Here is a 57,671-nt window from a genome sequence, read left to right as displayed (position 1 = left end):
CGCAGGTACATCATTGCTGATCTGGCCTGGCCGCAGCGTACCGCTGTCGCGCAGCTGTGGCCACGGACGGTTATCGGTCAGCAGTGCCTTGAGCGCACTGTGCATCGGCGCATATTGCGGATGCTGAGGCGCCAGCGACACCACAAACGCGCGGCTGCCGCCACCGTTCACCGCATTCTGCCACTGGTTAATGGCGGCAACGCCCGGCATCGTCAGCTTGTAAGGCACATTACTGTACAGCCAGGTTTCGCCCTGGGTCGGCACATTGGCGACAAACTGCAGGTAGCCTAGCATGGCATCGCTCAGCACGATGTCGCGCGCCATACCGGTCACACCGGGATTAGTAAGTAATTCGACCCAGCGGGTAAACTGTGGCTGTACGCCAGAGAGCGCGACTTCTGCCAGCTGCTGCTGGAAAGCCTGCACCGCTTGCTGATCTTGCCAAAGTGGCGCCATATTACGCGCGGCGTAGATGCCGGCTAATCCGGGTAAATAGAAAGGTTGCTGACTGGGACTAAAAGCCTGCTGAATCTGATGCTGACTCGCCGCCACAGACATGGCGCTATGCGACGTTCCGGGTAATGCGGCAATAATCGCGGCATGGCTGGTGGCCAGCGGCGACAATACCAGTGAAACACTGAGTGCGAATACCGCACGATTCATTTTGCTTCTTTTATTCAGCCACATCCCTGCCCCCTTCTCACCTAAGACACCGCGCCCTGTTATCGCCGTGTACAGCCTTACTCTTATTGTTGAGTATACAAATAAAAAACGGCATCTGCCTGAGTGTGCAGATGCCGCTTACAGATTAAACGGTGCGCTGTTTTTTAACCAGATTCAGCGTCAGGTATTTTCTGTTTCTAAATCGATATCGCTGGTCTCACGTTTCGCTGGCGCAGGGTCTGCCGAGAAACCACGCAGACCGACCACATGCACGTGTTCCGTGTTGTTAAACACTTTACGTACCAGTTTGTAAGTAGTGCCTTTTTCCGGGCTGATGTTCTCTGGTGCCGCGATCACCAGCTGCATCTCCAGACGCTCACACAGCTCGAATAAGGTGGCGATCGATCGGGCATCAAGACGCGCCGCTTCATCCAGGAACAGCAGTCGGCACGGCGAAATATCTTTGCCACGCAGACGACGTGATTCCTCTTCCCAGCTCTGTACCACCATCACCAGAATCGACATACCGGTACCGATCGCTTCACCGGTCGACAATGCGCCACTCTCTGCGCGCAGCCAGCCGTCAGAGCCACGGTTGACTTCCACTTCCATCTCCAGATAGTTGCGATAGTCGAGCAGCTCTTCACCGATGGTTTGCGGGGTGCGCTGTCCCATATCGATTTGCGGATTAAGGCGCTGATACAGTTTCGCCAGCGCTTCGGAGAAGGTCAGACGGTTACTGGTAAACAGATCCTGATGCGCTTCATGCTGTTCCGACAAAGTATCGAGCAGCGTGGAGTGCGCCTCACGAACATTGACGTTAAGACGCACACTGCGCACCTGACCAAAGCTCACGGCCTGCAAGCCCTGGTTCAGCTGACGAATACGGTTCTGTTCACGCTGAATGGTTTTGCGAATAATATTCGCCGCACTGCGTGAACTGATGGCCAGCGTCTGCTCGCGAGCTGTCAGCTCTTCCGTCAGACGATTCAGCTCAATTTCCATCTGTTCGATGGCTTCAACCGGATCGTCAGTACGAATGATGTCCTGACGAATACGCTCGCGCAGATGCTGATACACCGCGATAAAGAACTGCACTTTGCGCTCAGGACGTTTTGGATCTTCCGACATGCGCAGCACATCTCGCAGATGTTCGTTATCCGCCACCGCCAGACGCAATGCACCCAATGCCTTATCCGACATTGAACGCAGCTCGTCTCCGCCAAGATAGGCCATCTCACGACGATGCAGTCGACGCTCCATGCCGTTCTCTTTCACCAGACGCAGCACGGTGCACCAGCCCGCTTTGGCGCTGACCACTTGCTCACGGATCTGATGATAATCCCGCTCCAGCTTACGCAGTTTCTTCTGCAGGCTGTCCATTTCGGCTTCGCAGAACGTCAGCTGTTTCTCCAGCTGATTACGACGGGCACGGTTATGGCTTAATGCGGTATAGAGTTCATCGCGTCGTGCACGCGCGCGCTCTTCAGCGCTGGCATCGGCATGCACGCCGATATCCTGCATCTCCTGCTGCAACTCTTTCAGCATGTCGCGCTTGGCGTCATATGAACTTTTCAGTGACGCCAGCACTTGTGAATATTGCGTCAACTGCGCCTGATGTTCGCGCAGACGTTCACGCGCACGGCTGCGTTCGCCTTCCGCTTGCTCCAGACGCTGACGCAGTTTCTCATTCAGATCGCTATTGCCCGTCAGCATGCCGGCAGAATCTTCATAGCTGAAGTGGGCGCGACGCTGCACCACTTCGGTCAGCGCAAAGGCCTGCTGACGCGCATCACGCTGTTGCTGCTGCGCTTGCTGGTAATCGCGTTCCAGCTGATCGTGCTGCTGAGGATCGCTCTGCAACACCGACACCAGCGGCTCCAGCTTGCTGATTTTCGCGCCATGCTGATGCAGGAAACGTGCAGCTTCCTGTGCTTCTTCAACACGTTCACGAATCTCTTCGCAGCGATCGCCAAGGGAATCATCCAACAGCAAATTCACACGCGGCAATAAGCGGTTCAGCTGGCTAACGCCCTCTTTCGCCTGTTCAAACTGCGCACGCTGCTGCTGGTTATCGTTTTCATGCTGAGCCAGACCACGCTCCAGCTCGCCACGGCGGCTGTTCAACTGGCGGATCAGCGCTTCCGGATCTTCATCAAAGGCCACCGCTAAGTGACTGCCGATAAAGCGGCTGAAGGATTGATGCAAACGCTGGGTTTTCTGCACATCAAACGACAAGGTGGCAAAACGTTCTGCCAGCTGGTCGCGTTCATTGTTGAGCAGTTCCAACTGGTTTTCACGCGCGGCACGGCCAAACAGCGGCACTTTCGGGAAGCGGGAATAGCGCCACTGACGCTCAGCCACTTTCACCACCACGGCATTTTCCAGCTCATCGACGCTGAAGACGCTGTCATCAAACGCCTGCGGATCCCCTTCAATCAGATAGAGATCTTCCGGGCAATCATCAAGGCCATCCAGCAGGTCACGTACTAATGATAAATCCGGTACGACGATAGCGTGGCGTGATGGACCATACAGCGCCGAGAAGTACGGTGCGTCATCCAGCGTGACGTCATCATAGATTTCAGACAGCAGCACGCCGCCAAAACGTTCTGCCAGTTGCGTCAGCCGTGCATCTTCCGCGCCGCCAGGTTGATTTAAACGCTCGATCTGCTGCTCAACTTCACGTTTACGGGCCGCCACATTGTCACGTTCAACGGTGGTTTCGCGCTCACGTTCCAGCAACTGCTGCATGAACTCAGTGATCTGCTGGCTGTTGGTCAACTCCTGCCCGGTCTGCTCGCTGAGCTGCGTCAGGATTTCCTGTGCGGCCAGCCAATGCGGTGCACGCGCCGTCAGCGCCGTAATACGTTCACGCAGTTGTTCCAGTTCCTGGCGCATCAGCATGCGACGCTCACCGGCATCGGACACGCTTTCGTTCAGCTGTTCAATCTGCGCTTCCAGCTCACGCTGCAAGCCTTCCAGCGCGTCGGCATCGTACTGCTGGCCCTGACGTTTGCAGAAGTCAGCCAACAGACGTTCGGCCTCGTGCTGCTCGCGCAGGCGGGTTTCCAGTTCATTGAGACGCAGACGCAGTGAGGAGAGTTGATCGGCATGATGGCGCTGGTTAGCGGCATCACGCAGTAAGTCGCGTCCTACCTGCCATGCATCCTGACGGCTCACTTCTCCAGCGATGCTGGTCACCAGCGCTAATGCCTGATCAAACTGGCTATGCGCCGCTTCGGCCACACTCAGTTTCTGTTCCAGACGCAAAAGTTGCTCAGTGGCTTCTTCTTCGCGTGCCTGGAAGGTTTCCTGCCATTCGGCGGCGTTAGCGATGGTGAGATCCGGCAACTGACACTGCGCACGCGCTTTTTCCAGCGCCTGCAGCGCCTGCTGATATTGGATGGCACGCGTCTGCTGCACATCGAGCGCCTGCTGGAAATCGGCTAACTGGCTTTTCAGCTCATCGACTTCAATTTCAGCGGCTTCAGATCGCGCTTCGTTCTCTTCCTGCACTTCACGAGCTTCTGCCACCACTTCGTTCTGCTCTTCCAGACGATAGGTCAGCTCTTCAAGATCGGCATCGTAACGCTCGATCTTCTCCTGCTGACGCATGGCCGTCTGGACCAGATTCAGATGGTCACTGGCGCCCTGATAATCGGTTTCGAGATCGCTTTCAGCACCGTTGTGCTCAGAAAGTTCACGCGCCATTTCGATGTGACGATACTGCTCCGAAGCCAGTTGGTTACGGCTGGTAAACAGTTCATTACGCAGTTGCAGCGAGCCGTCGAGATGAATGCGGCGCTCGTTGGCGTGACGCATATAATCTGCCGACACATAGCTGGTGGCTTCTGAGATCAAATGCTTGAACAGGTCGCGATCGGACTGCGTGACGCGAATCGCTTCCAGCGTCATGCGGTTTTCACGCAGCGCCGCTTCCATATCCTGGAAGGCTTTACGCACGCCGCCGTTTTCCGGCAACAGATAATCGCGCAGTGAACGGGTAATGGCGCTGGAGATACCGCCGTACAGCGAAGCTTCAATCAGGCGATAGAACTTACTGCGATCGCTGGCGGTACGCAGACGACGCGGCACCACGCCCAGCTCAAACAGGACGGCGTGATAATCAGTGACCGAGTTGTACTGGCGGAACTGCACACCTTCCTGCGCCTCAACGCGTTCTTTCACTTCCGCCAGCGGTAACACGCGCGCCTGACGGCTGTTAAGGATTTCGGTCAGCATATCCGTCGGCAGCGAATCGGTCGGCAGGCCATGAATACTGAAAGGTTTGATATCGACTTTCTTGTCGCGTCCGGCAACCTGTTGCAGACGTACGCCGACCACCACGCGCTGATGGCGAGAGTTGACCACATCCAGCACCGCATAACAGACACCCGCGCGCAGCTTGCCGTGCAGGCCTTTGTCGCGTGAGCCAGACGTCGCGCCCGCTTCCGTGGTGTTACGGAAGTGCAGCAGGGTTAAATCGGGGATCAACGCCGTGACGAAAGCCGCCATGGTGGTGGATTTACCGGCACCGTTACCACCGGAAAGTGTGGTCACCAACTCATCAAGATCAAAGGTACGCGCAAAGAAGCCGTTCCAGTTGATCAGCGTTAGCGAACGAAATTTACCGCGTTCAATCATTCCTGTTCATCCTCCGCGTTATCACTCGCATCGCTTTCAGCGTCATTGTCATTATCCGCCTCATCACTCTCATTGGCTGCGTGCTTAGTTTCGAGCGTCATCGCTTCACCATCGCGGATCAAACGCAGCTGTGCTTCACGGGCATCATCACCGCTTCGCACATCCGCGCCGAAGCGGAATACCGATTCCATAATGCGGAACTTGCTGCTGTCGTTGCCCATGTACCACACCATGCCTAAACGGCGCAGGCGACTGAGTGACGCACGCATTTTTTCCTGCAGCTTGGCGCGGTCCACATCAGAACCGGTTGAACGCTGATTCACCAGCTTGAGCAATTTACTCTCATCAGCCAGCGACAGCAGTTCATCGTAAAGCTCCTGCTGGGTGAAAATCCCTTCGTTGGCCAGACGCTCTGGGCTGAGATAGAGATAACAGAGGATTTTACCCACCATCATGTCCAGCTCAGACAGAACCGAGCGAGGAATCAAGGTGGTGGAACGCGGACGCAAATAAAAGAAACCTTCCGGCGCGCGCATCAGCTCAACGTTATAGCGAGCGTAAAATTCTTCCAGGTACTCCTGGTAGTCCATCAGAAAAGCGTGATTATCCAGCTCTTCGATACCAATATGTCGTCCCGCGCGTAACTGACTATCCAGCGCCGGAAAAATCGGATTTGCCAGTGCCAACGCCAGTTTGACGGGCATCACTTGTTCAATATTTGTCGATGACATGTGCCTGCACCTTGGCTCCGTAATCATTAATGGCCTGCCACTGCGAGGGCAGACCGGCTAAATCAGCTTCCGCCACGCCGAGCCGCACGGCTTGATCGATGACGATTCTCGCCAGATCAAAGTGTCGTGCACGCGGGTATTGCGACAGGTAATCGCGCATTACCGTAGCGAGATGGAGCGGCTTTTGCTCCTGCTTATAAATCTGTAATGCTTCTTCGATCATCGCGGCAAGTTGCTCACGAATCTCATTGAACTCTTCATACTCCATCTCTGGCGGCAGTTCGCCCATCACCTCATCATTACGCAGCGTCATCTCTTCATCGCGCATATCGTAAAGACGGTCGGCATTGGCGTACGTTAACGCCCAGGGTTGGTCAAAGTAGTTCTGCACCGACAGGCGTAAACGCTGCGCAAATACGCGGTTTTTATCCATGTCGATGGCGGTACGAATGAATTTATGGACGTGACGATCGTAGCCAATCCACAGATCGATAGCCTGCTGGCCCCAACTGATGATGCGATCCAGTTTGTTTTGCAGGTCAAACACCAGCTTATCGACAAAACCCAGATCAGGGCTGCTCAGCGTGGCATCCTGGATGCGTAACAGGTTGGCCTGTAATTTATCACCTGCCGCTTCCAGCGTATCCTGCAACTCACGCAACGTGCCGGACGTTTCAGACAGCAGCAGCTCACAGCTGGAGATCGCTGCACGCCAGTCCTTATTCAGCAGGTCGGCAATATCGGTTTTCACCGCTTGCTGCTGCTCATCCATCAGGCGCTGGGTCATATCGATGCTGTCGAAAATCTCCGCCACCGAATACTTCAGCGGGGCAAAAACGTTGCGATGCCAGTGGAATTCGTCACCGTCTTCTTCGGCGGCGTCCGCAGCGCGCTTCAACTCCTGCGCCACGATCGACAGCTGCATCGACAGGCGCAGCGTGGAAAATTCACGCTGACGGATGTAGTAATCGGTAATGCCGATGGCGAGCGGCGTCAGGCGATAAATCGCATGGCCTTCGGTTAGCTCGCTGGTAAAACGGTTAAGCAGGCGCTGACGCACCATGTCATTGATGGCGTTATTGGCACGCACCTGAACGGTTTCGTGGGTTTGTTCAAACGCCTTACTGACATGACGAAAGGCATCGATCAGTTCACCTTCACTCATCTCACCGTCCATGCGCTCACCGTTGAGGGTGGCGATAGCCAGCAAAAAGGCCAGACGCTCTACCGGCAACGCAAGTGAAAAGTCATTCTTGCGCGCCCATGCCACCAATTCGGGGACCGTCTGGGAAAATTCGCTCATAGTTGATCCTTCTACCTGGGTTTGCGCGCGGTCACGTGGATATAGCGCCCTAAACTTAAAAAGGGCTCCTGACGACAGTAGCGCCGTTCCATCTCAATAATCTCTTCAACGCTTTTGACGACGCCGGGCGGAGGCGGTTTCATGTAATCAGAAAACACGCGGATCCCGGCTCGCTGCTCAATCTGGAAGCCAGCATTAATCAGCCAGCTGTTGACGTCCTGCGGATCGCGGGGAAAGTCTGGCGACAGCGTACGCTTTTTACGTTTCATCATATTGGCGCGCAGATAGCCGAAGTTACCAAGCTGAAGTGTGCGGAACGTCAGGCTATGCGCGTTATAAAACATCAACGACAGCACACCGCCAGGCTTGAGCGTTTGCCAAAGCGCACGCAACACCGCTTCGGGTTCAGCCACCCACTCCAGCACAGCGTGAAACAATACCAGATCAACCGGCTGATCCAAATGTTCGCCAACCTGCTGCGCGCTAATTTGTTTGAATTGCATGTTGTGGCTCACACCCTCAGTGTGCGCATGCGCTTCAGCCAGTTTAAGCATCTCAGCGGAAAGGTCGCACAACAATACCTGATGCCCTCGCGCGGCCAGGCCACAGGAGATTTGTCCTACGCCGCCGCCAGCATCCAGTATGCTAAGGGGACCGTCCGGTAAGGTTGGCAACAGTGCATCCAGCTCGTCCCACAGGATCGCCTGGCGCACCAGCCCTTTGCGGGTGCCATAAATGTTCTGCGAAAATTTGTCCGCCAGATCGTCAAAGTTACGATCCTGCATGGTGATGGCTCCACTGTGCTGCATTCAACTTGTGCTATTTTGTCACAGGCTCAGCAAGAATGAACCTTTCACGCCACAGTAACTGTCTGGCTGCTGTTTTTTCGGACAAAAGGAGCAAATTCCCATGTTTTTTGCGTTAAAGAAATGGATTGGCGCGATGTTACTCCCTTTACCACTGCTGTTGTCGCTTATGGCGGTGGGACTTTTGCTAATCTGGTTTAGTCGCTGGCAAAAAAGCGGCAAAATCCTGATCTCTTTGAGTTGGCTGTTGCTCCTGCTGCTCAGCTTGCAACCTGTCGCCGATCGTCTGTTACGCCCCATTGAACAGCATTATCCCACCTGGAACGGTAGCGAACCCGTGGATTATATCGTGGTGCTCGGCGGTGGCTACACCTACAATCCGAATTGGGCACCAAGTTCCAATTTGCTCAATAACAGCCTGCCCCGTGTGACTGAAGGCGTGCGCCAGTGGCGCCGTAATCCACAAGCCAAAATGATATTCACTGGCGCTGCCGCAGGATACAACCCTCGCAGCAACGCCAGCGTGGCGGCTGAGGTAGCCGAAAGCCTGGGCGTGCCGGGATCGGCGATTATCACGCTGGATCAACCGCATGATACCGGTGAAGAAGCGCTGGCCGTCAAACAGACTATCGGCAGTCAACCTTTCCTGCTGGTCTCCTCGGCAAACCATCTGCCGCGCGCGATGCATTTCTTCCAGAGCGCGGGCCTGAACCCCATAGCCGCACCGGCAAATCAGTTAGCCATTACCTCGCCGATCAGCGTCTGGGATCGCAGGTTGCCTTCGCCAATGTGGCTGGGACACAGCGAACGTGCGATTTATGAAACCCTGGGCCAGATCTGGCAACGGCTGCGTGGTGATGATTTGCTCTCATCCGAGCCAGGGAAGTAACTGCTCGCGGGCATGATCAAAGCGCGGACGGTCAAACTGTCCGCTGCTCACCAAGGTATCGACACAATCCCAAAGCTGATACAGCCAGCGCCGCCAGATAAAGCCTTCAGAAACCGGTGCACGTTGCAGGTAGTGTTGCAGCAATGAGGCCTCGGCACCGCTATCGGTCAGCCGGATTAACTCATATTCCCGTGGCGCCCAAAGAATATTGCCCGGCTGCATCATCGCCACCAGTTGGTCACTGCGCGCATCTTTCAGCATGCTGGATAAACGCAGGTTGCCGTGCATCAGCACACAGGGATCGTCAAAGTCTTTGAAGAGTTGGGTTAACTGCTGACGGCTGCGATACAAGATTTGTCGGTCTTCCAGAGTAAAAAATGGCGGTGACAAATAGCCCAGCGTGGCCCACAACACTTCGACGCGCTGGCGATACCAGGCTGGCCAATTGTTTTCCTGCACGCTATCAACCCGCCCTACCAATCCGTGACTGTCGATACGGTGCCAGCCGAGCACGCCTTCAATAATCTGCTCACACAACTGCTCCCACCGCATGGCAGTGCGGGCGGGTGCCTCAGCCGAAACGCCGTTAAAACGTGCCATCAGTAACATTTCATGTGCCGGCGGTTGCTGGCTGAGTACCAGACCAAAAACCGCGGGTACTGCCACGATGCCATCATGGCCTAACATGGTGAGTTTTTTGGCTTCAAGCGCTGCACGGCCTTGATGACGAAAATACTTCGCCACCAGCGGCATCGGCTTACCGTCGTTGTCATAGAGTGCGTACAGCCGCGACTGCGCCTGTTCGCTAATGGTTTCGAGGCGGCTGATACCTTCACCCAATATCAACGCCAGTTCTGAACGGAGCTGTTCCATGCGTTATCCTCCGCAGTCAATTGACTTCACTATCCTGGAGGTCATGGTGGCGCGAAACTTAGCGCCAGATCAAACTTTATGGCCAGCGCGAGCGGCTGGCCGGTCGGGCTTTAACCCTGCATGGCCGCACGAACACGGACCAGATCCTCTGGCGTGTCCACGCCAACACTTGGCACAGTTTGCGCTACAGCAACGTGGATCTTCTCGCCGTACCACAGCACGCGCAGCTGTTCCAGCAGCTCAATATGCTCTAATGGGCAAGGTTCCCACGCAATATAACGACGGATAAAGCCGGCGCGATAGGCGTAAATGCCAATATGACGCAGCAAAGTGTCGCCAATTTGTTCGCGCGATTTCGCATAACGCTCGCGATCCCACGGAATGGTGGCGCGAGAGAAATAAAGCGCATAGCCTTTCGCATCCATCACCACTTTAACCGCATTGGGGTTAAACGCTTCTTCTGCATCGGTAATCGGCACGGCTAAAGTCGCCATTCCTGCATCAGCCTGCGCCAGATTGTCCGCAACCTGACGTACGATTTCTGCCGGAATCATCGGCTCGTCGCCCTGCACGTTGACGATAATGGTGTCATCGGCAAACTGATATTTCTCAATCACTTCTGCCAGGCGCTCGGTGCCCGACTGGTGGTCCGCGCGCGTCATGCACACTTCTCCACCGGCAGCCGTTACCGCAGCAGCCACTTCGGGATGATCGGTCGCCACAATCACGCGATCGGCACCTGACTCTCGTGCGCGCTCCATCACGTGTACGACCATCGGTTTACCGTGAATATCCACCAGCGGTTTGCCGGGCAGGCGCGTTGATGCATAACGCGCCGGAATGATGGCGACAAAACTCATGGATGGATCTCTTCAACTGACAGCGTACGCGCTTCCACTTCCAGCAATACCGGAATGCCGTCGCGCACCGGGTAAGCCAGGCCGTCTGGTTTACAAATCAGCTCCTGCTGCTCTTTGTTGAAATACAGTTTTCCGTTGCAAACCGGACAGGCAACAATCTCAAGTAAACGGTGATCCATAATTTTCTCCTTTCAGCACCGATTTGTCAGGCACCTAGCATACCATAGCGTACCCAAAGGGTAGCGCGCCGGACCTGGCATTATTGTGATGAAGTTAGTCGTTGATAGCCCAGCGAGGCGTCCAGGCAGCAAGCAGCTCGGCAGGCGCATTCTCAACCATCACCTCGCTGGCACCCTGCCACTGCGCAAAACGATTGATCGCTTTTTGCACATCGGTCAGGAAGGCTTGGGTGACACGCATGCCAGGCTCAAGCCAGAATGCACGAATGATCAGACGCTGCGCCTGACGATCCATCTTTGCATCAATACGCGCTTTGAGTGCACCCCGGTGTAACACCGGCAGAACAAAGTATCCGTAGACGCGCTTCTCCGCCGGGGTATAGCACTCAATGCGGTAATCAAAGTTGAACAACTCCAGTGCACGCCGACGATCCCACACCACCGGGTCGAACGGTGACAACAGAGCCGTGTGTGTGGCGGTGGGCATTTTTTCTAACAATGGTAATAAGCTGGCGTGCAGCCACATCTCCCCGAGCTGTTCCACTTCAACGCGCACGATATCGCCCTGGGCTTCGGCATCCTTAATCCAGGCCTGTAATGGCGCACGCTTCAGACGGTAGTAATCGGCCAGCCAGCTGGCGCGAAAAATCCCCAGACTGCGGGCACTGTGCCCCAGCATCGCCTGTACCGCATCCGCTTCACTGAGTGCATGTTGTTCATCATCCCAATCAGGCATCACTCGCGTTCGCAGATCGTACACCCGTTGGAAGTTACGGCGTTCTACCACCATCAGCTCACCCGCGCTAAACAGGTTTTCCAGATGCCGCTTGTGTGGCTTCCAGGCCCACCAACCGGGTTTGGTTTGCTTATCATTGGCAAAATCGGCCGCGCGCACCGGGCCATTTTCGGCGATATGATTGAGTAAGGCGGCGATGTCCTGCTGATGTTCTTCTACCCACTGCTCGTTGTATTTCCATCCCAGCCGCTGCGGTTCCAGCATGCGATGGCGCAATAGCGGGTAATCTTCGAAGGGGATAAAACAGGCTTCGTGCGCCCAGTACTCAAACAGCGCACCGGAAGCCAATGTTTCTTCCAGCCACTGTGTGGGATACGCGCCAAGGCGGCTGAACAACACCAGATAAGGGCTGCGCGCAACGACATTGATGGTGTCAATTTGCAGCAGTGACATCTGACGCACGCAGGCATGGATATCGGCAAAGCGTGCCCGGCGGCTCGGTGGGCGTAACAGCCCCTGAGCAGCCAGATGTAAGTGACGAGCGGTTTGTAACGAAAGGGACGATGTTAAGTTCATGACTCACTTCCCTTTGAGCAGGTTTAGCGCGTACGGGCGTCGCGCGCAGTGGTACAGAGTAGGGTCACATCGTCGAGCAACGCATCAAGTGATGCACCCGACAGGTCGGCGTCAACCGGCAGATACCACCAGTTATTTCGCGCAAAGCTACGGCACTTTACCGCATCTTTTTCGGTCATCAACAGGCACTGATGAGCTTGTGTCAAACGCTGCAGCTCTTCTTCGCTGTAAGCATGGTGATCGGCAAACGCGATTTCTGCCACAGGCTGGATGCCCTGCTGCTGCAACGTATTGAAGAAACGCGGCGGATGACCAATACCCGCCATCGCGACCATCTCTGGCAGTTGATCGAGGCTCGCAGTCTCTCCACTCACCAGATTGACCGCCTTGCCAGGCCGCAACGTCATGGCGATCTCACCGGCTTGCGCCTCACCACCATTGACGATGACGGCGTTGACGCTTTGCAGGCGAGAGGCCCGCTCACGCATCGGACCTGCGGGTAGCCACCAACCATTGCCGAAGCGACGCACGCCATCCACCACCACGATTTCACGATCGCGCTGCAATGCGTAATGTTGCAGCCCGTCGTCAGTGATGATCACGTCCAGATCCTGTGCGGCCAGCAGCCCCTCTACCGCCATGCGGCGTTGAGGCGCGACCGCCACCGGCACCTGAGTACGTTGCGCGATCAACACCGGTTCGTCACCCGCCTGCGATGTTGGGGTATCGGCCGTCACCAGCAGCGGATAACGTTCTGCTTTACCGCCATAACCGCGTGACACTACGCCAACGCGCAGGCCACGCTGTTGCAGCGCCTGAACCAGCCAGATTACCACCGGCGTTTTACCGTTGCCGCCAGCCGTCAGATTACCCACCACCACTACCGGGCAAGGCGCACGCCAGCTTTTACGCCAGCCACGCTGATAGCTAAGGCGAATCAAACTGCTGATCGCCCCATACAGCAAACTCAGTGGCCACAACAGTAGCCACAGTGGTGAGCGCCCGCTCCAGATGCGTTCAATCATTGACCAAACTGCAGTTTGTGGAGTTGGGCATAAGCGCCCTTCTCGGCCAGCAGCACGCTGTGTGTACCACGCTCAACAATACGGCCGTCTTCCACCACCACGATTTCATCGGCTTTTTCGATGGTCGACAGGCGGTGTGCAATCACCAGCGAAGTACGGTTTTTCTGCAGCTCATCCAGAGCGGCCTGAATTGCACGCTCAGATTCGGTATCCAGTGCGGAGGTGGCTTCATCAAGGATCAGAATAGGGCAATCACGCAGCAACGCACGCGCGATGGCGATACGTTGACGCTGGCCGCCTGACAGCAGCACACCGTTCTCACCAATCACAGTATCCAGACCGTTATCCATCTTCTTGATGAAGTCCATGGCATGCGCCATGGTGGCCGCTTGTACAATCTGCTCGCGGGTGTATTCACCATTGCGTGCATAAGCGATGTTATTGGCAATGGTGTCGTTGAACAGATGGACATTCTGAGAAACCAGCGCCACCTGATTACGTAGCGAACGCAGGGTGTATTCACGCAGATCGTGACCATCCAGCAGAATTTCACCGGAGTCGATATCGTAGAAACGAGTCAACAGGCTCGCCATGGTCGATTTACCCGATCCTGAACGTCCTACCAATGCCACGGTTTTGCCCTCGGGCAGTGACAGATTGATATCACGCAGTGCCGGGACTTCACGGCCAGGATAGGTAAAGGTCACATTGCGGAATTCCACATCACCTTTAGCACGCGTGATTTCACGCTTGCCGTTATCGACTTCCTGCTCGCTATCCAGAATCGAGAACAGTGTCTGGCAGGCGGCCATGCCGCGCTGGAACTGGGCATTGACGTTAGTCAGTGACTTCAGTGGGCGCATCAATGCAATCATCGATGAGAACACCACGGTGATGGTGCCGGCGGTGAGGGTTTCCATCACACTCGGGAAGCTGGCGGCGTAGAGCACAAATGCCAGAGCCAGTGAGGCGATCAGCTGAATGACCGGGTCCGAGATTGAAGAGGCAGAAACCAGTTTCATGCCCTGCTGGCGCATTTTGTTGCTGACCTCAGCAAAACGACCGGCTTCCACATCCTGACCACCGAAAATCAGCACTTCTTTATGCCCTTTAAGCATCTGTTCAGCGCTGGTGGTAACTTGTCCCATGGTGTTCTGCATGTTTTTACTGATGCTGCGGAAACGTTTTGAAACCGTGCGAATCGCAAAGGAAACAATCGGCGCAAGGACAATCAGAATCAACGACAGCTGCCAGCTGTAGTAGAACATCATGATAAACAGGCCAATGATGGAGGCGCCTTCGCGTACTACCGTCACCAGTGCACTGGAGGAGGACGAGGCAACCTGCTCAGAATCATAGGTGATGCGTGACAGCAATGTGCCGGTTGATTGCTGGTCAAAGAACGCAACCGGCATGCCCATCATATGGCCAAACAAGCGGCGACGCATATTCATCACCACGTTGCCAGACACCCATGAGATGCAGTAACTGGAGATGTAGCTGGTCACGCCACGCACCAGCATCAGGCCAATCACCACCAGTGGCATCCAAAGCATGACGGAGCGATCGGCCTTGCCGAAGCCATCATCCAGTAAAGGTTTCAACAGCGACAGCATTAAGGTATCGCCGGCCGCATTGAGAATCAGCGCCACTGCAGATACAAACAGTCCTGCTTTGTGCGGCGCAATCATCGGCCAGAGTCGGCGGAACGTCTGCCACGTTGAGAGATCTTTGTCTTGATGCATTATTTATTCACGCTGTTTGAAATAGCCGCTCATTCTACCTGGATTCACGTTTGACGCCAAACCACTGATGATACCAGCGAGGTTTTATTTGCTCTCTCAACCCCTTAATCTGCCATTCACCCTGCCGAATGCCGATGTGAATTTGCCCGGATTGCGCCGTGTCATACCAGAGATAGCCCTGCTGGCGATAGCGATCCACTACCGCGGCGGCCGGCATACGCCAGGCGTTATAGCGCGCCACCGATGCCACCGCCCCCTTTCCTGCAACACTACGTAACAGTAATGGCCCCGAAGATGTACGACTACCATGATGGGGAACTTGCATTAATGTGCTGGAGAGTTGGCTTTTCTCCAATGCCACCAGTTTTCTTTCTGCTTTTGACTCAATATCCCCGGTGAGCAGCAGGCTGACAGCACCATCGTCTACGCGCACGACACAGGAGTCATTATTTTGCCCCTGCGTATTTCCTGCAGGCGGCCAGAGTGCCGTGAACGTCAGCTTGCCCCATTGCCACTGCTCTCCTCGCTGACAGGGTAAATGCCCCGCGTCACCCAACGCGCTGCGGATAACCATGTAGGGATTGGCCTGATGAAGTGAGTTCAGCCCACCCCGATGATCCAGATGCTTATGGCTCACAATCACCGTGTTTAAATGTCTTCCCTGATACAGTAACCATGGCAGAATCACGCGAGCGCCCGCATCATCCTCGTTCCAGCGTGGACCTGAATCGTACAACACCACTTCGTTGCCCTGTGTAATAGCAATTGCCAGGCCATGCCCCACATCCAGCACGTCAATCTGCCAGTCGTCTTGCTCAGACTGGTGACGCCACAACAGAAATGCCAGTGTGCAACCGCAGCAAGGTATCAATGTGTGATTCAGCAAACCACTGCGCCATAGAAACAAGCCTCCCCATAACACGGCCACTGCGGGCAAAGCATCATGTAGCGACCACCAACCTGCGGGTAAGTATGCCAGGCCCTGAATAACCTGATTAACGGAAAAATCTGCCAGCCACCAAAGCGCCGTGGCTATGGGTTTCACCGGTAGCAAAAGCGCCATTAATATCAATGGAACGGTGATAAGTGATATCACCGGAACCGCGATGACATTAGCGACCAGCGCACTGAGGCTGATTCCCTGAAACAAAAAAATCTGCAGGGGAGCCATAAGTATCATCATGCCAACCTGCAAGTGCAGCAATCTCAGCGGCAACCAGCGTCGGGCCATGCGGTATCGTGCAGGTAAGGCAAACCATTGGAACCAAATGATTAGCATCGCGACGGCAAGTGCAGAGAGCCAGAAGCTTTCAGATAATACCGTGAGGGGATCAAGCCACAGCAGACCACCTATACACAGCGTCCAAATCTGCCAGCCCGTTAACTGCCAACCTGCAATCCTGATTGTCGTCCAGATCAGGAGTGCTACCAGCGCGCGCTGTGCAGGTGCATGGCTGCCTGATATCCAACAGTAGATAGCTGCGGTGATGATGCTACCAATAAGTGGCAATAGATAACCGATGGTGTTCGCAGGCAACAGCAACTGTAAGCCACGCACGATTATCCAGCCAACGCTGGCCGCTAACGCAATATGCATGCCGGAAATCGCCATTAAGTGTGCTGTTCCGGTATCACGTAATAGTTGTCGTTGCGTTTTGGTCATGTTCTCACGCTCACCAAAAGCCAGCGCCTGCAAAATGGCAGGCTGTTGCAGGTGTTCGAAAAGAGGTTGATGGTGGCTCATGATCAGCGTTCGCAGACTACAAGCTGCTGATTCGGCCTGCTGGTTAATGATTTTTCCCTGCAAAGGCGTATGGTTCGCCAGCGCAAAGCGTTGGGTATCAAATCCGCCCTCATTCAAGCGACCATGTACCGCACGCAGGCGTAAAGTCATTTTCCAGCGCTGCCCTGCACAATAGCCTGGCTCACCTGACTCCGCGTTTACACTGACAAACAACGGCGGGAACTGATATCGGTCACCCACACGAATAATCTGCGCTTTGAACTGCTGTTGCTTTTCTTTCACCTCAACAATACGCAGCGTCACTTCCGCAGGCGCCATTGAAAGCTGCTCAATCGCATTCAGCATCTGTCTCGCTTCCAGCAACGCCCATGCCAGTAGAAGGATGCCTATGCCGATAAGACGCAGTGCAGTCCACGGCAGGGATGCCACAATGAGTGCTAAAAGCACCATCATCGACATCATTTCAATTGTCGGTATTTGAGGTAGCAAACCTAATGGTAGCGCCGCCAGAATCATTATTCTGGCCACTGCAATCCCTGTTACACGCATCACTTCTCTCCCGTCATGGGCACCAGTTTGCGTGTAACGGGCAATAATAGCCTTCAGGAAAAGAGAGGGTTGGATTGCGAATGCCAACAAATCGGAGGGGTTTTCATCTCAGAGAAAGGTTTTGGAATCGGGTTCACAACCACAAATTTAGAGCAAAAAAAACGACACCCGGAGGTGTCGCTTTATCGTTCGGTAACGGCTTAGCCGTAGATATTTGCACGGTCACGCAATTCTTTGCCCGGCTTGAAGTGGGGAACGTATTTACCTTCCAGATCCACTTTGTCACCCGTTTTCGGGTTACGACCAGTGCGCGGTGCGCGGTAGTGCAAAGAAAAGCTGCCGAATCCCCGGATTTCAATGCGCTCACCCTGTGCCAACGTTGTGGCCATGTGCTCGAGCATTTCTTTAACTGCATCCTCAACGACTTTCGCCGGAATATGAGTATGCTGTCCAGCAAGTCTTTCAATAAGTTCTGACTTGGTCATGTAACCTCCGGTTAATCCTTAATGGGAAAGGTATGACAGCTTTTACCGAAACCGGACGACTTACATCGTCCGGTGCCTCGGGTCGATTACTCGCCTTTAGCCGCTTTGAACGCTTCAGCCATAGCGCTAGAGAAGTTGCTTTCTTCCTGTTTGGTGTTAACAGTGTTGATTGCTTCTTTCTCATCAGCCTGGTCTTTAGCACGAACAGACAGGCTTACAACGCGGTTCTTACGGTCAACGCCGGTGAATTTAGCTTCAACGTCGTCACCAACACTCAGAACCAGAGTTGCGTCTTCGATACGGTCCAGTGAAGCTTCAGAAGCGCGCAGGTAACCTTCAACGCCATCAGCCAATTCAACTGTAGCACCTTTAGCGTCTACTGCAGTCACTTTACCGTTAACGATAGCGCCTTTCTTGTTCAGGGTGATGTAGTTGTTGAATGGATCTTCAGCCAACTGCTTCACGCCCAGAGAGATGCGCTCGCGCTCTGCATCAACCTGCAGTACAACAGCAGCGATTTCGTCGCCTTTTTTGTACTCACGAACGGCTTCTTCGCCAGTCGCGTTCCAGGAGATGTCTGACAGGTGAACCAGACCGTCGATGCCACCGTCCAGGCCGATGAAGATACCGAAGTCAGTGATTGACTTGATTTTACCTTCAACGCGATCGCCTTTGTTGTGAGTCTCAGCGAACTGCTGCCATGGGTTGTTTTTGCACTGCTTCAGACCCAGGGAGATACGACGACGTTCTTCATCGATGTCCAGAACCATAACTTCAACAACATCGCCCACGTTAACAACTTTAGATGGGTGAATGTTTTTGTTGGTCCAGTCCATTTCAGAAACGTGCACCAGGCCTTCAACGCCTTCTTCGATTTCAACGAAGCAGCCGTAATCGGTCAGGTTGGTTACACGGCCAGTCAGCTTGGTGCCTTCTGGGTAACGCTTAGCGATAGCAACCCATGGATCTTCGCCCAGCTGTTTCAGGCCGAGGGATACACGAGTACGCTCGCGGTCGAATTTCAGCACTTTGACAGTGATTTCGTCGCCCACGTTGACGATTTCGCTTGGATGCTTAACGCGCTTCCAGGCCATATCGGTGATGTGCAGCAGGCCGTCAACGCCACCCAGATCCACGAATGCGCCGTAGTCAGTGAGGTTCTTAACGATACCTTTAACTTCCATGCCTTCCTGCAGGTTTTCCAGCAGCTGATCGCGTTCAGCGCTGTTTTCAGATTCGATAACTGCGCGGCGAGAAACCACCACGTTGTTACGTTTCTGATCAAGCTTGATGACTTTGAACTCAAGCTCTTTGCCTTCCAGGTGCAGAGTATCGCGAACCGGACGAACGTCAACCAGTGAACCTGGCAGGAACGCACGAATACCGTTCAGCTCAACTGTGAAGCCACCTTTAACTTTGCCGTTGATAACACCGGTAACAGTTTCAGCTTCTTCGTAAGCTTTTTCCAGCGTGATCCAAGCTTCGTGACGCTTAGCTTTCTCACGGGACAGCAGGGTTTCACCGAAGCCGTCTTCAACTGCGTCAAGCGCAACGTCAACTTCGTCGCCAACCTGGATTTCCAGTTCGCCGGCTGCGTTCTTGAACTGCTCTGCAGGAATTGCAGACTCAGATTTCAGACCCGCATCAACCAGGACTACGTCTTTGTCGATAGAGACAACAACGCCACGAACGATGGAACCCGGACGGGTTTCGATTTCTTTCAGTGATTCTTCAAATAGTTGAGCAAAAGATTCAGTCATATTGATAATCTTAGGATTCTTCAATTTAACGTCCACCTGACGTCATTGTCGGATGGGGTTGTTTCACATGCCCAGCACCGGGTCCCTGGTACAGGGTTACAGCAATTCAATTACCGAATAGATTAAATGCCCAGCTTTTGGCGGGCATAATCAAGTGCCTTTTCAATCACTTGCTCAATGGACATACTGGTTGAATCCAGCACCAGAGCATCAGTGGCAGGCACTAAAGGCGCAATTGCACGATTACGATCGCGGTCGTCGCGTTCCTTTATCTCGGATAAAAGGCGATCAAAGTTAACATTAAAGCCCTTCTCCTGCAACTGTAGCATACGACGGTGAGCACGCTCTTCTGAACTTGCATCCAGGAAGATTTTTACCGGTGCATCGGGGAATACCACGGTGCCCATATCGCGGCCATCCGCAATCAAGCCCGGCTCTTCACGGAATGCTCGCTGACGACGCAGCAGTGCTTCACGTACGCGTGGGAAGGCAGCAACGCGCGAAGCCGTATTGCTCACTTCCTGCGTACGGATTTCACCCGTCACATCCTCACCTTCCAAAATGACCTGCATCTCGCCTTCAACAGACAAGAAACGCACGTCGAGGTGAGCAGCCATAGGGACTAATGCTTCCTCGGATTCAATATCCACCTGATGGTGAAGTGCAGCCAATGCGAGTACGCGATAAATGGCACCAGAATCCAGCAAATGCCACTGCAATGACTCCGCCATCGCTTTACACAAGGTCCCTTTACCTGCGCCACTTGGGCCATCAATGGTAATTACCGGGGCGATTGCCGTCATTGTTCTCTCCTGTTGCTGCGTGCTTATTATCAGCCTTCTTGGCTGTTTGATTGCGCGGCATTATACGCTGCCCGCGTCAGGTTAGTTACCCTTTAGCGTAGACAGCGCCAGAAATTTCGACAGATTCAGAAGAATTTCCGCCCAACAAGACCAGAAGAGAGCGAGGAAACCCGGCACAAGCGTACCGGGTAGCGTGATCAAGAGGTTTGGCTAATTTTTGCCAACTGCTGGAAGTAATCCGGGAACGTTTTAGCTGTGCAGCCAGGGTCAAGAATGGTGACAGGGGTGTCCGATAACGCCACCAGCGCAAAGCACATCGCCATGCGGTGATCGTTATAAGTGCCAATATCCGCATGCTGAAGCTGTGCCGGTGGGGTCACACGAATGAAATCGTGACCTTCTTCAACTTCCGCACCGACTTTGCGCAGTTCTGTCGCCATTGCCGCTAAGCGATCGGTCTCTTTCACGCGCCAGTTGTAGATGTTACGCATCAAGGTGGTGCCTTCCGCGAACAAGGCCGTGGTGGCAATGGTCATCGCCGCATCTGGAATATGGTTCATGTCCATATCAATCGCGGTCAGTGAACCACGTGAGCAGGCAATATAGTCATCACCCCACTCGATCACCGCACCCATTTTTTCCAGCACATCTGCAAAGCGAATGTCGCCCTGAACGCTATTACGACCGATCCCGGTTACGCGAACCGTTCCACCTTTAATGGCAGCGGCGGCGAGGAAATAAGAGGCAGAAGAGGCATCGCCTTCCACCAGATAATCGCCTGGAGATTGATACTGCTGCTGGCCTTTCACCACAAAGCGCTGGTAATTCTGATTATCAACGTCAACACCAAAGCAACGCATCAGGTGCAGAGTGATATCAATATACGGCTTGGAGACCAAATCACCTTTAATGGTAATCACGGTGTCTTTCGGTGCCAGCGGAGCGGTCATTAATAGCGCCGTCAGGAACTGGCTGGAAACACTGCCGTCCACACTCACTTCGCCACCCACAAACCCACCGTTCAGACGCAGCGGTGGATAATCCGTTTGCTCCAGGTAATCAATATTGGCTCCGCCCTGACGCAGCGCATCAACCAGATGGCCAATTGGGCGCTCTTTCATGCGAGGTTCGCCAGTCAGCACAATCGACTGTTGGCCTAAGCACAATGCGGCTGCCAGCGGGCGCATTGCGGTACCCGCGTTGCCCAGAAAGAGTTCCAGGGCCTGGTCACTGTGCAGCGGACCTGCATTTCCCACCACTTCGCACACGGTACGATCGGCAGAGAGCGTGTAATTGACGCCCAGCGCCTTCAGCGCATTCAGCATATGTTTAACGTCATCGCTGTCCAGCAAATTGGTCAGGCGAGTCGTGCCCTTTGCCAGCGCAGCCAGTAACAATGCGCGGTTAGAAACGCTTTTTGAACCCGGTAAGTTTACCGTGCCGTCAACGCGAGCAATCGGTTGTAGAGTCAGGGAGTCCTGCATGTGAAACCAAATCTCCAGAAAAGACAAAACCCCGTTATGTAACGGGGCCAGTGGCCAGCCAGGCTGGCCTATGATGAGTAATTAGCCGTGACGACGTTCGAAGTCAATCATGAACTCAGTCAGGGTTTTCACCCCTTCCAGCGGCATCGCATTGTAGATCGATGCACGCATACCGCCAACCACGCGGTGTCCTTTCAGTGCATGCAGGCCCGCCTGCAGAGACTCGTCCAGGAACACTTTATCCAGCGCGGCATCCGCCAGCTGGAACGGCACGTTCATACGTGAACGGTTCGCAGCAGCAACATCGTTACGGTAGAAGCTGCTGTTATCGATGACGCCATATAGCAGGTCTGCTTTCGCCTGATTGACCTTATCCATCTCAGCAACACCGCCCTTCTCTTTCAGCCATTTGAATACCAGACCAGAGAGGTACCAGGCAAAAGTCGGCGGTGTGTTGAACATGGATTCGTTTTCAGCCAGCACCTTGTAATCAAGGATAGACGGCACATAACGCTGCGCTTTGCCCAGCAGATCTTCACGCACCACCACCAGCGTTAATCCCGCTGGACCGATGTTTTTCTGTGCGCCTGCGTAGATCACACCGTAACGGCTGACATCGATTGGGCGGGACATAATGGTTGAAGAAAGGTCAGCCACCACCACTTTGTCACCAAAGTCAGGCTCTTCATCGATAGCGATGCCATCAATGGTTTCATTCGGGCAGAAATGCACATAGGCAGCATCATCGTTGAGCTGCCATTCACGCATCGGTAACAAAGCACGTTTACCGTCAAGCGTGGTTTTGACGTCGATGGTGTTTGGGGTGCAATACTTTTCCGCTTCTTTGATTGCGCTGTGTGCCCAGTAGCCGCCATCAATGTAGTCAGCGGATTGAGCATCACCCAGCAGGTTGCCTGGAATTGCTGCGAACTGCGCGCGCGCGCCACCATGGCAGAATAAAACTTTGTAGTTCGATGGGATCTTCAGCAGATCGCGAAAATCCTGTTCTGCTGCTTCAGCGACAGCAATAAACTCTTTACTGCGATGGCTGATCTCCATTACAGAGGTGCCTAATCCGTGCCAGTTTGTCAGTTCTTGTTCTGCACGACGGAGCACTTCTACCGGCAGCATCGCTGGGCCGGAGCTAAAATTATAAACCTGCGTCATTTCCCCTCACCACTGTCATATCGAACGGTTATGAATACCGTATCGGTTTTATCATTGCCTCCGAATGGCTGCAATCATTAATCCGATAGCGATCACATTTCCAGAGCAGGCTCCACCGCAGCTTATGTCATAAATGCAATAAGCCACGGAATTTTGTGAGGACGTTTCCTGATGCAAAATCAGAATGCTGCCAGACGATGAAATAGCCGTGACAATACCGCGATAAATTTAGGCCACTGAATAGCGAAGCAGGCGCAAAACCCGTATCATTGCGCGCTTTACGCCCACCCCATCGACTTGAGAGAGCGCCAACATGACGCAAACGTTTATTCCAGGAAAAGACGCCGCACTGGAAGACTCCATCGCACGCTTCCAGCAGAAACTGCAAGACCTGGGCTTCAATATTGAAGAAGCCTCCTGGCTGAACCCGGTTCCACACGTCTGGTCTGTGCACATCCGCGATCGTGACTGCCCGCTGTGCTTTACCAATGGTAAAGGTGCCAGTAAGAAAGCGGCACTGGCTTCCGCGTTAGGCGAATATTTTGAGCGTCTCTCAACTAACTACTTCTTCGCTGATTTCTGGCTGGGTCAGTCAATTGCCAATGGCGATTTCGTTCATTACCCGAATGAGAAATGGTTCCCACTGACCGACGATAACAGCTTGCCAGCTGGCATCCTGGATGCGCGTTTGCAGAAGTTCTACGATCCTGAAGACAGCTTGAACGCCTCCGACCTGATTGACCTGCAGTCAGGTAATGCTGACCGTGGTATCTGCGGCCTGCCATTTACCCGTCAGTCTGACCAGCAAACGGTTTACATTCCGATGAACATCATCGGCAACCTGTATGTTTCTAACGGCATGTCTGCCGGTAACACCGCGAACGAAGCACGTGTACAGGGCCTGTCTGAAGTTTTTGAGCGCCACATCAAAAACCGCATTATTGCCGAGTCGATTAGCCTGCCAGAAATCCCTGCAGAAGTGATGCAGCGTTATCCGGGCGTGATTGAGGCGATTGAACGCCTGGAAGCCGAAGGGTTCCCAATCTTCTCTTACGATGCCTCACTGGGCGGCAAGTATCCGGTTATCTGCGTGGTGTTGTTCAACCCGGCCAACGGCACCTGTTTCGCTTCATTTGGCGCGCACCCTGACTTTGGCGTAGCACTGGAACGTACCGTTACTGAGTTGCTTCAGGGCCGTGGTCTGAAAGATCTGGATGTCTTCACCCCACCGACGTTCGATGATGAAGAAGTGGCTGAACACGCCAACCTGGAAACCCACTTTATCGATTCGAGCGGCTTAATCTCCTGGGATATGTTCAAAGACGATGCGGATTATCCTTTCGTTGACTGGAGCTTCTCAGGCAGCACGCACGAAGAGTTCGATACGCTGATGGCCATCTTCCGTGCGGAAGATCAGGAAGTTTACATCGCGGATTATGAACATCTGAGCGTTTACGCTTGCCGCATCATCGTGCCTGGCATGTCGGATATCTATCCGGCGGAAGATCTGCTGTTAGCTAACAACAGCATGGGCGCGCCGCTGCGTGAAACACTGCTGGCTCTGCCAGACAGTGAGTGGGAACCGGAAGCGTATTTGAGCCTCATTGAGCAGTTGGATGAAGAAGGTCATGACGACTTCACTCGCGTCCGTGAGCTGCTGGGTCTGGCTTCAGGTAAAGACAATGGCTGGTATACCCTGCGTATTGGCGAGCTGAAAGCCATGCTGGCATTGGCGGGCGGAGATTTGGATCAGGCTCTGATCTGGACGGAGTGGACCATGGAGTTCAACCAGTCAATCTTCAGCGCCGAACGCGCCAACTATTACCGTTGCCTGCAGACCTTGCTGTTGCTGGCCATGGAAGACGAACGCGACCCGCTTCAATATCATCGTGCATTCGTGCGGATGTACGGCGAAGCGGCTGTTGATGCCGCTTCTGCAGCGATCAGCGGTGAAGCACCATTCTACGGCCTGCAAGCGGTAGATCTGGATCTGAAAGCCTTCCCGGCTCATCAGGCCCTGCTGGCCGCCTACGAAAAACTGCAGGCAGCAAAGCGCAACTATTGGTCGAAGTAATATTCACGAACGCTTAGCGCGATATATTTGCTGACGTTGAGAATGGCACTGATTAATCCCGGTGCCATTTTTTTTGCGTCAGATTGTCATACTCAACATTGAATATTGATAATTAACAATTCAGTTCCATTGATTAAACTGAATTAACATTTACGCACCTCCAAAGGCTGCTCATTAAACTTATTTTGTATAAATTAAAAATTATTTATTTATTATAATTCAATTGGTTGCACCTAAATCATCTGGTTTAACGCTTCGCTTATCCCGTACCTCCCCGCCATTTATGATCCACATCAATTCCTGACCTATACTCCTTTGTTAGTATCTTTACAGACAATTTCAGGAGAGCGTTAGTGTGAAAGCTGACAACCCTTTTAATGCATTATTACCCGCGGCCATGGCGAAAGTTGCTGAAGATGCCGGTGTCTATAAAGCCACTAAACATCCTTTAACCACCTTCTTCTTAGCCATTACTGCTGGCGTATTTATCTCTATCGCATTTGTTTTCTACATTACCGCCACCACCGGCACTGGCGCGATGCCCTACGGAGTCGCGAAACTGATTGGCGGTATCTGCTTCTCACTGGGTTTGATGCTGGTCGTGGTATGTGGTGCTGACCTGTTCACCTCAACAGTATTGATTGTGGTGGCGAAAGCCAGCGGACGTATCACCTGGATGCAACTGGGCCGCCACTGGCTCTACGTTTATATCGGCAATCTGTTTGGTGCGCTGTTCTTTGTCGTACTGATCTGGCTGGCGGGTGAACATATGGTTGCCAATGGCGCTTGGGGTTTAAACGTACTCCAGACCGCTGACCATAAAATGCATCACACTTTTGTCGAAGCCGTGAGTCTGGGCATCCTCGCCAATCTAATGGTCTGTCTGGCCGTATGGATGAGTTACTCCGGTCGCAGCCTGTTCGACAAAATGTTTGCCATGATATTGCCTGTTGGGATGTTTGTTGCCAGCGGCTTCGAGCACAGCATCGCCAACATGTTTTTGGTCCCTATGGCTATCGTCATTCGCGATTTCGCCAGCCCGGAATTCTGGCAAATGGCCGGTTCCAGCGCCGCACAGTTCCCTTCTCTCAGCGTTGGCGATTTTATTGTTAACAACCTCATTCCAGTGACAATTGGCAACATTATCGGTGGCGGGTTGTTAGTCGGTTTGACCTACTGGGTCATCTATCTGCGCGGTGATGATCCGGTGCATTAAGAAATTAAAACGGGCGTGCCCGAGGGCACGTCATCGTCAGAGTCTCCCTAAATAAGGCAGGTATATCATGTCCGAACTTAACGAAAAAATGGCGTCAGCCTGGGAAGGATTTAGCGCCGGCGAATGGCAGAACGGTGTCAACGTCCGTGACTTTATCCAGAAAAACTACACCCCGTACGAAGGTGACGAATCTTTCCTCGCGGGCGCCACACCAGCCACCACTAAACTGTGGGACAGCGTGCTGGAAGGTATCAAGATTGAGAACCGCACCCATGCACCGGTTGATTTCGATACTGACCTGGCTTCTACCATCACTTCACACGATGCGGGTTACATCAATAAGTCACTTGAGACCATTGTGGGTCTGCAAACCGAAGCACCACTGAAACGCGCCATCATCCCGTTTGGCGGCATCAAAATGGTCGAAGGCTCTTGCAAGGTTTATGGTCGCGAACTCGATCCTGGCCTGAAAAAAGTCTTTACCGACTATCGTAAAACTCACAACCAGGGTGTGTTCGATGTGTATACCCCTGACATCTTGCGCTGCCGTAAGTCTGGTGTATTAACCGGTTTGCCAGATGCCTATGGTCGTGGTCGTATCATCGGTGACTACCGCCGCGTGGCGCTATACGGCATCGATTATCTGATGAAAGATAAAGTGGCCCAATTCAATTCACTGCAGAGCGATATGGAAAACGGTGTCAATCTTGAAGACACTATTCGCCTGCGTGAAGAAATCTCTGAGCAACATCGTGCGCTTGGCCAGATTAAAGAAATGGCCGCCAAATACGGCTCAGATATTTCTCTGCCAGCCACCACCGCGCAAGAAGCTGTACAGTGGACTTACTATGGCTATCTGGCCGCTGTGAAATCACAGAACGGCGCCGCGATGTCATTTGGTCGCGTATCCACTTTCCTTGATGTCTATCTCGACCGTGATATTAAAGCGGGCAAACTGACTGAAGAAGGCGCGCAGGAGTTAATTGACCATCTGGTGATGAAACTGCGTATGGTACGTTTCCTGCGTACCCCAGAATATGACGAACTGTTCTCTGGTGATCCAATCTGGGCAACCGAGTCTCTGGCCGGCATGGGCGTTGATGGTCGTACTTTAGTCACTAAAAGTACCTTCCGTTTCCTGAATACCTTGTACACCATGGGCCCGTCACCGGAACCCAACATGACCATCCTGTGGTCAGAAAAGCTGCCGGTTAATTTCAAAAAGTATGCAGCCAAGGTCTCCATCGATACGTCTTCACTGCAGTATGAGAATGACGATCTGATGCGCCCTGACTTTGATAACGATGACTACGCGATCGCTTGCTGTGTGAGCCCAATGATTGTCGGCAAACAGATGCAGTTCTTCGGCGCCCGCGCCAACCTGGCGAAAACACTGCTGTACGCAATCAACGGTGGCGTGGACGAAAAACTGAAAATGCAGGTTGGTCCGAAAGAAGCACCAATTACTGATGAAATTCTGGATTTCGATACTGTGATGGCCAGTATGGATCACTTTATGGATTGGCTGGCAAAACAGTATGTCACTTCTCTGAACATCATCCATTACATGCACGACAAGTATAGCTACGAAGCCTCGCTGATGGCGCTGCATGACCGTGATGTTTATCGCACCATGGCTTGTGGTATCGCAGGCTTGTCCGTGGCGGCAGATTCCCTATCTGCTATCAAGTACGCCAAAGTGAAAACCGTACGTGATGCAGATGGCCTGGCGATTGATTTTGAAATCGAAGGTGAATATCCGCAATTTGGTAACAATGACTCTCGCGTTGATGATATGGCGTGTGACCTGGTTGAACGTTTCATGAAGAAAATTCAGAAACTGCAAACTTACCGTAATGCGGTGGCCACCCAGTCTGTACTGACCATCACCTCTAACGTGGTGTACGGTAAGAAAACCGGTAATACCCCTGACGGTCGTCGTGCCGGTGCACCGTTTGGCCCAGGTGCTAACCCAATGCACGGTCGCGATCAGAAAGGTGCCGTTGCATCACTAACCTCGGTAGCCAAACTGCCGTTTGCTTACGCGAAAGATGGTATCTCTTACACCTTCTCCATCGTGCCAAATGCACTGGGTAAAGATGATAACGTGCGTAAAACTAACCTTGCGGGCTTGATGGATGGCTACTTCCACCATGAAGCCAATATCGAGGGCGGTCAGCACCTTAACGTCAACGTGATGAACCGTGAGATGCTGCTGGATGCGATGGAACACCCTGAGAAATATCCTCAGTTAACCATTCGCGTTTCCGGTTATGCTGTGCGCTTCAACTCGCTGACTAAAGAGCAGCAGCAGGATGTGATTACCCGTACTTTCACTCAGTCCCTGTAATCCTTCCAGAAATGTAAAGGCTCCTGCGGGAGCCTTTTCTCCACAAGTCTGTTTTGCCAGCTTGCTTTCGCTGGCAGTCTGGCAAAATCGACTTTAATTCAAGAGCACAACACAGATTGTGCCGCCTGATGTTGAGGCTAACCCGGAGAATACATCGCAATGTCAACCATCGGTCGTATCCACTCATTCGAATCCTGCGGCACCGTTGACGGTCCCGGTATCCGTTTTATCACCTTCTTCCAGGGCTGCCTGATGCGCTGCCTCTATTGCCATAACCGCGATACCTGGGACACCCACGGAGGTAAAGAAGTTACGGTTGAAGATTTAATGAAGGATGCGCTGTCATATCGCCACTTTATGAATGCCTCTGGCGGCGGTGTGACGGCATCGGGAGGGGAAGCGATCCTGCAGGCCGAGTTTGTGCGCGATTGGTTCCGTGCCTGTAAAGCGGAGGGCATTCATACCTGTCTGGATACCAACGGTTTTGTACGTCGTTACGATCCGGTAATCGATGAACTGCTGGATGCCACCGATCTGGTGATGCTCGATCTGAAACAAATTAATGATGATGTGCACCAGATTCTGGTTGGTGTCTCCAATCATCGCACCCTCGATTTCGCACGTTATCTGCAGAAGAAAGGCAAGCGCACCTGGATTCGCTTTGTGGTGGTGCCCGGCTATTCCGATGATGATGACTCTGCGCATCGCCTCGGCGAATTCACTAAGGATATGGAGAACGTCGAGAAGATTGAGCTACTGCCCTACCATGAATTGGGCAAGCACAAATGGATTGCCATGGGTGAAGAGTACAAACTGGATGGAGTCAAACCGCCGAGCAAAGAGACCATGGAACGGGTCAAAAATATCCTGGCGGGTTATGGTCACGAAGTGATGTACTGACAAAAAAGGGAGCTTACCGCTCCCTTTTTTTCATTCAAAACATTCAGATATTAAGCATGTGCGATGGGCGTGGCGTGCTGATTGGCTTTACGCAGCAGCATCACCAGATAAACCAGCGCGACGGCCGCAATCATCACAAACAGCAAACGGTCAGAGTAGTTCTGCATCAGCATCGACGTCATCCCCGGCCCGACCAGGCTGCCAATGGTATAGCTGAACAGCAGCGCCTGATTCATCGCCACCAGCTCATGATGCGCAACGGTTTCACAAGCCCAGGACATTGCCACGGGATACAGCGTGAAGCCAGCCAGACCGAGGACAAACAGCGCAGGCGCCATCGCGGTGTTACCCAACATGGCGATGGCACCCAGAATCACCACAAACACCTGAACGCGTAAAACCATTAAACGCCCGAAGCGGTCTGCAAGACGTCCCACCGGCCATTGACCAACAATGCCCGCACTGACCAGCAGCGCCATCCAATAACCGACATTGGCATCGCTCATGCCCTGATGTGACAAATAGAGCGGCATCAGACCATAAAGTGAACCCAGTACGATGCCGGAGATCACGCAGCCGTTAATCCCTAAACGTGAACTGCGACGGCGCAGCATGGTCCAGATGTGTCCGGTTGAAGTTTCTTCGTTGGCTGCACTGGCATTAACACGCAGGAAGACCACGGGTAACACGGCACAGACGATCAGAGCGGTAACCCATGGGATCACATGCAGGAGTTCAGTCGAAACGCGACTCACCAGCAACTGGCCCGCTACTGTGCCGAGATAATAGATAATCATGTAGGCGGCCAACAGTTGGCCGCGATTACGCACGGTACCGCTGCACAGTAATGCACTCTCTACTACGACCCAGATCAGCGCACAACCCACACCGGCAACGAAACGCAGCGCGGTCCAGCTATAGAAGCCCTCTAATAGCACCATTCCCATGGTTGCCACGGCAAACAGTGCGCTGGCCAGATAGAAACAGCGATTAAAGCCATAGCGGTTGATTAACCAGCCCGCCAGCAATGTCCCCAGCAGATTCCCGGTGTAATAGGCTGAGCTGGCCATACCCACCTGCCATGTCGGCAGTTGATCATGAGTAAGCCAAAGCGGTACCAGCGTATTAAGCACAGCAATAGACACCGTCATTAGCATTAAGCCGCAAAGCAGCAACACGACGGGGCGCGACCAGGTAGACATAGGGATTAAAAACCAAAGAAATGGAGATAATTGCGCGCAGTTTGCCATTCGCTATTTTAAAGTCAACGGGCAAAAAATCACCACAGCACAATTTGCTGCTGAACAATTTATTATTTTTATCTTCAGCAGCTTAGAGGAGATATATCATCATCAGAACCTAACGCTATCTGCATGAATTTATGGATTTTCGTGTTTTGAGGGAGTCTGCTGACGATAACGTTTATTTCTGATTAATTCTTACTAAAAAATAATCGGCTGAGGCCAGAAATAACAAAACCCGGCATTGCCGGGTTTTGTTGTCAGAAAGCATCGATTAACCAATGATTTCCAGTCCGCCCATATAAGGACGCAGTACCTCAGGTACTTCGATGCGGCCATCAGCCTGCTGGTAGTTTTCCAGCACCGCCACCAATGTACGTCCTACTGCCAGGCCAGAACCGTTCAATGTATGCACCAGACGAGGCTTCTTGTCAGTTTTACTGCGGCAGCGAGCCTGCATGCGACGCGCCTGGAAATCCCACATATTGGAGCAAGAGGAGATCTCACGATAGGTATCCTGCGCTGGCAACCATACTTCCAGATCATAAGTCTTGGCAGAGCCAAAGCCCATATCACCGGTGCACAGCAGTACTTTGCGGTACGGCAGGTTCAGCAACTGCAGGACATTCTCGGCGTGGCCGACCAGCTCTTCCAGTGCATCCATGGAAGTTTCAGGCGCAACGATGTGCACCATCTCAACTTTATCGAACTGGTGCATACGGATCAGACCACGGGTGTCGCGTCCGTAAGAACCTGCTTCAGAGCGGAAGCACGGCGTGTGGGCAGTAAGTTTGATCGGCAGATTTTCTTCTTCCACGATCTCATCACGCACCAGGTTGGTCAGCGGCACTTCCGCCGTCGGGATCAGTGCATAGTTGCTGCTGCCCGCTTCTTCACCCAAAGGCTTGGTGTGGAACAGGTCTTCACCAAACTTTGGCAACTGGCCCGTGCCAAACAGCGTCTCATGGTTGACCAGATACGGCACGTAAGTTTCCAGATAACCATGCTGCTGAGTGTGCAGATCAATCATGAACTGGCTAAGCGCACGGTGCAGGCGAGCGATCTGACCCTGCATCACGATGAAACGTGATCCGGTCAGTTTCACTGCGGCGGCAAAATCGAGGCCTTTGAGTGCTTCACCCAGCTCAACGTGATCTTTTACCGGGAAATCAAACTGACGCGGCTGACCCCAGCGGCTGACTTCCTGATTCTCGCTATCATCTTTACCCAGCGGCACTTCATCGACCGGCAGGTTTGGTAGCGAGAGGGCGAAATCGCGAATGGTGTTTTGCAATGTATCCAGCTCAACCTTCGCCGCATCAAGGCGTTCGCCCAGTACGTTCACTTCCTGACGCAGTGGCTCGATGTCTTCCCCACGCGCTTTGGCCTGACCGATGGATTTGGATCGGGAGTTACGCTCTGCCTGCAGATTTTCAGTTTCTACCTGCAGTACTTTACGACGCTCTTCAAGCGAGCGCAGCGTTTCCACATCCAGTTTGAATCCTCGGCGTGCCAGTTTTTCAGCGACTGCGTCTGGCTCATTACGCAGCAGATTGGGATCGAGCATGCTTATCCTGTGTAATTAAGGTTGGTTGAACGAATGAAGGGATGCATCCCACTGGAATGCATTGAAATACTTGCTCACCTTACCGTAAGGCGTTTATCAGCGGTAGCGTTTTATCGGGCTATTTTGATCCTGTTCAGCCAACCAGGCGAGTTTTTCGCCTATTTTCCCTTCAAGCCCCCGGTTGGTGGGTTGATAGTAGCGCGTTTGCGCCATTTCAGGTGGGAAGAACACCTCTCCAGCCGCATAGGCATTGGGTTCGTCATGCGCATAGCGATACTCTTTGCCCAACCCCATCTCTTTCATCAATTTGGTGGGCGCATTGCGCAGGTGTTCTGGCACATCGTAATCCGGGAATTCTCGCGCATCACGCATGGCCGCTTTGAACGCGGTATAAACCGCATTACTTTTTGGCGCGCAGGCGAGATAAACGATGGCCTGTGCAATCGCGCGCTCGCCTTCAGCAGGTCCGACGCGGGTGAAACAATCCCATGCCGAAATAGCCACCTGCATGCCACGCGGATCGGCATTGCCCACATCTTCCGAGGCAATCGCCAGTAAGCGGCGTGCAACGTACAACGGGTCACCACCGGCCGTAATAATACGGGCATACCAATAGAGCGCCGCATCCGGCGCTGAACCGCGCACGGATTTATGCAGCGCCGAAATCAAATCGTAAAAACGGTCGCCTTTGTTATCAAAGCGCGCCGCTCTTTCGCCGGAAACTTCATTCAGCAACTGAGGCGTCAGTTCACGCTGTCCTTGCGCATTGCTCTCTGCCATATCCGCCATCATTTCCAGCGTATTCAGCGCACGGCGTGCATCGCCGTTCACCAGTTCAGCAATCATGCGCCGGGTGTTCTCTGGCAGCAAAATGTCGCTGTTACCGTACCCTCGCGCACTGTCCTGCATAGCCTGGGTCAGCACCTGCTCGATATCTTCCGTGGTGAGCGATTTCAGCAGATAGACGCGCGCACGGGATAACAGTGCCGAGTTGAGTTCAAATGAGGGATTTTCGGTGGTCGCGCCGATGAAGGTGATGGTGCCATCTTCAATATGGGGCAGAAAGGCATCCTGCTGGCTTTTGTTAAAGCGGTGTACCTCGTCCACAAACAGAATGGTACGACGACCTAGTTGACGATTCTGCCGGGCGCGCTCAATGGCTTCGCGGATCTCTTTCACACCGGACGTCACGGCAGAAATACGCTCAACATCTGCTTTGCCGTAATGCGCAATGATCTCTGCCAGCGTTGTTTTGCCTGTTCCTGGTGGCCCCCACAAAATCATTGAATGCAGATGCCCGGCCTCAATCGCACGAGGCAACGGTTTTCCCGCCGCCAATAAGTGCTGTTGGCCGATATACTGCTGCAATGTGGCTGGCCGCATGCGCGCGGCCAGAGGCTGGAACTCATTTGAAGAGGCGAAATCCAGGGACAGGTTACTCACCGCGACCTCACTGACGTTGATCGTCCACCGTTACCCCTTTAGGCGGTGTAAAGGTGAACTTATCTGGGCTAATCGCACCGTTTTTCTGGCTCTTCAGCTGATAATCACTGTGCTGACCATCTTGCTCAATCGCACTGAATTTGTTGATGGTGCCTGATGCAGAGACATTAATGGTGAATTGCTTCAGGTTGCCATCGCTGCTTTTCGGCGTCAGTTCGAAATTGTCGCCTTGCTGTTTGATGTTGTACTGCTGCCAGTCACTGGGCTGGTTACGCGCAATCAGCATAAACGGCGTATTGCTGGTGGCGTTCTGCAGCAGGCTAACACTGGCCTGTTCTACAAACGGATTATAGAACCACAGGTTTTTGCCATCGGAGATAATCACGCTTTCGTCTGGCGCAGTCATGTGCCAGTTAAACAAGCTCGGGCGCTTAACCCACAGCTCACCTTCACCATCCTGCACATTTGCACCGCTGCCATCTGTCACTTTCTGGCTAAAGCTGGCATGGAAGCTGTTCACTTTGTTCAGACGCTGCTGCAAATCGCTCGATGCATCCGCCAGTACTGACGAAGAAACAAAACCGGCCAGCAGGCCGCAGGCAATAACGCGTAATTTCATCTGATTCGATTCCTTATTGATGGTTTCCCGACACTTACTGCATTAAACGTAGTTGCCGCTCTGTCTGTTCGACAGAAGAAAAAGCCGAAAGCTCCCAAAGATATGGGGATCGTTCTGCAGATAAACAACGGGCCAGTGTTAACTGGCCCAGAAGTAAGTCATGGCGTGCGCTAAATTACATCTCGTGTGGCGGCGGCGATAGCACTTCGCGGTTACCGTTGTGGCCCGGTTCAGAAACAATACCCTGCGCTTCCATCTGTTCAATGATGCGCGCGGCTCGGTTGTAACCAATACGGAACTGACGCTGCACACCGGAGATTGAAGCGCGGCGTTTCTCCACCACAAATGAGACTGCCTGATCGAACAGCGGATCAAGCTCTTCATCACCGTCGAGACCACCCGCTGCGCTCTCGCTCTCTTCACCGGCAGTAATACTTTCGATGTATTGCGGACGTCCACGCGCTTTCCAGTCCTGCACCACCGCGTGCACTTCCTGGTCGCGCACGAAGGCACCGTGGACACGCACTGGCATTGAGGAGTTAGGCGGCATGTATAGCATGTCACCCATGCCTAGCAGCGATTCCGCGCCACCCTGGTCGAGAATAGTACGTGAGTCAATTTTACTGGAAACCGTAAAGGCGATACGCGTTGGGATGTTGGCTTTGATCAAGCCGGTAATCACATCCACCGACGGACGCTGCGTCGCCAGCACCAGGTGAATACCCGCTGCACGCGCTTTCTGCGCCAGGCGAGCAATCAACTCTTCGACTTTCTTACCTACCGCCATCATCAGGTCGGCGAACTCATCCACCAACACCACGATATACGGCAGTTTTTCCAGCACAGGCGGCGTGGTGTCCATACTGTCACCCGGCTTCCAGAATGGGTCTGGAATTGGGCGCCCCATGGCAGCTGCCTGCTCAATTTTCTCGTTGTAACCGGCAAGGTTACGCACGCCCAGCGCAGACATCAGCTTGTAGCGACGCTCCATCTCACCCACACTCCAGCGCAGCGCATTCGCCGCATCTTTCATGTCGGTGACCACTTCAGTTAGCAAATGCGGAATGCCTTCGTAGACGGACAGCTCCAGCATTTTCGGGTCGATCATGATAAAGCGCACTTCTTCCGGCGTGGCTTTATACAGCATGCTGATGATCATGGTGTTCACACCAACCGACTTACCGGAGCCGGTGGTACCGGCAACCAGCAGGTGCGGCATCTTCGCCAGATCGGCTACCACCGGTTGACCCGAAATGTCTTTACCCAGCACCACCGCCAGCGGTGATGGGTTATCGCGGAACTTGTCGCAGTCCAGCACTTCACGCAGATACACGGTTTGGCGATGTTTGTTCGGTAATTCCAGCCCGACATACGGCTTGCCTGGAATCACTTCCACCACACGAACCGCGACGGCTGAAAGCGAACGAGCCAAATCGCGTGACAGGTTAGAGATACGGGCGGCTTTCACGCCAGGCGCAAGATCAAGCTCAAAGCGGGTAATCACCGGGCCAGGCGAGATGCCCACCACCTCGGCTTTCACACGATAATCGGCCAGACGTGCTTCCACCAGACGTGCCGTTTGCTCCAGCGCGAACATATCTACCGGCTCTTCTTCCGAAGGCGGCGAGGTCAGCAGATCGAGTGTCGGCAGCGGTGTGGAAGGCCTCTCCAGCGGACGTTCATGGCGCACCAGGAACGGATGGAACAGGCTATCTTGCGCAGGTGCAACCGGTTGAGGCGCTTCTGCTGGCGCAGAATAACTCTCTGACTCGGATGATGACCACGGGCTGTTGTGTTCATTCAGCGAAGGCATGGCTTCCGGCTGAGGTGCAGCAGGCTGTTGCCATTGCGCAGGCGCTTCAGGCTGCGGTGTGGCTGGTTGCTGCCACTGCGCAGGAGCTTGAGGTTGCGGTGCAGCAGGTTGTTGCCACTGTGCAGGTGCTTGAGGCTGCGGTGCAGCAGGTTGCTGCCACTGCGCAGGAACTTCCGGCTCAGGCGTCGCAGCAATGGTAAACAACGGCTCGCTGGGGCTGTCATCAACCAGGTCTTTCATTGGCGAAAAATCAAAGGCCGATGAGGTATCCAGGTTAAATGCCGGGCCTTCATTGGCTTCAGGTTGCTGATAGCGCTGTTGCTGCTGAGCCGCAAACTGATTGGCCAACTGAGCCTGATGCAGATCCTCTTCATCATCTTCGACTTGATGCTGTCCGGTCTCTGCATAGCGCTGCTGTTGCTGGGACGCAAACGCTTCGCGCAGTTGGGCTTCCTGCAACGCAGCATCCTCTTCATGATCCTGTAGAGGTTCATGATAGGTCGCCGTCATTTCAGGCAGTTGCTGTTCGGCTTCTTCTCGCGCTTTGTCTTCCGCCATGCGCTGTGATGGCAACTTAATGCCGTAAGAAGCCAGCTCACGACGTGTCGGCAGTTTAACTTTGTTCGGACGCGGTAATTCAGGGCCAATACCCTGCTTCACCTGAGGATTGTAATCGCGCTCAGGCACCACATCGAATGCCGGCATATAAGCTGAAGCCGTTTTCGCTGCTGCTGCACCCAACGCTGCGGCTGCCGCTGTGTTCAGAGAAGCGGATGATTGGGCGGCGTCCTGCCAGTTCCCCATGCGCGGCCCTTCATCATCATCCACCGGTGAGAACGCTGAAGGCGCAGGTTCGCTCGGCACTTCAAAGCGATACAGCGGCGGCGCGGGTTGGATAACCGGTTCAGGCGCAGGTGGCGGTGCTGCAACAGGCTGTGCTGGCGCAGCCACATCAGCGCTGTGATACGTGGGAGCCGGCTCGGCTGCTGCGTTGACCACCGGGGGCTGCACAACGGGAGCCTGGTGTGCAGCTTCAGCGGTCACCGCAATGGCCGCTGCAGTTGCTGCACTGGCTTTGGCTAACAGAGGATCATCCGGCAACTGTTCGGCGATAGGCTCGGCCACTTTACGCGGTTTAGCCAGCAGAACGTCATCATCTTCCTCATGCGATTGCGCAGCACGAAGCGGAGGCGCAGCCTGTTCTGCATGCTCTTCCTCTTCTTCGTACTCCTCTTCTTCCTGCCAGGGTTCGTCATGACGCGATCGGTTGCTGGCAAAGGTCAGCACGCCCATCACCACGCTACCGATTTTTTCGGCGATGGTTAGCCACGACCACCCGGTATACAAGGTAATACCTGCCGCCCAGACACAGATCAGCGTCAAAGTACCGCCTGCAGAACTGAACCAGGGTGCCATTGCATTGCTGACGAGGCTGCCAATCACACCGCCCGAAGCAAAGTACCAGATGTCATCGACGTTCAGCGCGGCTAAACCGCAAGTGGTCACCACCAGCGCCAGCACGCCAATCAGGCGCAAGCCCACCGCAAAGTAATCGATGTAATCCTGGCGATCGCGCTGACGGAATGTAATCCAGCACAAGCCAATGATCACCGGAGGAATGGCATACGCCATTACGCCGAAAATGAATAAGAGGGTATCCGCCAGCCATGCGCCAACACTGCCGCCCAAATTATGGATCGGTTCATGCCATGCGGTCTGCGACCAGCTTGGATCGGAAGGATTGAAGCTAACCAGCGACACCATCAAATAGATGGCGAACAGGGCCACAAGGATGAGCAACGCTTCCAGCAGCCTGCGTCCACTGCTCAGCGGTTGTAACGAAACGTCTTTATCTTCTGTATATTCCTGGCTCAAGAGAACTCTCCAGGTGCCTGTAAATTAAGAAGGCAACAGCGCCGGGCAAGCCCGACGCTGTTCCTGTATGAATTCACAGGAGTGTACCGAATTCCTGCAAGTTATGCACCTGCCCTGCATCAACGGGTTTTGATCACCAGGCGATTGCTCTGTTTGACCTCTTCCATTACCACGTATGTACGAGTGTCGTTTACACCCGGCAGGCGCAGCAAGGTTTCACCCAAAAGCTTACGATAGGCGGACATGTCCGGCACGCGAGTTTTCAACAGGTAGTCAAAGTCACCGGAAACGAGGTGACACTCTTGAGTTTCCTCAAGTTTTTGCACAGCGGCGTTAAATTGCTCAAACACATCTGGCGCACCACGATTCAGAGTAATCTCAACGAATACCAGCAGTGAAGCATCCAGATAATGTGGATTCAGCTGTGCGGTGTAACCCAGAATGAAGCCCTGACGCTCCAGGCGACGCACACGCTCAAGACACGGCGTAGGTGATAAGCCAACACGTTTTGAAAGCTCAACATTGGAAATACGACCGTCTTTCTGCAATTCATTCAGAATGTTTCTGTCGATACGATCCAGGTCTTTACCGGGGCGTTTCTTATTGTCTACCATTATTATTGTCTCTCTTAATTCCTTCCCTTTACCTGCCACACCCTGAAAACGTTCATTGTTCAGGGCCTTACTGAAGTGAAGACGATAAGTCTGTGCAGTAACGCATCCATCCGTATGAAGCATGTTGTCTGTCCACATCATGCGTCATTACCAATGTCAGACTGAGTTTATCCGGCAAAAATGTGCAAAACAGAAATGAAATTCTGTTTTGAACCGCTAAATATTCTCCGCTTCTGGTAATGTTTTCGCAAAACAGCAGGCGATTGTCAAAGTAAAACATCCAAATTCAGTACAAGATGCCAGATAGAGTTCTGGGTTGCTGTTTTTAAATGAGAATTTTTATGCTGCTGCACCAGAATTTGCCGAGCATTGCCCCCTTTTGGCGCAATCGGCGTGCAAATTTCACACTCATCGACTACGCCGCTTGCAGCGATTGTTATCAAAATTGCTGAAACCTTTTTTTGCTGCGCTAATTTCCCTACAATCAAAAACTATGTTGTCGAAAAAAACTGAGGAACGCATGAGTACGGCCAAACACAGTAAGCTGCTCATTTTAGGCTCCGGCCCTGCCGGATATACCGCGGCAGTCTATGCCGCCCGCGCTAACCTGAATCCGGTATTGATTACCGGGCTGGAAAAAGGCGGTCAGCTCACCACCACAACTGAAGTTGAGAACTGGCCAGGCGATCCGAACGATCTGACCGGACCGGCGTTGATGGAACGTATGCAAGAGCATGCCGAGAAATTCAACACCGAAATTATTTTCGACCATATTCATACGGTTGATTTGCAAAATCGCCCCTTCCGTTTAACGGGTGACAGTGGTGAATACACCGCTGACGCACTGATCATTGCGACCGGCGCCTCCGCACGTTATCTCGGCCTGCCTTCTGAGGAAGCATTCAAGGGCAAAGGCGTTTCCGCCTGTGCAACCTGTGACGGTTTCTTCTATCGTAATCAGGAAGTCGCGGTCATCGGTGGCGGTAATACTGCGGTGGAAGAAGCACTTTACCTGGCAAATATCGCAGCGAAAGTGCACTTGATTCACCGTCGCGATAGCTTCCGTGCTGAAAAAATCCTGATCGATCGGCTGATGGAAAAAGTGCGCAACGGCAATATCGTGCTGCACACTGACCGCACGCTGGAAGAAGTGGTCGGCGATCAGATGGGTGTGACCGGCGTAAAACTGCTGTCAACAAAGGGTGAAGAGCCTGAATTGCTTGAAGTTGCAGGTCTATTCGTCGCTATCGGCCACAGCCCGAACACTGCAATTTTCGATGGCCAGTTGGCGCTGGAAAACGGCTACATCAAAGTCCAGTCCGGCCTGCAGGGCAATGCGACGCAAACCAGCATTGCTGGCGTCTTTGCGGCAGGTGATGTGATGGACCATATTTATCGCCAGGCGATCACCTCTGCCGGTACCGGCTGTATGGCGGCGCTGGATGCAGAACGCTACCTGGATGGGCTTGTTAAAACCGATCTGTAACTTGTTAATAAGCTGATCATAATTGCTAAGAGGCGACCTGTTTTGGTCGCCTTTTTTATTGCCTGCATGCTAAAGTTCATGCGCTTAATATTTCCGGACACTTTATCCGGTTTTGCCTCTCTCCATCAGTGATCAAACGGCTTCGCATGGAAAAATCACGGCAGCAACATCTTCTTCGCTGGCTCCGTCAGCAACGTCTTCACGGCGCAAGCAGTTTACGTGCCGCATCGTTATTTGGTTTTGCCGGCGCGCTGGTGATTATTGCTCAGGCCTGGCTGCTGGCCTCGCTACTGCAAAATCTCATCGTGGCGCAACAACCGCGCAGTGCCCTGCTGACTGATTTCATCCTGCTACTGCTTTGCTTTGTTCTCCGCGCAGGTCTGCACTATGCGCGTGAAATGGCGGGTTACCGTGCTGGCGTCGCTATCCGTCGTGCTCTGCGCAAACAGGTACTGGATAAGCTGAACGATCTCGGTCCGGCCTGGGTTCAGGGCAAACCGGCGGGAAGCTGGACAACGCTGCTTCTTGAGCAAATTGAAGAGATGCAGGAGTATTACGCGCGATATCTGCCCCAAATGTCACTGGCCGTGTTTATCCCCTTTGCCATCCTGATCGCGATCTTCCCAATTAACTGGGCGGCGGGATTGATTCTGCTCGCGACCGCACCGCTAATTCCTATTTTCATGGCGATGGTCGGCATGGGCGCCGCTGATGCAAACCGTCGCAACTTCCTGGCGCTGGCGCGCCTGAGCGGCGATTTTTATGACCGACTCCGCGGGCGTGAAACATTGCGTCTGTTCGATCGGGCTGAAGCTGAACAGCAGGCGATCGCCGAAAGCACCACGGATTTTCGTCAGCGCACCATGGAAGTGCTACGTCTTGCCTTTCTCTCTTCCGCGGTATTGGAATTCTTTGCCTCACTGGCGATTGCTGTGGTCGCGGTCTATTTCGGCTTTTCCTATCTTGGCGAACTCAATTTCGGTCATTACGGCACTGGCGTGACCTTGTTTGCCGGATTCCTGGCGCTGATCCTGGCGCCCGAGTTTTTCCAGCCGCTGCGCGATCTCGGAACTTTTTACCACGCTAAAGCGCAAGCCGTTGGAGGCGCCGACGCACTGGATCGTTTTCTCAACGAGAGTCCGGAAATCACGCCTGCGACCACCAGCCTGTCAGTTGATTTTGTAACCGCATTAAGCCTTGAAGCGCAGGATTTGGTGGTGATGACAGCCAAAGGTGAAAGGTTGTCACAGCCGCTGAATTTTACCCTTGAAGCGGGTAAACGCGTAGCGCTGGTGGGCCAAAGTGGCGCAGGAAAATCAGCGCTGATGAACGTGCTGCTCGGTTTTCTGCCCTATCAGGGGTCGCTGCAGGTCAATGGGTATGAACTGCGGGATATCAGCCGTGAGAACTGGCAGCAGCATCTGGCATGGGTGGGTCAAAATCCGCATCTGCCCGCGCCGACGTTGCGCGAAAACCTGTCGCTTAACAGCAGCATTGATGAAGTAACCCTGCGCAGCGTTATACAACAGGCGGGCGTGAATGAATTTCTCGCTCGTTTACCGCAGGGCCTCGACACGCCGCTCGGTGATGGCGGCATGGGCCTGTCTGTCGGCCAGGCGCAACGCGTCGCCGTGGCGCGTGCGCTGTTAAAACCTGCACAACTCCTGTTGCTGGATGAGCCCGGTTCAGGGCTTGATAGCCAGAGTGAACAGCATGTAATGCGTGCATTAAACCAGGCCGCCACACAGCAAACCACCCTGATGATTACCCATCAACTTCACGATCTCGCCCATTGGGATGAAGTCTGGGTGATGCAATCCGGGCAACTGGTACAGCAGGGGAATTGGCAGCAGTTGATGGCTCAGGATGGGCCGTTGCGCGCCATGGTACAGCATCGCCAGCAGGAGATTGTCTGATGAATCCATTATTGCCGTTTCTGCGCCTGTTTCGTCGTCATCCATGGCGTTTAGGCCTGGGCATCATTTTGGCTATTGCGACTTTGCTCGCCAGTATCGGCTTGCTCACCCTATCTGGCTGGTTCCTCGCAGCCTCATCGCTGGCGGGTGTAGCTGGCCTGTACAGTTTTAACTATATGTTGCCCGCAGCGGGCGTACGGGGTGCGGCGATTATCCGCACCGCTTCGCGTTACTTCGAGCGCCTGGTCAGCCACGATGCCACCTTCAGGGTGCTGCAGCATTTGCGTGTATTCACCTTTAGCAGGCTGATGGCGCTGGCACCTGAACAACTGGCGCGTTTCAGACAAGGCGAACTGCTGAACCGCTTTGTCAGTGATGTCGATACGTTAGATCATCTCTATCTGCGTGTGATTTCACCGCTGGTCGGTGCCGCAGTGGTGATTATTGTCGTGATTTGCGGTCTGGCAATGTTAGATGTGCCACTGGCGCTGCTGCTGGGCGCAATCATGCTGCTGACGCTGCTCCTGATGCCACCGCTGTTCTGGCGATTAGGTATTTCAGCCGGGCATCGCATTGCTCAGCATCAAGCCAGTTGGCGCTTGCAATTGACGCAATGGGTAACCGGGCTCGCTGAATTACAAATTTATGGCGCAGCGGGTTTGTGGCGTAACAAACTTGATGCCGAAGAGATCAGCTGGCAGCAGGCGCAGCGCGGTCAGCATAGCCTGCAAGCGCTGGCGCAGAGCCTGTTACTGTTAATCAGCGGCTTAACCGTGGTCTTGCTCCTGTGGGTCTCTGCAGCGGGCGTGGGCGGCGATAGCGCACCTGGCGCATTCATCGCGCTTTTCGTGTTCTGCGGCCTGGCGGCATTTGAAGCGCTGGCACCGGTTGCGGGCGCCTTCTTGCCACTGTCGCAGGTCACTGGCGCGGCACAGCGCGTACAGGAGATCATTGAGCAGGAGCCCCTAATTCGTTTTCCTTCTTCGACTGCGCACTCTGATCCAGGCATCAGCCTGATGCTGGAAAATATCACTTTCAATTATCCACAGCGCTCGGAACCGGTACTTATCCAGTTCTCACTTGCGCTGCGAACCGGCGAGCATCTGGCACTGCTCGGCCCCACCGGCTGCGGTAAATCCAGTTTGCTGGCGTTGATTACCCGTGGCTGGCAGGCGCAGCAGGGCAAGATTCGACTGAATAACATCCCCCTTGCCGAATGGGATGAGGCCAGCCTGCGTCAACGCATTAGCGTGGTCACGCAGCGCGTACATCTGTTTAGCCAGACGCTGCGCGATAATTTACTGCTGGCAAACCCTGTCGCCAGCGATGAACAACTCAATGCGGTGCTGCACCAGGTCGGACTTACTCATTTGGCGGACCATGATGAAGGGCTCAACGCGTGGATGGGAGAAGGTGGCCGCCCGCTGTCGGGGGGCGAGCTGCGCCGGCTGGCGATTGCACGCGCCCTGCTGCACAACGGCGATCTGTGGTTGCTTGATGAACCCACCGAAGGGCTTGATGCCACCACTGAGCAGCAGATCCTGACGTTACTGCGTCAGGTAAGCCACGGCAAGACCGTGATCATGGTGACTCATCGTCTCAGTGGCCTGACAACAATGGATCGTATTTGCGTGATGGATCAGGGGCAGATTATTGAGTCAGGGACGCACGACGAATTAATCTCAAAAGCAGGACGCTACTGGCGTTTCCACCAGCGCTTTGCGCTATAGTCTTAGCGAACAGCCCGAAGGGTAATTGACGCAATGAGACTGGTACAACTTTCACGGGATTCATTAAATTTCCCTCCGCCGGAGATGGCGCTGCGCGAGCCGAATGGATTACTGGCGATGGGCGGCGATCTCTCCCCTGCCCGGCTGATGAACGCCTATCAGCGCGGCATTTTCCCCTGGTTTTCGCCCGGCGATCCGATTCTGTGGTGGTCGCCCGATCCGCGTGCCGTGATGCTACCTGAATCTTTTCATCTCAGCCGCAGCATGGCGCGTTTTCACCGCCGTTCGCCCTTTCGCGTCACCATGAATCATGCCTTTCCGCAGGTACTGGAAGGCTGTGCCAGCGGCAGACAAGAAGGCACCTGGATCACTTTCGAAGTGAAGCGCGCCTGGCTGCGCTTGTATGAACTGGGTCATGCCCATTCGATTGAAGTCTGGAGTGATAATCGCCTGGTGGGCGGCATGTATGGACTGGCGCTTGGGCAGATTTTTTGTGGTGAGTCGATGTTTAGCCGTCAGGAAAATGCCTCAAAAACAGCGCTGTGGGTATTCTCGCAACATTTCCTCGCTCATCAGGGACGCTTGATTGATTGCCAGGTGCTTAACCCGCATACGGCTTCATTAGGCGCAGTTGAAATCCCGCGTGTCGATTATTTACAGTATGTGCAAACACTGGCGTGGCAGCCTGTTTTAAGCGGTTGCTGGCAAACACAAACCCTTTTTTGACCCTGCGCGCAGATGTTTTGCACACAATTCCCGACAAAAGTGATACAATAAGCGAGTTTGGTATGTCGTCCGCGCTTCGCTGTGGCGAGCCGGAATTGCCAGGTTGGGAATCTCATCCATTTCCCGAAGCTGTTACCGTTGTGCACTTGATGCCGATTGCGACAACTTCTTAGCCCGCTAATCCCCCGCAGACGTCAAAAAACACCCGAATTTTTCCGTAATGCACGCGCAAAGGCGCGACGCACGGCGAAGCGTTGGCAAAATCGCCAACGGTTCTTTACATAAATCATGGAATTCGGCATTATCTTGCCGGTTCAACAGTTTGGTAGTTCACCCCAGAGGATTCGATGGCCAAAGAAGACAATATTGAAATGCAAGGTACCGTACTGGATACGTTACCTAACACCATGTTCCGCGTAGAACTTGAAAACGGGCACGTGGTTACCGCTCATATCTCCGGTAAAATGCGCAAAAACTACATCCGCATCCTGACGGGCGACAAAGTGACTGTCGAGTTGACCCCGTACGACCTGAGCAAAGGCCGCATTGTCTTCCGTAGTCGCTAAGTTGTTGTCCACATCTCGCGTTTGTGGCAAGTAACTGAGCGCGAAAAAAAAGGCCGGATTCGCATCCGGCCTTTTCTTATTTACGACTCAGCACATCAATGCACAGTCCCTTCGGTTTTACGTTTTTCCGCACTCAGGAAGTGGTAAGTCAGCTGGTTTTTCTCTTTATCCAGCGCCACCGAAACTGAACCGCCATCCACCAATGAACCAAACAGCAGTTCGTTAGCCAGTGGTTTCTTCAGATTTTCCTGCACGGCACGTGCCATAGGACGTGCGCCCATCGCTTTGTCATAGCCCTTATCAGCCAGCCAGTCACGCGCATCATCACTGACTTCCAGTGACACACCTTTCGCATCCAACTGGGCCTGCAACTCAACGATGAACTTATCGACTACCTGATGGATCACCGTGGTATCCAGATGACGGAACCAGATAATATTGTCGAGGCGGTTGCGGAACTCTGGCGTAAAGATCTTTTTGATCTCCTCCATCGCATCCGTACTGTTGTCCTGATGAATCAGACCAATCGATTTGCGTTCAGTCTCACGCACACCGGCGTTGGTGGTCATCACCACCACCACATTGCGGAAGTCCGCTTTACGGCCGTTGTTATCGGTCAGCATGCCGTTGTCCATCACCTGCAACAGCAGGTTAAAAACGTCCGGGTGCGCTTTCTCGATTTCATCCAGCAGCACCACCGCATGCGGATGCTTGATTACCGCATCGGTCAGCAGACCGCCCTGGTCGAAGCCCACATAGCCCGGAGGTGCACCAATCAGACGACTGACGGTGTGACGCTCCATATACTCGGACATATCAAAACGCAGCAATTCAATGCCCAGGGCTTTCGCCAGCTGCACCGTGACTTCCGTTTTACCGACACCGGTTGGCCCAGCAAACAGGAATGAACCTACAGGTTTACGATCCTGACCCAGACCAGCACGGCTCATTTTGATCGCTTCAGTCAGCGCTTCAATCGCATTGTCCTGTCCGAACACCAGCATTTTCAAACGGTCGCCAAGATTCTTCAGCGTATCGCGATCGGTTGCCGACACACTCTGCTCTGGGATACGCGCAATTCGCGCCACCACAGTCTCGATATCAGACACATTGACGGTTTTCTTACGCTTGCTGACCGGCACCAGACGCGCACGCGCGCCGGCTTCATCAATCACGTCAATCGCCTTATCAGGCAGATGACGGTCGTTGATGTATTTCACCGCCAGCTCTACCGCAGCACGTACCGCTTTAGCGGTATAACGCACATCATGGTGAGCTTCATATTTCGGTTTCAGGCCGTTAAGAATCTGAACGGTTTCTTCCACAGAAGGTTCGGTAATGTCGATCTTCTGGAAACGACGCGCCAGCGCACGGTCCTTCTCAAAGATGTTGCTGAACTCCTGATAGGTGGTTGAACCCATCACGCGGATTTTCCCGCCGGAGAGCAACGGCTTGATCAGGTTAGCCGCATCCACCTGACCACCGGACGCGGCACCCGCACCAATGATGGTGTGAATTTCGTCGATGAACAGAATACTGCTGGTGTCTTGTTCCAGCTGTTTCAGTAGCGCTTTGAAACGTTTTTCAAAATCACCACGGTACTTGGTACCCGCGAGCAGCGAGCCAATATCCAGTGAGTAGATGGTGCAATCTTTCATCACTTCTGGAACATCGCCCTGCACTATGCGCCAGGCCAGCCCTTCCGCGATAGCGGTTTTACCCACGCCAGATTCACCCACCAGCAGCGGGTTGTTCTTACGACGACGGCACAATACCTGAATGGCACGCTCCAGCTCTTTATCGCGGCCGATCAGCGGATCGATTCCGCCGACACGAGCAAGCTGATTAAGATTGGTGGTGAAGTTTTCCATACGTTCCTCCCCGCCTGCTTGCTCTTCGTTAACCGGATTCTCCGCATTGTTCTGCGGCTGGCCCGGTTCGTCTTTACGCGTACCATGGGAGATGAAGTTCACCACATCGAGGCGGCTCACTTCGTGTTTGCGCAGCAGGTAAGCCGCTTGCGACTCCTGCTCGCTGAAGATGGCGACCAGCACGTTCGCACCAGCCACTTCGCTGCGACCGGATGACTGGACATGGAATACCGCACGTTGCAGCACGCGCTGGAAGCTGAGCGTCGGTTGAGTATCGCGCTCTTCTTCACTGGCTGGTAGCACCGGTGTGGTTTGTTCGATGAAGGCTTCGAGTTCCTGACGCAGAGCCACGATATCCACCGTACAGGCTTCCAGTGCCTCTCTGGCCGACGGGTTACTGAGCAATGCCAGCAACAGATGCTCGACGGTCATAAACTCATGACGGTGCTCGCGCGCTCTGGCGAAAGCCATGTTTAAACTGAGTTCCAGTTCTTGATTGAGCATTTGGCACCTCCCCCAATTATCGCTCTGACAACCTTTCCCCTATATGGAGACGGGCTCAGGCTTTTTCTAGCGTACACAGCAACGGATGTTCATTCTCTCGTGCGTAGTTGTTCACCTGGGCGACTTTGGTTTCCGCCACTTCTGCAGTGAATACACCACAAATCGCCTTTCCGTGGTAGTGAACTTTCAACATCAGTTGCGTTGCACGTTCAACATCATAAGAAAAGAACTTTTGGACTACGTCAATAACAAATTCCATAGGTGTATAATCGTCATTATTCAGAATGACTTTATACATTGAAGGCGGCTTTAACCCTTCGCGTACTTTATCTTCGGCTAGATGTTCGAAATTAAGCCAGTCGTTTGTGTTTGCCATAATGTTCCGTCGAAATTCTGCGTTACGATTGTGCACATTGCTGTGCCCATTCCTAAGTTTAACATGTCTGTCAAGCCACCCTATCCCGAAGAAAAAACGGCACTAAAAGCCCATGCGCGACCTGTATCACAAAATTTGCAATAGCGTTAACTGCCTCAAATTTTGATGAATTTCTCCCCATCCGCCAGGGCCGTTTGCTTGACGATAAGGTCCGTTTCTCTACATTCTACTTACACAAGCTGATTGAGTTTTAAACAAACTCGACTCACAGCTTCAATGACCTCACCTACTGTTCAAAATGTCTTGCGAGGGAAGTAAAAGCATGGAGACGGGTACTGTTAAATGGTTCAACAACGCCAAAGGCTTCGGCTTTATCTGTCCGATCGGCGGCGGCGAGGATATCTTCGCGCACTACTCCACGATTCAGATGGAGGGATACAGAACGCTGAAGGCCGGCCAGCAGGTTCAGTTCGATGTCCATGAAGGGCCAAAAGGCAATCACGCCAGCTTGATTGTGCCCTGTGAAGTCGCGCAAGTCGCCTGACGCGCGCCTCTTCATTCATTCTGACCACTCCCGAAAAAAAATGCCAGCCGCAGATGCTGGCATTTTTATTTTGCGATTTACCCCACCTTAATCCGCCCGCCCGCGTGCCAGCCACATCACGCGCGCAAACAGCTGATCCAACAGCGGCGGGATCGCCTCCGGTCCACGCTCAGCCGCAGCCATCGCCACCGCTATTGCCAGTTCAGGCTTCGAACTGTGTTGAATCGCTTTACTGATAATACGCCGGGCATTCATCGGCACGTTTAACGGCAGGTGCGCCATCTGATGATAAATATCGCGGAAACCCTGCTTATAGAGAAAATGCTCAATATCCGGTGCCGGGAATTGCGTGAGGTGGTCCGCCTCTTGTTCGTGATCCTGCAATTGGCTGCGTGCGCTGGACGCATATTTAATTCCCGCTTCGTCGCCGTCAGTCAACACATGCCAGGCAATACCCATACGCCGGGCAAACTTCAACAGCGGTTTAAGACCGGATTGCGCAAATTCGATGACTTTGACCCCTTCGGCTGCAAAATGGTAGCCGCGCTGCCGCGCCAGTTCGTTAATGATCCACACTTCCGTTTCCCCCTCCACCAGCAACCAGCAGCGGGCAAACAGCGCTGAGGGGCGATTAACGCGGATATGAAACCCAATACGACGGCTCTCCTCCGCGCTTAATCCTTCAGGACCAATACGCCATGCCGCGACGCGGGTAGGTTCACGCACCAGCCGGCAAATATTCTCCAGCGGCACCTGCGACAGCAACTCTCCCGAGTTGGTGGTGGTGATTTTTTGCAGCGGCATCAAATCCAGTAAGTTCCACGCCACCGACAACATAATCGGATGCAGTCGCGTTTCCGGATCCTCCACCAGCAGCAGTGGATGGGCACCCGGCGGAAGCGCTTCATTGCCGTGCGCCTGAATCAGCAAAGAGAACATGCGCAATAGGATCACCTGACGACTGCGTGATTCCGTTCCCGCAATCAGATGGTTAAGCTTGTCGAGTGAACGCCAGCCTTGTGAACCGTCGCGCAATTCTGGTGCGACACGCGCCGCGCTGATGCCCGGTTGCTGCACAAGGAAGTAGTGCTCCAGCAATTGCTGCATGGTGTGCAAGCCCTGACGCAATAAATCGTCGCTCAGATTCTGCGGCTGCACCACCAAATCCCGGGTTAATTTCTCGACTTCCTGTGACAACTCACTCAGCGTCGTAGCCCGGCGGTCTGCATCGATGTTGCTGTGTCGTCCGCGCCGGCCAAAGCGAGCATCGCGCAGTCTTAGCACTGGATAGAAGGCGCGCAAATGCGCCAGCGCCGCCTCAGTGCCCTCCATCGCCAGCACATCGCCATTGTGGTCGATAAAGCGCCAGGTGGTTTTCACGCCATGCTCATTGCGGCGCGCGCGAGTGCTGAAGCTGATAAAGCGCCCGTTTTCATCACGCTGCCAGAAGGGCTGGAACACGGCATCGTCATCGCCCGCTTGTGCACGGAAGCGAAACACCAGTTGCAGCTGACGCAGACGCGCCTCTACATCGCCCGGCGGGAAGTGAAAATCGTGTTCGGTAAATTGATAGGGTTCAGCCGCGGGCGCCCATAATAACGTCAGCGCATCCAGCAGGCTGGATTTACCCCATGCATTTTCACCAATCAGCAGATTGGTATCAGTGAGTGGCAACGACAGCCGATTGATGCCACGAAAACCACGAATATCGATATGTTCCAGAAACATCATGCCATCCCTTGAGTGCTTTGCCTGAGCATGGTCTGCGGCGTTAAGTTGGTCAAGTTAACGCGCCGGTAAAAGGTTTACACTTCAACTGTTTTCCGCTAGGTTGCGGCCCTCACCCACGGATGGAAACGCTCTATGTATGGCTTAATCATCATTCTGCTGCCATTGATCGCTGGCTATTTACTGCATGTGACTCGTGCCAATCTGCTGCGCGGCGTCGCACGCATGCTGAGCGCACTGGTGTACATCATCCTGTTTTTTATGGGCACCAGCCTGGCCTTCCTCGATAATCTCAGTAGCAATTTGCTCATCATTTTTCACACCGCGTTGATCAGTATGCTGTGCATTCTCGCTTGTTCCTTGCTGGCTTTCTGGCTGCTGGAGAAGCGCGTGCCATGGCATCATCCGCATAAACAGCAAGCCCTGCCCTCGCGTCTGCACATGGCGCTGGAGTCCCTCAAGCTTTGCGGCTCAGTACTGGGCGGATTTCTGCTGGGATTAAGCCAGTGGTCCATTCTGCGTCACGCATCGACCATCAGTGAATATGCTCTGATGCTGATGCTGTTCCTGGTCGGCATCCAGCTACGCAGCAGCGGCATGACCTTGCGCCAAATCACGCTCAATCGTCGCGGCATGCTGGTGGCGGCGGTGTCACTCTGTAGCGCCTTGATCGGCGGGATGCTGGCGGCAGTGTGGCTCGATTTGCCGATCAAAACCGGCCTGGCGCTCGCCAGCGGCTTCGGCTGGTACTCTCTTTCCGGCATTCTGATGACGGAATCGTTTGGTCCGGTGATTGGTAGTGCGGCCTTCTTTAACGACCTGCTGCGTGAGCTAATCACCATCATGTTAATTCCGCTACTGATCAGCCGTCAGCGCAGCATGACGCTGGGATTGAGTGGTGCCACCTCAATGGATTTCACCCTGCCGATTCTGCAACGCACTGGCGGTATGGAGATTGTTCCAGCGGCGATTGTGCACGGTTTTATCATGAGCTTATTAGCGCCGATTCTTATCGCGTTCTTCTCCGCCTGACCGCAGAGCGCATTTTTTCACGGCTGCGCGCCGTCTCCATCGTCTACGCTTTCTGACTGACACGTTTCCGCCATCGGGATGGATGGCCAAACACCAGAAAGGAGCGAACGATGAAGCAAACTGTGGCGGCACTGCTGGCCAAAACCCTGGAGAACGCGGGCGTAAAGCGCATCTGGGGCGTGACGGGCGATTCGCTCAACGGCCTGAGCGACAGCCTCAACCGCATGGGCACCATTGAATGGATGCCCACGCGCCATGAAGAAGTGGCGGCTTTTGCTGCCGGTGCTGAGGCACAAATCAGCGGCGAATTGGCGGTATGTGCCGGTTCCTGTGGCCCCGGAAACCTCCATCTGATTAACGGACTGTTCGATTGTCATCGCAATCACGTTCCGGTACTGGCGATTGCCGCACATATCCCTTCCAGCGAAATCGGCAGCGGCTATTTTCAGGAGACGCATCCGCAGGAGCTATTCCGCGAATGTAGCCATTACTGCGAATTAGTCTCTAACCCTGAGCAGTTGCCGCAGGTGCTGGGGATTGCGATGCGCAAAGCTATCCTTAATCGTGGCGTGTCCGTGATTGTCATTCCCGGCGATGTGGCGCTGAAACCGGCACCGGAAGGCGCACGCAGTGAATGGTATCCACCGCAGTTGCCGCATATTGTGCCCAACGCCAGCGAGATTGCCCGCCTGGCTGAAACGCTGAACGGCGCAGAAAATATTACGTTGATGTGCGGCAGCGGCTGTGCCGGCGCGCACGCAGAAGTGGTGAAGCTGGCAGAAACGCTGAAAGCGCCGGTGGTACACGCCATGCGCGGCAAAGAGCACATCGAGTACGATAATCCTTACGACGTCGGCATGACCGGCTTAATCGGCTTCTCATCCGGTTATCACGCCATGATGAACGCCGACACGCTGGTGCTACTGGGCACACAGTTCCCTTATCGCCCGTTTTATCCGGCGGATGCCAATATCATCCAGATTGATATCAATCCTGCCAGTCTCGGCGCACACAGCCATGTCAATATGGCGCTGATTGGGGATATCAAAGCCACATTGCAGGCGCTGCAGCCGCAGCTCAACAGCAAAAACGATCGTCATCATCTCGACAGCGCGTTGGAACACTATGTGGATGCGCGTAAAGGCCTGGATGACCTCGCCACCGCCAATGATAAACAGGCGATTCATCCACAATATCTGGCGCAGCAAATCAGCCATTACGCGGCTGAAGATGCCATTTTTACCTGTGATGTCGGCACGCCTACCGTTTGGGCCGCGCGTTACCTGAAGATGAACGGCAAGCGACGCTTACTGGGATCGTTCAACCACGGTTCGATGGCTAACGCGATGCCACAGGCGCTCGGCGCTCAGGCAATCGATAAGCAGCGTCAGGTCGTGGCGCTGTGCGGTGATGGCGGCTTCAGTATGTTGATGGGCGACTTTATTTCGGTGGCACAATTGAAACTGCCAGTGAAGCTGGTGATCTTCAATAACAGCGTACTGGGCTTCGTGGCGATGGAGATGAAAGCGGGCGGTTACCTTACCGATGGTACCGATCTGGAAAACCCCGATTTTGCTGCCATTGCCACCGCCTGCGGCATTAAAGGCATTCGCGTCGAGAAAGCCTCTGAACTCAACAGCGCGCTGGAACAGGCCTTTGCGCATGACGGCCCGGTGCTGATCGATGCGATCACCGCTAAGGAAGAGCTGTCGATGCCACCGCAGATTAAGGCCGAGCAGGCCAAAGGGTTCAGCCTGTATATGCTGCGCGCGATTCTGAATGGGCGTGGCGATGAGATCGTTGAACTGGCGAAAACCAACTGGCTGAGGTAAAACGGATAATAAGGCCAGATAACTCACAATGCGGGCGCTCAGCCCGCTTTTTTGTTTCAGGAGAGCGATGTGATCGATTTACGCAGTGATACCGTAACCCGCCCAAGTGCCGCCATGCTGGATGCGATGATGGCCGCCGAAACTGGCGATGATGTCTATCGTGACGATCCCACCGTCAATGCGCTGGAAATCGAGGCCGCCCGCCTGAGTGGCAAAGCCGCAGCGCTATTTTTCCCGACCGGCACCCAAGCCAACCTGGTGGCGCTGCTGTGTCACTGCCAGCGAGGTGATGAATACATCGTCGGCCAACAGGCACATAACTACAAATACGAAGCGGGCGGCGCAGCAGTGCTGGGCAGCATTCAGCCACAACCGATCTCGCACGCCGAAGATGGATCGCTGCCGCTGGCGGATATCGTTGCGGCTATCAAACCGGATGATATCCACTTTGCGCGCACGCGCCTGCTGAGCCTGGAAAACACTCATCACGGTAAAGTGCTGTCGCAGAGTTATCTGGAACAAGCGTGGAAGTTAACGCGCGAACACAAGCTGGCGCTGCACATTGATGGTGCTCGCATCTTCAACGCCGTGGTGGCACAAAATGTTGAGCTGAAAGACATCGCGCGTTATTGCGACACGCTCACCATCTGTCTGTCCAAAGGACTCGGCACCCCGGTGGGTTCGCTGCTGTGTGGTGATGAAGCCTACATAGAGCAGGCACGTCGCTGGCGTAAAATGACCGGCGGCGGCATGCGCCAGGCAGGCATCCTTGCGGCGGCGGGTCTGTACGCGCTGAAGCACAACGTCGCGCGCCTGAAAGAAGATCATGACAATGCCGCCTGGCTGGCTGAGCAACTCAGCGCCATTGGCATAGAGGTACTGAATCAGCACACTAATATGCTGTTTGTGAAGGTACCGGTAGATCAGGTTGACGCACTGAAGAGCTGGATGCACTCCGGCGATGTGCTGCTGAGCGTGGGTCCGGTCACACGCATTGCCACCCACCTCGATGTCAGCCGTCAGGATTTACAACGTCTGGTTGCGCACTGGCAGGCGTTTTTAGCGTAACAGAGCGCAGGTTGCCTTGCAGGGGCGGCCTTCGGGCCGTCCATAAGCTCACCAACGCGAGCCCCCTGCTTCAGCCGCACGGTATTTCGCCAGCAACGCCTGAGTTATAACCAGCGTTTCTGCATCGGCGATGTCATACACCGTCTCTTCACTGCGCCGCGCCGTATTTCGCCAGCAGCGCCTGAGCTATCGCCAGCGTTTCTGCATCGGCGATGCCTCGATAATCCCGCGCACGGAAGTGCATCTGAAACGCCGCAATCAGCTTACGCTGCATTGGCGGGGTATTCGCTGAATTGGCGTCATAACCATAACGCTGCAGCGCATCCAGCAGTTCGGCCTGATCGATGGGCGCATCCGCTGCATGCCCATTGAGATAGCGCTGCACGGTGGCGCGATCGGGCCATGCGCCTAACCCCTGCTCCGCCAACTGCTGCCACGGGAACAGGGGGCCAGGATCCTGTTTTCGCTGCGGCGCGATATCGCTGTGCCCCACCAGATTTTCAGGCGTGATGGCATAACGCTGCGTGATATCTTTCACCAGCGCCTCCAGCACGCTGATTTGCGCTGGCGTAAAAGGCTGCCACTCCACGCCGGTTAATGTCCGCGTGTAGCCACGATTGACGATCTCAATACCAATCGACGTGTCATTGATACGGGTCGCTCCGCGCCAGAAACTCGGCCCGGCATGCCACGCCAGTTCGCGCTCCGGCACCAGTTGCCAGATGACGCCCTGGCCGCCTTTTTGCGCCGGCTGCTGTGGGATCAAATAGTGGGCACTGACTTCTCGATCGGTCAACGTGGCCAGCGAGGATGGCAAATCTTCGGCGGTATAATGGATCACCACCACTTTAATGCGAGGCCGCGCGCCCTGGGCCGGATGCGCGGTATCCACCCAGTAGCCGTTGCGCGGCTCAACAGACGACTGACAGGCACTCAATAAAAACGCCAGCGCCAAGAGAACAGCAATGCGCATCAGCGAATAATCACTGCGGTACCGGTCACACTAACCATCAGCATGCTGCTGTCTTTGCCCACGGTTTCATAATCAATATCAATGCCGACGACCGCATTCGCACCCAATGCTTTCGCCTGCTCTTCCAGCTCTTCAAACGCAATCTGCCGCGCTTTGCGCAGCTCTTTTTCATAAGCACCGGAACGGCCACCGACGATATCGCGAATCCCGGCAAAGAAGTCGCGGAAAATGTTGGCCCCGAGAATCGCTTCACCGGTAACCACACCGCAATATTCAGTGATGCTGTGCCCTTCTAACGTGGGCGTGGTGGAAAATTTCATCGCTGTCTCCTTGTTTGAGTGAGTTCAATTTATACCCTAAATAATTCATGAGGCAGGAAGGCGGCAAACAAGAGAGTCCCGATGAGCTTACTCACGTAAGTGATTCGGGCGAATGCGTGCAGCCAACGCACCTGTCTGGTGAAGTATGACGGGTACAGCGCTAACGGCTTAAAAGCGAGACTATACTCTATGCTAAAAATGACGCTTTGCCAGTGAACAATAAGGAAATCGAGATGAGAAACAATGCCTTTGCGCTGCTTGTTCCCGCTGCGTTACTGCTCAGTGCATGTACCACCGTTGAACCAGTGATCAAGGATAACGGACCGCGTACTGCCAGCTGTGTCGACGGTGGCCCGGATAGCGTCGCCCAGCAGTTTTACGATTTACGCATCAGTCAGCCCAACCAGGGTCTGCCCGACAGCACCACGCTGGCGAAATATCGCCCTTATCTGAGCGATCGCCTGTATCACAAACTGCTGAGCGCCAGCACGCTAAGCAGCAAACCTGCCTCATGGAGCCAGGGCGATCTGTTCTCCAGCCTCGCGCAGGGGCCAACGTCAGCCGATGTTGCCAGCGCTTCAACCATTCCCAATCGCGATGCACGTAACATCCCTCTGCGTGTCGATTTGAGCCGTGATGGCAAAAGCTGGCATGACGAGGTATTGATGATTCATGAAGGAAGCTGCTGGGCGGTGGATGATATTCGTTACGTCGGCGACTGGCCGCACGCAGGCGGCGGATCGCTTAGCCAACTGCTGGAAGAGAAGAAATAGCTGTTTAATTTTATAGCACTCAGTTCTAAACATAAGCGCGCCGCATCATTGCGGCGTTTTTTGTTAATTTTTCATCAATAATTTGCAGCCACCGATCCCTTCCCGGCGTTGACCTGCGCGATATTGTGCTACGCTTTTGGGACTTCACTGCTGTTTAATAAATTTTAACCCACCACAATTGCATAACTATTCTGGTGACGTTAAGATTCGCGGCACTAATTACTATTCATATTTTGCGCATGAGTATTCAACTAAACGCCATTAACTGTTTTTACGGTGCCCATCAGGCACTGTTCGATATCAACCTGGCTTGTCCGCAGGGAGAGACGCTGGTGTTGCTCGGGCCGAGTGGCGCGGGTAAAAGTTCGCTCCTGCGCGTCCTCAATTTGCTGGAGCAGCCGCGTTCCGGCAGCTTGCAGATTGCCGGGAATCACTTCGACTTCAGCAAAGCGCCGTCAGACAGCGCGATCCGTGAACTGCGCCAAAACGTGGGCATGGTATTTCAGCAATACAATCTGTGGCCGCACCTCAGCGTGGTGCAGAATCTGATTGAAGCGCCGTGTCGCGTGCTCGGTCTCAGTAAAGAAGCCGCGCGTGCGCGTGCCGACAAACTGCTGGAACGTCTGCGTCTGACGCCCTTTGCCGATCGTTTTCCTTTGCATCTTTCTGGTGGCCAGCAACAACGTGTGGCGATTGCCCGCGCGTTGATGATGGAGCCGCAGGTGCTGTTGTTCGACGAACCTACCGCCGCGCTCGACCCTGAAATCACCGCGCAAATCGTCAGCATCATTCGTGAGCTGGCGCAGACGCAGATCACCCAGGTGATTGTGACCCACGAAGTCGAAGTGGCGCGCAAAACCGCCAGCCGCGTGGTGTACATGGAGAACGGCCATATCGTTGAGCAAGGCGATGCCAGCCACTTTACACAGCCGCAAACCGAAGCGTTTGCACATTATCTTTCGCACTAAGTCAGGATGCATCTAATGAAAAAAGTCGTACTTGCTGCACTGCTTGCCGGTCTGAGCCTTAGCGCTTCTGCTGCGCAGACCCTGCGTTTCGCCACCGAAGCTTCTTATCCTCCGTTTGAATTTGTGGATTCCGACAACAAAATTCAGGGCTTCGATGTCGATCTGGCCAATGCGCTGTGTAAAGAGATTGATGCGACCTGTACCTTCACCAACCAGGCGTTTGACAGCCTGATCCCCAGCCTGAAATTCCGTCGTTTTGACGCGGTGATGGCGGGCATGGATATCACCCCAGAGCGTGAAAAGCAGGTGCTGTTCTCTAAGCCTTACTACGACAACTCCGCCATCTTTATTGCTCAGAAAGGCAAGCTGGCGAATGTTGATGCACTGAAAGGGAAACGTGTTGGCGTACAGAACGGCACCACGCATCAGAAATACCTGTCGGATAAACACAACGACATCACCGTTGTGCCTTACGACAGCTATCAGAACGCGGTTCTGGACCTGAAAAATGGCCGTATTGA

Annotated in this window: 46 protein-coding genes (2 of these 46 only partly in view); 17 read left to right on the top strand and 29 right to left on the bottom strand. The window is 53.9% G+C overall.

What is annotated here, in order from left to right; genetic code table 11:
* From ldtD to cmoM, 5 genes are all read right to left on the bottom strand, one after another.
* Positions 1 to 687, bottom strand: the 5' portion of a protein-coding gene (ldtD, locus tag LBW88_RS01605) for a L,D-transpeptidase (protein ID WP_224929520.1). The gene continues 1,128 nt to the left of window position 1, outside the view; only the first 687 of its 1,815 coding nucleotides appear in the window; the start codon lies at positions 685 to 687; its stop codon lies off the left edge, out of view.
* Between the two features lie 156 nt (positions 688 to 843).
* Positions 844 to 5,310 carry a chromosome partition protein MukB gene (mukB, locus tag LBW88_RS01600; protein WP_224929523.1) on the bottom strand — a complete coding sequence of 1,489 codons (4,467 nt, stop codon included), beginning with the start codon at positions 5,308 to 5,310 and terminating at the stop codon, positions 844 to 846.
* The gene (gene mukE, locus LBW88_RS01595) at positions 5,307 to 6,041 is read right to left on the bottom strand and encodes a chromosome partition protein MukE (RefSeq protein WP_224929526.1); all 735 of its coding nucleotides are present in this window, start codon (positions 6,039 to 6,041) and stop codon (positions 5,307 to 5,309) included. Before mukE ends, mukB begins: the two co-directional genes overlap by 4 nt.
* Complete coding sequence (gene mukF, locus LBW88_RS01590) at positions 6,022 to 7,344, bottom strand: chromosome partition protein MukF (protein ID WP_224929529.1); 1,323 nt, start codon at positions 7,342 to 7,344, stop codon at positions 6,022 to 6,024. Before mukF ends, mukE begins: the two co-directional genes overlap by 20 nt.
* Positions 7,345 to 7,355: 11 nt before the next feature.
* The gene (gene cmoM / locus LBW88_RS01585) at positions 7,356 to 8,129 is read right to left on the bottom strand and encodes a tRNA uridine 5-oxyacetic acid(34) methyltransferase CmoM (protein WP_224929532.1); all 774 of its coding nucleotides are present in this window, start codon (positions 8,127 to 8,129) and stop codon (positions 7,356 to 7,358) included.
* Positions 8,130 to 8,253: 124 nt separating this feature from the next.
* Here cmoM and elyC point away from each other — a divergent pair, with 124 nt between their 5' ends.
* Positions 8,254 to 9,039 carry an envelope biogenesis factor ElyC gene (elyC, locus tag LBW88_RS01580; RefSeq protein WP_224929534.1) on the top strand — a complete coding sequence of 262 codons (786 nt, stop codon included), beginning with the start codon at positions 8,254 to 8,256 and terminating at the stop codon, positions 9,037 to 9,039.
* Here the strand turns inward: elyC and LBW88_RS01575 are convergent.
* The 12 genes from LBW88_RS01575 to serC all read right to left on the bottom strand — a co-directional run bounded on the left by LBW88_RS01575 (position 9,019) and on the right by serC (position 23,025).
* Positions 9,019 to 9,912: a YcbJ family phosphotransferase gene (locus LBW88_RS01575; RefSeq protein ID WP_224929537.1), complete on the bottom strand. Its 894-nt coding sequence runs from the start codon at positions 9,910 to 9,912 to the stop codon at positions 9,019 to 9,021. The two genes, elyC and LBW88_RS01575, sit on opposite strands and share 21 nt — an antisense overlap.
* A gap of 110 nt (positions 9,913 to 10,022) precedes the next feature.
* Positions 10,023 to 10,772, bottom strand: a complete 750-nt coding sequence (gene kdsB / locus LBW88_RS01570; protein WP_166936449.1) for a 3-deoxy-manno-octulosonate cytidylyltransferase — start codon at positions 10,770 to 10,772, stop codon at positions 10,023 to 10,025.
* A complete protein-coding gene (locus LBW88_RS01565) occupies positions 10,769 to 10,951 on the bottom strand; it encodes a Trm112 family protein (RefSeq protein ID WP_007887424.1) in 183 nt (60 codons plus the stop codon). Before LBW88_RS01565 ends, kdsB begins: the two co-directional genes overlap by 4 nt.
* Before the next feature lie 94 nt (positions 10,952 to 11,045).
* Positions 11,046 to 12,263 carry a winged helix-turn-helix domain-containing protein gene (locus LBW88_RS01560; RefSeq protein WP_224929540.1) on the bottom strand — a complete coding sequence of 406 codons (1,218 nt, stop codon included), beginning with the start codon at positions 12,261 to 12,263 and terminating at the stop codon, positions 11,046 to 11,048.
* Between the two features lie 23 nt (positions 12,264 to 12,286).
* A complete protein-coding gene (gene lpxK, locus LBW88_RS01555; RefSeq protein WP_224929543.1) occupies positions 12,287 to 13,288 on the bottom strand; it encodes a tetraacyldisaccharide 4'-kinase in 1,002 nt (333 codons plus the stop codon).
* Positions 13,285 to 15,033: a lipid A ABC transporter ATP-binding protein/permease MsbA gene (gene msbA, locus LBW88_RS01550; protein WP_224929545.1), complete on the bottom strand. Its 1,749-nt coding sequence runs from the start codon at positions 15,031 to 15,033 to the stop codon at positions 13,285 to 13,287. Before msbA ends, lpxK begins: the two co-directional genes overlap by 4 nt.
* 34 nt (positions 15,034 to 15,067) lie before the next feature.
* Positions 15,068 to 17,326, bottom strand: coding sequence for a DNA internalization-related competence protein ComEC/Rec2 (locus LBW88_RS01545; RefSeq protein WP_224929548.1), 2,259 nt, complete (start codon positions 17,324 to 17,326; stop codon positions 15,068 to 15,070).
* A 200-nt stretch (positions 17,327 to 17,526) separates the two neighbouring features.
* Complete coding sequence (gene ihfB / locus LBW88_RS01540; RefSeq protein WP_003849360.1) at positions 17,527 to 17,811, bottom strand: integration host factor subunit beta; 285 nt, start codon at positions 17,809 to 17,811, stop codon at positions 17,527 to 17,529.
* 86 nt (positions 17,812 to 17,897) lie between these two features.
* The gene (gene rpsA, locus LBW88_RS01535; RefSeq protein ID WP_034820570.1) at positions 17,898 to 19,571 is read right to left on the bottom strand and encodes a 30S ribosomal protein S1; all 1,674 of its coding nucleotides are present in this window, start codon (positions 19,569 to 19,571) and stop codon (positions 17,898 to 17,900) included.
* 122 nt (positions 19,572 to 19,693) lie between these two features.
* A complete protein-coding gene (gene cmk, locus LBW88_RS01530; RefSeq protein WP_224929551.1) occupies positions 19,694 to 20,374 on the bottom strand; it encodes a (d)CMP kinase in 681 nt (226 codons plus the stop codon).
* A 197-nt stretch (positions 20,375 to 20,571) separates the two neighbouring features.
* Positions 20,572 to 21,858 carry a 3-phosphoshikimate 1-carboxyvinyltransferase gene (gene aroA / locus LBW88_RS01525; RefSeq protein ID WP_224929554.1) on the bottom strand — a complete coding sequence of 429 codons (1,287 nt, stop codon included), beginning with the start codon at positions 21,856 to 21,858 and terminating at the stop codon, positions 20,572 to 20,574.
* Between the two features lie 81 nt (positions 21,859 to 21,939).
* On the bottom strand, positions 21,940 to 23,025 hold the full coding sequence (gene serC, locus LBW88_RS01520; RefSeq protein WP_224929558.1) for a 3-phosphoserine/phosphohydroxythreonine transaminase: 1,086 nt from the start codon (positions 23,023 to 23,025) through the stop codon (positions 21,940 to 21,942).
* 313 nt (positions 23,026 to 23,338) lie between these two features.
* Here serC and ycaO point away from each other — a divergent pair, with 313 nt between their 5' ends.
* The 4 genes from ycaO (at position 23,339) to pflA (ending at position 29,565) form a co-directional block, all read left to right on the top strand.
* Positions 23,339 to 25,099, top strand: a complete 1,761-nt coding sequence (gene ycaO, locus LBW88_RS01515) for a 30S ribosomal protein S12 methylthiotransferase accessory factor YcaO (RefSeq protein ID WP_224929560.1) — start codon at positions 23,339 to 23,341, stop codon at positions 25,097 to 25,099.
* 355 nt (positions 25,100 to 25,454) lie between these two features.
* Positions 25,455 to 26,315 (top strand): formate transporter FocA, encoded by an 861-nt coding sequence (gene focA, locus LBW88_RS01510; RefSeq protein WP_224929563.1) that lies wholly within the window; start codon positions 25,455 to 25,457, stop codon positions 26,313 to 26,315.
* 67 nt (positions 26,316 to 26,382) lie between these two features.
* Entirely contained in the window at positions 26,383 to 28,665 is a 2,283-nt protein-coding gene (gene pflB, locus LBW88_RS01505) for a formate C-acetyltransferase (RefSeq protein WP_224929566.1), read from the top strand.
* Between the two features lie 159 nt (positions 28,666 to 28,824).
* On the top strand, positions 28,825 to 29,565 hold the full coding sequence (gene pflA / locus LBW88_RS01500) for a pyruvate formate lyase 1-activating protein (RefSeq protein WP_224929568.1): 741 nt from the start codon (positions 28,825 to 28,827) through the stop codon (positions 29,563 to 29,565).
* Positions 29,566 to 29,615: 50 nt separating this feature from the next.
* Here pflA and LBW88_RS01495 read toward each other — a convergent pair whose 3' ends face one another.
* The 7 genes from LBW88_RS01495 to LBW88_RS01465 all read right to left on the bottom strand — a co-directional run bounded on the left by LBW88_RS01495 (position 29,616) and on the right by LBW88_RS01465 (position 39,225).
* Positions 29,616 to 30,767 (bottom strand): MFS transporter, encoded by a 1,152-nt coding sequence (locus LBW88_RS01495; RefSeq protein ID WP_224929572.1) that lies wholly within the window; start codon positions 30,765 to 30,767, stop codon positions 29,616 to 29,618.
* A gap of 313 nt (positions 30,768 to 31,080) precedes the next feature.
* The gene (gene serS, locus LBW88_RS01490; protein WP_224929575.1) at positions 31,081 to 32,373 is read right to left on the bottom strand and encodes a serine--tRNA ligase; all 1,293 of its coding nucleotides are present in this window, start codon (positions 32,371 to 32,373) and stop codon (positions 31,081 to 31,083) included.
* A 96-nt stretch (positions 32,374 to 32,469) separates the two neighbouring features.
* Positions 32,470 to 33,816 carry a replication-associated recombination protein A gene (locus tag LBW88_RS01485; protein WP_224929579.1) on the bottom strand — a complete coding sequence of 449 codons (1,347 nt, stop codon included), beginning with the start codon at positions 33,814 to 33,816 and terminating at the stop codon, positions 32,470 to 32,472.
* 7 nt (positions 33,817 to 33,823) lie between these two features.
* Positions 33,824 to 34,435, bottom strand: coding sequence for an outer membrane lipoprotein chaperone LolA (gene lolA / locus LBW88_RS01480; protein WP_034820613.1), 612 nt, complete (start codon positions 34,433 to 34,435; stop codon positions 33,824 to 33,826).
* Positions 34,436 to 34,610: 175 nt separating this feature from the next.
* Positions 34,611 to 38,123 (bottom strand): DNA translocase FtsK 4TM domain-containing protein, encoded by a 3,513-nt coding sequence (locus LBW88_RS01475; RefSeq protein WP_224929582.1) that lies wholly within the window; start codon positions 38,121 to 38,123, stop codon positions 34,611 to 34,613.
* A 119-nt stretch (positions 38,124 to 38,242) separates the two neighbouring features.
* A complete protein-coding gene (lrp, locus tag LBW88_RS01470; protein WP_006118610.1) occupies positions 38,243 to 38,737 on the bottom strand; it encodes a leucine-responsive transcriptional regulator Lrp in 495 nt (164 codons plus the stop codon).
* Between the two features lie 266 nt (positions 38,738 to 39,003).
* The gene (locus tag LBW88_RS01465) at positions 39,004 to 39,225 is read right to left on the bottom strand and encodes a hypothetical protein (RefSeq protein ID WP_200570762.1); all 222 of its coding nucleotides are present in this window, start codon (positions 39,223 to 39,225) and stop codon (positions 39,004 to 39,006) included.
* 32 nt (positions 39,226 to 39,257) lie between these two features.
* On the opposite strand from LBW88_RS01465, the gene trxB reads away from it, so the two are divergent.
* The 5 genes from trxB (at position 39,258) to infA (ending at position 45,161) form a co-directional block, all read left to right on the top strand.
* On the top strand, positions 39,258 to 40,223 hold the full coding sequence (gene trxB / locus LBW88_RS01460) for a thioredoxin-disulfide reductase (RefSeq protein WP_224929585.1): 966 nt from the start codon (positions 39,258 to 39,260) through the stop codon (positions 40,221 to 40,223).
* A 146-nt stretch (positions 40,224 to 40,369) separates the two neighbouring features.
* Positions 40,370 to 42,139 carry a heme ABC transporter permease/ATP-binding protein CydD gene (gene cydD / locus LBW88_RS01455; protein WP_224929588.1) on the top strand — a complete coding sequence of 590 codons (1,770 nt, stop codon included), beginning with the start codon at positions 40,370 to 40,372 and terminating at the stop codon, positions 42,137 to 42,139.
* Positions 42,139 to 43,869, top strand: a complete 1,731-nt coding sequence (cydC, locus tag LBW88_RS01450; RefSeq protein ID WP_224929589.1) for a heme ABC transporter ATP-binding protein/permease CydC — start codon at positions 42,139 to 42,141, stop codon at positions 43,867 to 43,869. The genes cydD and cydC overlap by 1 nt, the downstream gene beginning before the upstream one ends.
* A gap of 33 nt (positions 43,870 to 43,902) precedes the next feature.
* Positions 43,903 to 44,595 (top strand): leucyl/phenylalanyl-tRNA--protein transferase, encoded by a 693-nt coding sequence (aat, locus tag LBW88_RS01445; protein ID WP_034820657.1) that lies wholly within the window; start codon positions 43,903 to 43,905, stop codon positions 44,593 to 44,595.
* 347 nt (positions 44,596 to 44,942) lie between these two features.
* The gene (infA, locus tag LBW88_RS01440) at positions 44,943 to 45,161 is read left to right on the top strand and encodes a translation initiation factor IF-1 (protein ID WP_002211347.1); all 219 of its coding nucleotides are present in this window, start codon (positions 44,943 to 44,945) and stop codon (positions 45,159 to 45,161) included.
* A gap of 95 nt (positions 45,162 to 45,256) precedes the next feature.
* On the opposite strand, the gene clpA is transcribed toward infA, so the two are convergent.
* Together clpA and clpS are read right to left on the bottom strand one after the other, a co-directional pair.
* The gene (gene clpA / locus LBW88_RS01435; protein ID WP_100702570.1) at positions 45,257 to 47,536 is read right to left on the bottom strand and encodes an ATP-dependent Clp protease ATP-binding subunit ClpA; all 2,280 of its coding nucleotides are present in this window, start codon (positions 47,534 to 47,536) and stop codon (positions 45,257 to 45,259) included.
* 55 nt (positions 47,537 to 47,591) lie between these two features.
* Complete coding sequence (clpS, locus tag LBW88_RS01430; protein WP_039332380.1) at positions 47,592 to 47,912, bottom strand: ATP-dependent Clp protease adapter ClpS; 321 nt, start codon at positions 47,910 to 47,912, stop codon at positions 47,592 to 47,594.
* Between the two features lie 322 nt (positions 47,913 to 48,234).
* Here clpS and cspD point away from each other — a divergent pair, with 322 nt between their 5' ends.
* Positions 48,235 to 48,456 carry a cold shock-like protein CspD gene (cspD, locus tag LBW88_RS01425; RefSeq protein WP_100702568.1) on the top strand — a complete coding sequence of 74 codons (222 nt, stop codon included), beginning with the start codon at positions 48,235 to 48,237 and terminating at the stop codon, positions 48,454 to 48,456.
* 87 nt (positions 48,457 to 48,543) lie between these two features.
* On the opposite strand, the gene LBW88_RS01420 is transcribed toward cspD, so the two are convergent.
* Positions 48,544 to 50,184, bottom strand: a complete 1,641-nt coding sequence (locus LBW88_RS01420) for an ATP-dependent nuclease (RefSeq protein WP_224929593.1) — start codon at positions 50,182 to 50,184, stop codon at positions 48,544 to 48,546.
* Positions 50,185 to 50,319: 135 nt separating this feature from the next.
* On the opposite strand from LBW88_RS01420, the gene LBW88_RS01415 reads away from it, so the two are divergent.
* The 3 genes from LBW88_RS01415 (at position 50,320) to ltaE (ending at position 54,116) form a co-directional block, all read left to right on the top strand.
* Positions 50,320 to 51,216 (top strand): lysine exporter LysO family protein, encoded by an 897-nt coding sequence (locus LBW88_RS01415; RefSeq protein WP_224929596.1) that lies wholly within the window; start codon positions 50,320 to 50,322, stop codon positions 51,214 to 51,216.
* Between the two features lie 110 nt (positions 51,217 to 51,326).
* Positions 51,327 to 53,048, top strand: a complete 1,722-nt coding sequence (gene poxB, locus LBW88_RS01410; RefSeq protein WP_224929599.1) for a ubiquinone-dependent pyruvate dehydrogenase — start codon at positions 51,327 to 51,329, stop codon at positions 53,046 to 53,048.
* Between the two features lie 69 nt (positions 53,049 to 53,117).
* On the top strand, positions 53,118 to 54,116 hold the full coding sequence (gene ltaE / locus LBW88_RS01405; protein ID WP_224929601.1) for a low-specificity L-threonine aldolase: 999 nt from the start codon (positions 53,118 to 53,120) through the stop codon (positions 54,114 to 54,116).
* Positions 54,117 to 54,264: 148 nt separating this feature from the next.
* Here ltaE and LBW88_RS01400 read toward each other — a convergent pair whose 3' ends face one another.
* Together LBW88_RS01400 and LBW88_RS01395 are read right to left on the bottom strand one after the other, a co-directional pair.
* Complete coding sequence (locus LBW88_RS01400) at positions 54,265 to 55,089, bottom strand: N-acetylmuramoyl-L-alanine amidase (RefSeq protein WP_224929604.1); 825 nt, start codon at positions 55,087 to 55,089, stop codon at positions 54,265 to 54,267.
* Entirely contained in the window at positions 55,089 to 55,409 is a 321-nt protein-coding gene (locus LBW88_RS01395) for a heavy metal-binding domain-containing protein (protein ID WP_100702561.1), read from the bottom strand. Before LBW88_RS01395 ends, LBW88_RS01400 begins: the two co-directional genes overlap by 1 nt.
* 233 nt (positions 55,410 to 55,642) lie before the next feature.
* Between LBW88_RS01395 and LBW88_RS01390 the strand changes: the two genes are divergently transcribed.
* From LBW88_RS01390 to artJ, 3 genes are all read left to right on the top strand, one after another.
* On the top strand, positions 55,643 to 56,182 hold the full coding sequence (locus tag LBW88_RS01390) for a lipoprotein (protein ID WP_224929607.1): 540 nt from the start codon (positions 55,643 to 55,645) through the stop codon (positions 56,180 to 56,182).
* Positions 56,183 to 56,421: 239 nt separating this feature from the next.
* The gene (gene artP, locus LBW88_RS01385) at positions 56,422 to 57,150 is read left to right on the top strand and encodes an arginine ABC transporter ATP-binding protein ArtP (protein WP_045834084.1); all 729 of its coding nucleotides are present in this window, start codon (positions 56,422 to 56,424) and stop codon (positions 57,148 to 57,150) included.
* 15 nt (positions 57,151 to 57,165) lie between these two features.
* Positions 57,166 to 57,671, top strand: partial view of an arginine ABC transporter substrate-binding protein gene (gene artJ, locus LBW88_RS01380; RefSeq protein WP_034820697.1) — the 5' portion only. It continues 226 nt past the right edge of the window; the window shows 506 of its 732 coding nt (coding positions 1–506); it begins with the start codon at positions 57,166 to 57,168; the stop codon falls past the right edge of the window.

This window comes from Pantoea sp. alder81 (assembly GCF_020179835.1).
Classification (GTDB): domain Bacteria; phylum Pseudomonadota; class Gammaproteobacteria; order Enterobacterales; family Enterobacteriaceae; genus Pantoea.
Note: the sequence above shows the minus strand (reverse complement) of the source record. Positions and strands in the feature narration are given on the sequence as shown.

What these genes read in the sequence shown, in the direction of transcription:
- mukB (WP_224929523.1), bottom strand. Translation starts at nt 5,310, where the DNA reads ATGATTGAACGCGGTAAATTTCGTTCGCTAACGCTGATCAACTGGAAC.
- mukE (WP_224929526.1), bottom strand. Translation starts at nt 6,041, where the DNA reads ATGTCATCGACAAATATTGAACAAGTGATGCCCGTCAAACTGGCGTTG.
- mukF (WP_224929529.1), bottom strand. Translation starts at nt 7,344, where the DNA reads ATGAGCGAATTTTCCCAGACGGTCCCCGAATTGGTGGCATGGGCGCGC.
- cmoM (WP_224929532.1), bottom strand. Translation starts at nt 8,129, where the DNA reads ATGCAGGATCGTAACTTTGACGATCTGGCGGACAAATTTTCGCAGAAC.
- elyC (WP_224929534.1), top strand. Translation starts at nt 8,254, where the DNA reads ATGTTTTTTGCGTTAAAGAAATGGATTGGCGCGATGTTACTCCCTTTA.
- LBW88_RS01575 (WP_224929537.1), bottom strand. Translation starts at nt 9,912, where the DNA reads ATGGAACAGCTCCGTTCAGAACTGGCGTTGATATTGGGTGAAGGTATC.
- kdsB (WP_166936449.1), bottom strand. Translation starts at nt 10,772, where the DNA reads ATGAGTTTTGTCGCCATCATTCCGGCGCGTTATGCATCAACGCGCCTG.
- LBW88_RS01565 (WP_007887424.1), bottom strand. Translation starts at nt 10,951, where the DNA reads ATGGATCACCGTTTACTTGAGATTGTTGCCTGTCCGGTTTGCAACGGA.
- LBW88_RS01560 (WP_224929540.1), bottom strand. Translation starts at nt 12,263, where the DNA reads ATGAACTTAACATCGTCCCTTTCGTTACAAACCGCTCGTCACTTACAT.
- lpxK (WP_224929543.1), bottom strand. Translation starts at nt 13,288, where the DNA reads ATGATTGAACGCATCTGGAGCGGGCGCTCACCACTGTGGCTACTGTTG.
- msbA (WP_224929545.1), bottom strand. Translation starts at nt 15,033, where the DNA reads ATGCATCAAGACAAAGATCTCTCAACGTGGCAGACGTTCCGCCGACTC.
- LBW88_RS01545 (WP_224929548.1), bottom strand. Translation starts at nt 17,326, where the DNA reads ATGCGTGTAACAGGGATTGCAGTGGCCAGAATAATGATTCTGGCGGCG.
- ihfB (WP_003849360.1), bottom strand. Translation starts at nt 17,811, where the DNA reads ATGACCAAGTCAGAACTTATTGAAAGACTTGCTGGACAGCATACTCAT.
- rpsA (WP_034820570.1), bottom strand. Translation starts at nt 19,571, where the DNA reads ATGACTGAATCTTTTGCTCAACTATTTGAAGAATCACTGAAAGAAATC.
- cmk (WP_224929551.1), bottom strand. Translation starts at nt 20,374, where the DNA reads ATGACGGCAATCGCCCCGGTAATTACCATTGATGGCCCAAGTGGCGCA.
- aroA (WP_224929554.1), bottom strand. Translation starts at nt 21,858, where the DNA reads ATGCAGGACTCCCTGACTCTACAACCGATTGCTCGCGTTGACGGCACG.
- serC (WP_224929558.1), bottom strand. Translation starts at nt 23,025, where the DNA reads ATGACGCAGGTTTATAATTTTAGCTCCGGCCCAGCGATGCTGCCGGTA.
- ycaO (WP_224929560.1), top strand. Translation starts at nt 23,339, where the DNA reads ATGACGCAAACGTTTATTCCAGGAAAAGACGCCGCACTGGAAGACTCC.
- pflB (WP_224929566.1), top strand. Translation starts at nt 26,383, where the DNA reads ATGTCCGAACTTAACGAAAAAATGGCGTCAGCCTGGGAAGGATTTAGC.
- pflA (WP_224929568.1), top strand. Translation starts at nt 28,825, where the DNA reads ATGTCAACCATCGGTCGTATCCACTCATTCGAATCCTGCGGCACCGTT.
- LBW88_RS01495 (WP_224929572.1), bottom strand. Translation starts at nt 30,767, where the DNA reads ATGTCTACCTGGTCGCGCCCCGTCGTGTTGCTGCTTTGCGGCTTAATG.
- serS (WP_224929575.1), bottom strand. Translation starts at nt 32,373, where the DNA reads ATGCTCGATCCCAATCTGCTGCGTAATGAGCCAGACGCAGTCGCTGAA.
- lolA (WP_034820613.1), bottom strand. Translation starts at nt 34,435, where the DNA reads ATGAAATTACGCGTTATTGCCTGCGGCCTGCTGGCCGGTTTTGTTTCT.
- lrp (WP_006118610.1), bottom strand. Translation starts at nt 38,737, where the DNA reads ATGGTAGACAATAAGAAACGCCCCGGTAAAGACCTGGATCGTATCGAC.
- trxB (WP_224929585.1), top strand. Translation starts at nt 39,258, where the DNA reads ATGAGTACGGCCAAACACAGTAAGCTGCTCATTTTAGGCTCCGGCCCT.
- cydD (WP_224929588.1), top strand. Translation starts at nt 40,370, where the DNA reads ATGGAAAAATCACGGCAGCAACATCTTCTTCGCTGGCTCCGTCAGCAA.
- cydC (WP_224929589.1), top strand. Translation starts at nt 42,139, where the DNA reads ATGAATCCATTATTGCCGTTTCTGCGCCTGTTTCGTCGTCATCCATGG.
- aat (WP_034820657.1), top strand. Translation starts at nt 43,903, where the DNA reads ATGAGACTGGTACAACTTTCACGGGATTCATTAAATTTCCCTCCGCCG.
- infA (WP_002211347.1), top strand. Translation starts at nt 44,943, where the DNA reads ATGGCCAAAGAAGACAATATTGAAATGCAAGGTACCGTACTGGATACG.
- clpA (WP_100702570.1), bottom strand. Translation starts at nt 47,536, where the DNA reads ATGCTCAATCAAGAACTGGAACTCAGTTTAAACATGGCTTTCGCCAGA.
- clpS (WP_039332380.1), bottom strand. Translation starts at nt 47,912, where the DNA reads ATGGCAAACACAAACGACTGGCTTAATTTCGAACATCTAGCCGAAGAT.
- cspD (WP_100702568.1), top strand. Translation starts at nt 48,235, where the DNA reads ATGGAGACGGGTACTGTTAAATGGTTCAACAACGCCAAAGGCTTCGGC.
- LBW88_RS01420 (WP_224929593.1), bottom strand. Translation starts at nt 50,184, where the DNA reads ATGTTTCTGGAACATATCGATATTCGTGGTTTTCGTGGCATCAATCGG.
- LBW88_RS01415 (WP_224929596.1), top strand. Translation starts at nt 50,320, where the DNA reads ATGTATGGCTTAATCATCATTCTGCTGCCATTGATCGCTGGCTATTTA.
- poxB (WP_224929599.1), top strand. Translation starts at nt 51,327, where the DNA reads ATGAAGCAAACTGTGGCGGCACTGCTGGCCAAAACCCTGGAGAACGCG.
- LBW88_RS01400 (WP_224929604.1), bottom strand. Translation starts at nt 55,089, where the DNA reads ATGCGCATTGCTGTTCTCTTGGCGCTGGCGTTTTTATTGAGTGCCTGT.
- LBW88_RS01395 (WP_100702561.1), bottom strand. Translation starts at nt 55,409, where the DNA reads ATGAAATTTTCCACCACGCCCACGTTAGAAGGGCACAGCATCACTGAA.
- LBW88_RS01390 (WP_224929607.1), top strand. Translation starts at nt 55,643, where the DNA reads ATGAGAAACAATGCCTTTGCGCTGCTTGTTCCCGCTGCGTTACTGCTC.
- artP (WP_045834084.1), top strand. Translation starts at nt 56,422, where the DNA reads ATGAGTATTCAACTAAACGCCATTAACTGTTTTTACGGTGCCCATCAG.